This is a genomic window from Maribacter sp. MMG018, assembly GCF_018100785.1.
Lineage (GTDB): Bacteria > Bacteroidota > Bacteroidia > Flavobacteriales > Flavobacteriaceae > Maribacter.
The window spans coordinates 1-57,671 of the sequence record NZ_JAGJEC010000004.1; the positions used below are offsets into that span (position 1 = coordinate 1).

At 39.6% G+C, this 57,671-nt stretch carries 46 protein-coding genes and 1 tRNA gene; 26 read left to right on the plus strand and 21 right to left on the minus strand.

Going from position 1 to position 57,671, the window contains the following annotated elements; genetic code table 11:
* Positions 1 to 128: 128 nt before the first annotated feature.
* The 3 genes from J8L85_RS15080 to J8L85_RS15090 all read right to left on the minus strand — a co-directional run bounded on the left by J8L85_RS15080 (position 129) and on the right by J8L85_RS15090 (position 6,677).
* Entirely contained in the window at positions 129 to 2,114 is a 1,986-nt protein-coding gene (locus J8L85_RS15080; RefSeq protein WP_211018639.1) for a putative porin, read from the minus strand.
* 119 nt (positions 2,115 to 2,233) lie between these two features.
* Positions 2,234 to 3,610 carry a RagB/SusD family nutrient uptake outer membrane protein gene (locus J8L85_RS15085; RefSeq protein WP_211018640.1) on the minus strand — a complete coding sequence of 459 codons (1,377 nt, stop codon included), beginning with the start codon at positions 3,608 to 3,610 and terminating at the stop codon, positions 2,234 to 2,236.
* A 13-nt stretch (positions 3,611 to 3,623) separates the two neighbouring features.
* The gene (locus J8L85_RS15090) at positions 3,624 to 6,677 is read right to left on the minus strand and encodes a TonB-dependent receptor (RefSeq protein WP_247656695.1); all 3,054 of its coding nucleotides are present in this window, start codon (positions 6,675 to 6,677) and stop codon (positions 3,624 to 3,626) included.
* A 209-nt stretch (positions 6,678 to 6,886) separates the two neighbouring features.
* Between J8L85_RS15090 and J8L85_RS15095 the strand changes: the two genes are divergently transcribed.
* From J8L85_RS15095 to J8L85_RS15120, 6 genes are all read left to right on the plus strand, one after another.
* Positions 6,887 to 7,483 (plus strand): ribonuclease HII, encoded by a 597-nt coding sequence (locus J8L85_RS15095; protein ID WP_211018959.1) that lies wholly within the window; start codon positions 6,887 to 6,889, stop codon positions 7,481 to 7,483.
* 29 nt (positions 7,484 to 7,512) lie between these two features.
* Entirely contained in the window at positions 7,513 to 9,987 is a 2,475-nt protein-coding gene (locus J8L85_RS15100; RefSeq protein WP_211018642.1) for a ribonuclease HII, read from the plus strand.
* Between the two features lie 203 nt (positions 9,988 to 10,190).
* Complete coding sequence (locus tag J8L85_RS15105) at positions 10,191 to 11,525, plus strand: OmpA family protein (protein ID WP_211018644.1); 1,335 nt, start codon at positions 10,191 to 10,193, stop codon at positions 11,523 to 11,525.
* A gap of 11 nt (positions 11,526 to 11,536) precedes the next feature.
* On the plus strand, positions 11,537 to 12,235 hold the full coding sequence (locus tag J8L85_RS15110) for a hypothetical protein (protein WP_211018646.1): 699 nt from the start codon (positions 11,537 to 11,539) through the stop codon (positions 12,233 to 12,235).
* A 31-nt stretch (positions 12,236 to 12,266) separates the two neighbouring features.
* Positions 12,267 to 13,637, plus strand: a complete 1,371-nt coding sequence (locus tag J8L85_RS15115) for a S8 family serine peptidase (protein WP_211018648.1) — start codon at positions 12,267 to 12,269, stop codon at positions 13,635 to 13,637.
* A gap of 148 nt (positions 13,638 to 13,785) precedes the next feature.
* On the plus strand, positions 13,786 to 16,608 hold the full coding sequence (locus J8L85_RS15120) for a CHAT domain-containing protein (RefSeq protein WP_211018650.1): 2,823 nt from the start codon (positions 13,786 to 13,788) through the stop codon (positions 16,606 to 16,608).
* Here the strand turns inward: J8L85_RS15120 and J8L85_RS15125 are convergent.
* On the minus strand, positions 16,546 to 17,283 hold the full coding sequence (locus J8L85_RS15125) for a tetratricopeptide repeat protein (protein WP_211018652.1): 738 nt from the start codon (positions 17,281 to 17,283) through the stop codon (positions 16,546 to 16,548). The genes J8L85_RS15120 and J8L85_RS15125 overlap by 63 nt on opposite strands.
* A 3-nt stretch (positions 17,284 to 17,286) precedes the next feature.
* Positions 17,287 to 17,856: a sigma-70 family RNA polymerase sigma factor gene (locus J8L85_RS15130; protein ID WP_211018654.1), complete on the minus strand. Its 570-nt coding sequence runs from the start codon at positions 17,854 to 17,856 to the stop codon at positions 17,287 to 17,289.
* A gap of 405 nt (positions 17,857 to 18,261) precedes the next feature.
* On the opposite strand from J8L85_RS15130, the gene J8L85_RS15135 reads away from it, so the two are divergent.
* The 6 genes from J8L85_RS15135 to J8L85_RS15160 all read left to right on the plus strand — a co-directional run bounded on the left by J8L85_RS15135 (position 18,262) and on the right by J8L85_RS15160 (position 24,503).
* On the plus strand, positions 18,262 to 19,359 hold the full coding sequence (locus tag J8L85_RS15135; RefSeq protein ID WP_211018655.1) for a hypothetical protein: 1,098 nt from the start codon (positions 18,262 to 18,264) through the stop codon (positions 19,357 to 19,359).
* Between the two features lie 69 nt (positions 19,360 to 19,428).
* On the plus strand, positions 19,429 to 20,463 hold the full coding sequence (locus J8L85_RS15140) for a hypothetical protein (RefSeq protein WP_211018657.1): 1,035 nt from the start codon (positions 19,429 to 19,431) through the stop codon (positions 20,461 to 20,463).
* Between the two features lie 109 nt (positions 20,464 to 20,572).
* A complete protein-coding gene (locus tag J8L85_RS15145; RefSeq protein ID WP_211018658.1) occupies positions 20,573 to 21,775 on the plus strand; it encodes a hypothetical protein in 1,203 nt (400 codons plus the stop codon).
* 85 nt (positions 21,776 to 21,860) lie between these two features.
* Positions 21,861 to 22,427, plus strand: coding sequence for a collagen-like protein (locus tag J8L85_RS15150; RefSeq protein WP_211018659.1), 567 nt, complete (start codon positions 21,861 to 21,863; stop codon positions 22,425 to 22,427).
* 106 nt (positions 22,428 to 22,533) lie between these two features.
* On the plus strand, positions 22,534 to 23,739 hold the full coding sequence (locus J8L85_RS15155) for a PQQ-binding-like beta-propeller repeat protein (RefSeq protein ID WP_211018660.1): 1,206 nt from the start codon (positions 22,534 to 22,536) through the stop codon (positions 23,737 to 23,739).
* A 107-nt stretch (positions 23,740 to 23,846) separates the two neighbouring features.
* The gene (locus tag J8L85_RS15160) at positions 23,847 to 24,503 is read left to right on the plus strand and encodes a collagen-like protein (RefSeq protein ID WP_211018661.1); all 657 of its coding nucleotides are present in this window, start codon (positions 23,847 to 23,849) and stop codon (positions 24,501 to 24,503) included.
* 30 nt (positions 24,504 to 24,533) lie between these two features.
* Here the strand turns inward: J8L85_RS15160 and lipB are convergent, their stop codons facing one another.
* From lipB to J8L85_RS15175, 3 genes are read right to left on the minus strand one after another with little or no spacing between them, the layout of a single operon-like run.
* Positions 24,534 to 25,253: a lipoyl(octanoyl) transferase LipB gene (lipB, locus tag J8L85_RS15165; protein WP_211018662.1), complete on the minus strand. Its 720-nt coding sequence runs from the start codon at positions 25,251 to 25,253 to the stop codon at positions 24,534 to 24,536.
* A 28-nt stretch (positions 25,254 to 25,281) separates the two neighbouring features.
* Entirely contained in the window at positions 25,282 to 26,019 is a 738-nt protein-coding gene (locus J8L85_RS15170; protein ID WP_211018663.1) for a hypothetical protein, read from the minus strand.
* A 12-nt stretch (positions 26,020 to 26,031) separates the two neighbouring features.
* On the minus strand, positions 26,032 to 26,187 hold the full coding sequence (locus tag J8L85_RS15175; RefSeq protein ID WP_211018664.1) for a YqaE/Pmp3 family membrane protein: 156 nt from the start codon (positions 26,185 to 26,187) through the stop codon (positions 26,032 to 26,034).
* Positions 26,188 to 26,406: 219 nt separating this feature from the next.
* Between J8L85_RS15175 and lysS the strand changes: the two genes are divergently transcribed.
* Positions 26,407 to 28,098: a lysine--tRNA ligase gene (lysS, locus tag J8L85_RS15180; protein WP_211018666.1), complete on the plus strand. Its 1,692-nt coding sequence runs from the start codon at positions 26,407 to 26,409 to the stop codon at positions 28,096 to 28,098.
* 122 nt (positions 28,099 to 28,220) lie between these two features.
* On the opposite strand, the gene J8L85_RS15185 is transcribed toward lysS, so the two are convergent.
* Together J8L85_RS15185 and J8L85_RS15190 are read right to left on the minus strand one after the other, a co-directional pair.
* On the minus strand, positions 28,221 to 29,675 hold the full coding sequence (locus J8L85_RS15185; protein WP_211018668.1) for a hypothetical protein: 1,455 nt from the start codon (positions 29,673 to 29,675) through the stop codon (positions 28,221 to 28,223).
* A 4-nt stretch (positions 29,676 to 29,679) separates the two neighbouring features.
* On the minus strand, positions 29,680 to 32,775 hold the full coding sequence (locus J8L85_RS15190; protein WP_211018670.1) for a SusC/RagA family TonB-linked outer membrane protein: 3,096 nt from the start codon (positions 32,773 to 32,775) through the stop codon (positions 29,680 to 29,682).
* A 466-nt stretch (positions 32,776 to 33,241) separates the two neighbouring features.
* On the opposite strand from J8L85_RS15190, the gene J8L85_RS15195 reads away from it, so the two are divergent.
* The 4 genes from J8L85_RS15195 to J8L85_RS15210 all read left to right on the plus strand — a co-directional run bounded on the left by J8L85_RS15195 (position 33,242) and on the right by J8L85_RS15210 (position 38,316).
* Complete coding sequence (locus J8L85_RS15195) at positions 33,242 to 34,672, plus strand: DASS family sodium-coupled anion symporter (RefSeq protein WP_211018672.1); 1,431 nt, start codon at positions 33,242 to 33,244, stop codon at positions 34,670 to 34,672.
* A 202-nt stretch (positions 34,673 to 34,874) separates the two neighbouring features.
* Positions 34,875 to 37,364 carry a zinc-dependent metalloprotease gene (locus J8L85_RS15200; protein WP_211018674.1) on the plus strand — a complete coding sequence of 830 codons (2,490 nt, stop codon included), beginning with the start codon at positions 34,875 to 34,877 and terminating at the stop codon, positions 37,362 to 37,364.
* 170 nt (positions 37,365 to 37,534) lie between these two features.
* Positions 37,535 to 37,714, plus strand: coding sequence for a hypothetical protein (locus J8L85_RS15205; protein ID WP_211018677.1), 180 nt, complete (start codon positions 37,535 to 37,537; stop codon positions 37,712 to 37,714).
* Between the two features lie 161 nt (positions 37,715 to 37,875).
* Positions 37,876 to 38,316, plus strand: a complete 441-nt coding sequence (locus J8L85_RS15210; protein WP_211018679.1) for a hypothetical protein — start codon at positions 37,876 to 37,878, stop codon at positions 38,314 to 38,316.
* 149 nt (positions 38,317 to 38,465) lie between these two features.
* Here J8L85_RS15210 and hemL read toward each other — a convergent pair whose 3' ends face one another.
* Genes hemL through J8L85_RS15225 form a run of 3 tightly spaced genes read right to left on the minus strand, consistent with a single transcriptional unit; the run spans position 38,466 to position 41,504 of the window.
* Positions 38,466 to 39,746, minus strand: a complete 1,281-nt coding sequence (gene hemL / locus J8L85_RS15215; RefSeq protein WP_211018681.1) for a glutamate-1-semialdehyde 2,1-aminomutase — start codon at positions 39,744 to 39,746, stop codon at positions 38,466 to 38,468.
* Positions 39,747 to 39,753: 7 nt separating this feature from the next.
* Complete coding sequence (locus J8L85_RS15220) at positions 39,754 to 40,602, minus strand: glucosaminidase domain-containing protein (RefSeq protein ID WP_211018682.1); 849 nt, start codon at positions 40,600 to 40,602, stop codon at positions 39,754 to 39,756.
* A complete protein-coding gene (locus J8L85_RS15225) occupies positions 40,599 to 41,504 on the minus strand; it encodes a pyridoxal-phosphate dependent enzyme (RefSeq protein WP_211018684.1) in 906 nt (301 codons plus the stop codon). The genes J8L85_RS15220 and J8L85_RS15225 overlap by 4 nt, the downstream gene beginning before the upstream one ends.
* Before the next feature lie 562 nt (positions 41,505 to 42,066).
* Between J8L85_RS15225 and J8L85_RS15230 the strand changes: the two genes are divergently transcribed.
* Positions 42,067 to 42,225, plus strand: a complete 159-nt coding sequence (locus J8L85_RS15230; RefSeq protein ID WP_211018687.1) for a DUF5522 domain-containing protein — start codon at positions 42,067 to 42,069, stop codon at positions 42,223 to 42,225.
* 69 nt (positions 42,226 to 42,294) lie between these two features.
* Positions 42,295 to 42,870: a DUF4136 domain-containing protein gene (locus J8L85_RS15235; protein WP_211018689.1), complete on the plus strand. Its 576-nt coding sequence runs from the start codon at positions 42,295 to 42,297 to the stop codon at positions 42,868 to 42,870.
* A gap of 57 nt (positions 42,871 to 42,927) precedes the next feature.
* Here the strand turns inward: J8L85_RS15235 and J8L85_RS15240 are convergent, their stop codons facing one another.
* Positions 42,928 to 43,392, minus strand: a complete 465-nt coding sequence (locus tag J8L85_RS15240; protein ID WP_211018691.1) for an Lrp/AsnC family transcriptional regulator — start codon at positions 43,390 to 43,392, stop codon at positions 42,928 to 42,930.
* A 166-nt stretch (positions 43,393 to 43,558) separates the two neighbouring features.
* Between J8L85_RS15240 and J8L85_RS15245 the strand changes: the two genes are divergently transcribed.
* Positions 43,559 to 45,316 (plus strand): aromatic amino acid hydroxylase, encoded by a 1,758-nt coding sequence (locus J8L85_RS15245; RefSeq protein WP_211018693.1) that lies wholly within the window; start codon positions 43,559 to 43,561, stop codon positions 45,314 to 45,316.
* On the opposite strand, the gene J8L85_RS15250 is transcribed toward J8L85_RS15245, so the two are convergent.
* The 3 genes from J8L85_RS15250 to alaS form a co-directional block, all read right to left on the minus strand.
* Complete coding sequence (locus J8L85_RS15250) at positions 45,303 to 45,914, minus strand: DUF4230 domain-containing protein (protein WP_211018696.1); 612 nt, start codon at positions 45,912 to 45,914, stop codon at positions 45,303 to 45,305. The genes J8L85_RS15245 and J8L85_RS15250 overlap by 14 nt on opposite strands.
* Positions 45,911 to 46,873 (minus strand): GSCFA domain-containing protein, encoded by a 963-nt coding sequence (locus J8L85_RS15255; RefSeq protein ID WP_211018698.1) that lies wholly within the window; start codon positions 46,871 to 46,873, stop codon positions 45,911 to 45,913. Before J8L85_RS15255 ends, J8L85_RS15250 begins: the two co-directional genes overlap by 4 nt.
* A 66-nt stretch (positions 46,874 to 46,939) precedes the next feature.
* The gene (gene alaS / locus J8L85_RS15260; RefSeq protein WP_211018700.1) at positions 46,940 to 49,555 is read right to left on the minus strand and encodes an alanine--tRNA ligase; all 2,616 of its coding nucleotides are present in this window, start codon (positions 49,553 to 49,555) and stop codon (positions 46,940 to 46,942) included.
* Positions 49,556 to 49,658: 103 nt separating this feature from the next.
* Here alaS and J8L85_RS15265 point away from each other — a divergent pair, with 103 nt between their 5' ends.
* Genes J8L85_RS15265 through J8L85_RS15285 form a run of 5 tightly spaced genes read left to right on the plus strand, consistent with a single transcriptional unit; the run spans position 49,659 to position 52,787 of the window.
* A complete protein-coding gene (locus tag J8L85_RS15265) occupies positions 49,659 to 50,636 on the plus strand; it encodes a M23 family metallopeptidase (protein ID WP_211018702.1) in 978 nt (325 codons plus the stop codon).
* Positions 50,636 to 50,965: a MerR family transcriptional regulator gene (locus J8L85_RS15270; protein WP_047247504.1), complete on the plus strand. Its 330-nt coding sequence runs from the start codon at positions 50,636 to 50,638 to the stop codon at positions 50,963 to 50,965. The genes J8L85_RS15265 and J8L85_RS15270 overlap by 1 nt, the downstream gene beginning before the upstream one ends.
* Positions 50,966 to 50,977: 12 nt before the next feature.
* Positions 50,978 to 51,577 carry a LemA family protein gene (locus J8L85_RS15275; protein WP_211018704.1) on the plus strand — a complete coding sequence of 200 codons (600 nt, stop codon included), beginning with the start codon at positions 50,978 to 50,980 and terminating at the stop codon, positions 51,575 to 51,577.
* Positions 51,578 to 51,583: 6 nt separating this feature from the next.
* Positions 51,584 to 52,021 (plus strand): TPM domain-containing protein, encoded by a 438-nt coding sequence (locus tag J8L85_RS15280; RefSeq protein ID WP_211018706.1) that lies wholly within the window; start codon positions 51,584 to 51,586, stop codon positions 52,019 to 52,021.
* Positions 52,002 to 52,787: a TPM domain-containing protein gene (locus J8L85_RS15285; protein WP_211018709.1), complete on the plus strand. Its 786-nt coding sequence runs from the start codon at positions 52,002 to 52,004 to the stop codon at positions 52,785 to 52,787. Before J8L85_RS15280 ends, J8L85_RS15285 begins: the two co-directional genes overlap by 20 nt.
* 72 nt (positions 52,788 to 52,859) lie before the next feature.
* On the opposite strand, the gene der is transcribed toward J8L85_RS15285, so the two are convergent.
* The 4 genes from der to J8L85_RS15305 all read right to left on the minus strand — a co-directional run bounded on the left by der (position 52,860) and on the right by J8L85_RS15305 (position 57,430).
* A complete protein-coding gene (gene der, locus J8L85_RS15290; RefSeq protein ID WP_211018711.1) occupies positions 52,860 to 54,164 on the minus strand; it encodes a ribosome biogenesis GTPase Der in 1,305 nt (434 codons plus the stop codon).
* Between the two features lie 61 nt (positions 54,165 to 54,225).
* Positions 54,226 to 54,936, minus strand: coding sequence for an acetyltransferase (locus J8L85_RS15295; protein ID WP_211018712.1), 711 nt, complete (start codon positions 54,934 to 54,936; stop codon positions 54,226 to 54,228).
* A 258-nt stretch (positions 54,937 to 55,194) separates the two neighbouring features.
* Positions 55,195 to 56,079 (minus strand): GTPase Era, encoded by an 885-nt coding sequence (gene era / locus J8L85_RS15300; protein WP_211018713.1) that lies wholly within the window; start codon positions 56,077 to 56,079, stop codon positions 55,195 to 55,197.
* Positions 56,066 to 57,430 (minus strand): amino acid carrier protein, encoded by a 1,365-nt coding sequence (locus J8L85_RS15305; RefSeq protein ID WP_211018714.1) that lies wholly within the window; start codon positions 57,428 to 57,430, stop codon positions 56,066 to 56,068. Before J8L85_RS15305 ends, era begins: the two co-directional genes overlap by 14 nt.
* A gap of 155 nt (positions 57,431 to 57,585) precedes the next feature.
* On the opposite strand from J8L85_RS15305, the gene J8L85_RS15310 reads away from it, so the two are divergent.
* A tRNA-Met gene (locus tag J8L85_RS15310) sits at positions 57,586 to 57,658 on the plus strand.
* Positions 57,659 to 57,671 lie beyond the last annotated feature (13 nt).

A 57,671-nucleotide genomic window follows, 5' to 3' on the forward strand; every position in this document is an offset into this window, starting at 1 on the left:
GTACCAACTTTTACGGAAAAAATGCAAACAAATAAAAAAAAGAAGCCAATCGTTTAAATATCAGCACATTACAAAACACACCTAAAACAACACTCTCATATACAACAAATTACAAACCCTGATTTCTATTACGAAAAGAAGTTCCAAACAAGACCAAACCGTATTACAAAATCTCTATATGGATAATTAGGGGCAGAATAATAGTTATAATCTCCAAACAAAGAATTAAAATGTTCTGCTTTTAGAAATATTCTGGTCTGTTGTATTCTTGCATTTATAAAGAAATCCAGCAAAGGATACCCCCCTAACTCTTCCTTGTCCTGAACAAAGAACTCACCTAGAACAGGATTATAACCGTTCATGTTATATTTAGAAAAATACTTAAAGGTTATGCCTGTCTGTAAATACATGGCCTTCTTAAACACATCGGAAGAAAAATACAAAGTGTTTCTTGTTACCAATTGTGGCACATTTAGCACATCGGCGTCTTGAGAAACCGCTTGGTACATGAATGTATTGTTCAACGCAAATTTACCAAGGGTAAACTCCTTATTGTACTTAACCTTTAAATATGAGATTCCAGCTTCTTCTTGATATGGTTTTATGTTTGCATTTTCAAGTCCCTCTTCCAGATTCAATGAGGGGTCGGTTCCAAAATAGGTGTAGTTATCTAAATTGGTATATTTTACAGAAACACCTCCCAACAATTTCGAATCCAAAGAAAACTCAAGACTATTTATTCTTTCTTTCTTAAAAACATCGGTATTCTGCCAATTGTAATTCAAATATTCACTTTGGTACAGTAAAAAATTAAAGTTCGGCATTCTTGCAGAGGAATGAACTTTAACCTTAAACCTATATTTATCGTTCAGGTCATAAGAGGCGACCGCGTCCAATATATTACCAGAAAGATCCCCTGAGACATTATACTTAAAAGAGCCATTTACCAAAAATCCTCCAATTTTCTTTTCATAATCTGCACCTATGGCCACTTCAGCCCCATTCAACTTACTATCTATCTTATCACCATCCTCGGAAATTAACGTACTATTAAAAAAGTAATCGTAATTAAAAAGGTTTATGTTACCCTTCAACCTTCCCAATACACTATTATAAAACTCGAGATTAACCTGATTATAGAAAGTTTTTAAACTTGCCTTATCGTTGATCGTTGAAAGAATGGCATCCCCAAAGTACGAATCACCCGAATCTTGCATGAATTGATAATATTTGGTCTCGTAATTAAAAACATGCCCTATGGCCAACGACGTTTTTTCTACGATACTGGAATCTTTCCTCTTTCTGACTAGTTTATATGTATGATCTAAATAATATCTTTTACCCAGGATCTTGTTATCGGCATCATCAAAACGAACGTCCACTTTTGCCCTATCTGTAAACTCGGGGTCGCCAGACTCGAACTGGAGCTCTTTATCGGTCAAACCCGCATTTTCTTCCGAAAGTATATCTTGCGCCGCAATATGGGCCCGTAGGGCATACCTACCGTTCTCGGTCATGTAATTTGAGGTAGCGGTAAAGTTACCGGATTGTATTTGATTGGAGTTATATTTACCCAGAGACCTATGCCCTTTGTACCCTATTGAAAAATTTAACCGCCTAGAGGTATTAAAAGTGAGCATGGCATCCAATAGCTGCCCCTCTTCTAAAGTTGTCTTGAACAAAATATCTGTCATAGGGGTAGCTACATTATAGTAGTTAATATCCTCTACCTCTCTATAGTTAAAATGTTTGGCCATGGCCCCAAGTTGAGGATACATCGTAGCCCTTTCCGCATTCACCCCCAATTTATTATAGGTTTGCCCAATATTGGACAAAGGCATAAGCTCAAAATCATCTTGCCGCAGATAATTATACTTGTATTCTTTTTGAACTGTAAGGGTGGTATCTAAAAAGGTGGTATCTCTCGCAAAAGAAATAATCTTATAATCGCGAATGGTAACCTCGCTAACACTATCTTTCTTAGCAGCTGATTTTGGAAGTGTCTTCACATTATTAACAGAGAGTGAATCGTTTTTTTGCCTAGGCGGTCTTCTTTCTTGCGAAAAAAGTGTCAGGGCCGAAAAAGAAAATACCAACAATAAAAAATATCTCATGCGCATATATTACGGAAACAAAGTTAATTTTTTTGTTACTAACAAAATGTGAAAGTTTATGCAATAAAAAAACCCCGCCAAAAGGCGGGGTTTTCTTTTATAATTGATACTAAGGTATATTAATAACCTTCGTTCTGTACCATATTAGAATTTGCATTCATCTCAGCCAATGGTATAGGCCAAGCAAACAAATTATTCGGATAAGTCAATGTCTGAATAACATTTTGAGTTAGCCCAACAGCATCAACTGATTGACCTGTTCTCATCAAATCATCAAAACGGAAACCTTCAAATATCAACTCTTTTCTACGCTCGTTCAAAATATCTTCTTTGGTAACAGATGCATAAGGAGCAGCATTTCTGTTTGAAGTTATTTTATTTATCTCTGTTAATGCATCTCCACCTGTCTCCAATAATGCTTCGGCATAGTTCAATATTACTTCTTCATATCTAAACAATGGAATGTTATCCGTTCCATTTGGCGTCTCTGGATATTTACCCATATTCCTCAACACAGTACCCCCGTCCTGGTATCCTAAGATATCTAAACGAACATCACCTGCATCATAAATATCAACTACATCATCCATCACCTGAACATCACCATAACCTCCTGGTTCATCCTCGGGATATCTGTAAATGTATGCCAATGAATTAGAACTTAAATTATCAGTAGCACTGAATGCCAATTCAAACAATACGTTAGAACCACCGTCTCCAGACCAACTAGACACATACGAACCGGCATCTATAACAGAATACAAGCCAGAACCAATAACAGCCTCCGAAGCTGTTACCGCTCTAGGCCAGTCTCCGAAGTAAACAGCAACCCTAGACTCCAATGCCTTAGCCACATACTTAGACACCAATGTCTTATCTGTATCATAGGAAGAATCCATCATTCCAAAAGCTGTTTCCAAATCGGTATAGATCGCTTGCTTTACATCCTCTACAGAGCTTCTAGAAGGAAATAAATCCTCACCTTTAAATGTAGTTACAATAGGCACACCCAAGGTTCCACCTGCATGTTGCTGCCCATATGAACGCAACAAATCATAATTACCCAATGCCCTTAAGATCAATGCTTGACCCTGAATATGGGCACCATAATCCAAATCACCTTCTAAAGTAGACAAATCTGTATTAATGATAATGTTAAGATTCGCCATCATCTCATATACATCATCCCAGATATAACCTGTATTTGAATTATAAGTAAACTGAGCATTCGTGGTAAACCTACCGGAACTACCATTTGCAAAACAGTTGTCAGACCTAACCTCATTGTTAGCGATTATATCTCGACCATAGTACTCCTCGTCCGTTAAAACATTATGCGCCCCTTTAAGAACACTGTACAAGTTGTCCACTTTGGTAATACTACCCTCAACATCTTTACTTTGTGCCAAGGTAGGCTCAAGATCTTCCGTACTACACGATGTCATCACCATTGCCATTACAGCAAACGATAACACTAAAATTTTATTTGTTTTCATCTTTTTCTTTTTTTTAGAAGTTCAAATTAACACCTATCGCTATTGTTCTAGAAGGTGGTGTTTCCAACCCGGTTTCACCAGGTGTCACATCTCCTCCTTGGCTATCAACATCTACTTCAGGGTCATACAGCAAGTTGTCATCCTTAACCCAAGTAAATAAATTATTACCTCTAACAAAGAACCTAAGTTTATCAACACCTATTCTCTCTACCGCTTTTGAAGGCAAATCAAAACCAACAGTCAAAGCTCTTAACCTAAAGAAATCTCCATCGTATAGATACTTAGAGTGTCTTTGCCATCCAGTTGCACCTCCCGTAAACTTGCCATTACGAGCAATATCACCGGGCTCTTGCCATCTATCCAATAAAGATGTATAACCATTGTAGGAGAAGACAGAATACCCATTTGGCTGATTCAAATACAAATGCCAACCTTCATATACTTTGTTGCCACCGGCATAATAACCGTTTGCGTTTATGAAAAAGTTCTTATACTTGAAATTAAAGTTAAGACCAGCCGTAAAAGTTGGTACTGCATTGGCACCTTGGAAAACCGCTTCAGCTTCGTTAAAATTTGTAGTCGTAGCTCCATCTACTCCATTGATGTACCATTCCTCATTACCGGTATCGGGGTTAACACCCGCCCAAGTAGGCATATACCATTCTCTAACAGAGTGTCCGGTTTCTATTCTCGTAGTCGACGTAGTTATTGTTCTTTCAATTCCATTAGGATCCAGAGGAAGTTCTGTAACCTCATTATCAACGGTTGCAAAATTACCGCCCAAAGAAAACTGAACATCTTCTGTATTAACGATATTGAAATTAAGTTCAACCTCAATACCTTTATTGGTCAACTCACCAATGTTTTGATATTGACTACCAAATCCTGTAGTTAAAGAAAGAGGCACATCTAACAACAAATCTTTAGAAGTTCTGTGGTAATAACCAGCACTACCGCTCACAACGTTGTTAAACAAGCCGAAATCAACCCCTACATCCAAGGTATTAGAAGTCTCCCATGAAAGATCCTCGTTACCAAAAGAACCGACATACTGAGCACCTTCTCCATTATAGTCAGCACTGTAACCAAATAAAGACTGATATTGGTTGGCACTAATATTAGCGTTACCCGTAACACCGTAAGAAGCTCTTAACTTAAGGTTGTTCACCACATCAGAATCAGCTAAGAAATTTTCTTTTTGCAAGTTCCATGCAGCACCAACAGACCAGAAGTTACCCCACCTGTTGTCTTTTGAGAATCTAGAATTACCTTCTCTACGATATGAAAGATCTAACACATATTTACCTCCAAATGCAGAATACTTAACCAACCCCATGTAGGCAGCTATATAATAATCATAGAAACTAGAGCTCACACCACTAGGAGTACCTACACTATCTAAATAGTACAATCCGTCATCAGCAAAATTCTGACCATAACCACCTACAAAATATCTGCGGTTTGATTGATATTCTTGCAACACTTTAAAATCCAACCTGTGGTCATCATTAACATCCCAACTATAATCAAAGTAATTTTGAAAAACATAGAAGGCATTCGTTCTATCATATTGTTCCGCATCACCAGAATTTGCAGCGCCGTAACCATATACACGGTTCGAATAATTCCTGTAATTATATCCTTGATAATCCACATTGAAAACACTACCATAAGATAGACCTTTTCCTAAATCCCAATTTAAAGCATTATTGGAAATAACTCTTGTAAGTCTATTTTCGTAAATATTGTTATCTAAAAGATACAAAGGGTTTGGCAACGAACCAGAAAAAAGGTTATAAGAGCCATCTTCGTTGTAAGGCATATACAATGGAGACATAAAATACTTTGCAGACCTAGGGCTTTCAAAATAAGCACTAGTTTCCAAGAAAGCATTTTGTGTCGAATACGACCCTTGGTTATTTGAAGTAAACTTCAAACTTGGCGTCAAATTTTTTGTAAAATTGATAGATCCTGAAATTCTCTCAAAAGAAGGACCTTTTACCGTTCCCTCTTGTTTCATATAACCTATAGACCCAAAAAAAGTATGGTCGTCACCACCGCCAGCAGCAGAAATACTATGCTGTTGAACAGGGGCAGCGTCGTTTCTTACAGCACGATCCCAATGAGGCTCGGGTCTACCTGCCGCATCCCAATCAGCATAAGAAGTAGCTAACAATTGATTTATCCCATCTTGCTTAGTAGCAGCATCCCCATCGTTATAAAGAGCTTCACCACCAAGCTCTAAACGCTGCGCTGCAGTTAATGGAACTGGCCCGGTAATCGCATCTCTCTGAAACCCGTAGCTAGAGTTAATGCTAAATTTAGTTTCACCCGCCTTACCAGACTTGGTCGTAATCAAAATAACACCGTTAGAACCTCTTGCACCATACTGAGCAGTTGCAGAAGCATCTTTAAGTACTGTTATAGACTTGATATTATTGTTATCCAAAGCAGCCAAAGGAGACAATGAAGAGTATGCACTACTAGCGCCTACATTATCATTACCTACAGGAACACCGTTGATTACATACAAAGGCTCATTCCCCGCAGTAATAGAACTAATACCACGAATACGAACGTTAGATACTGAACCTGGAGTACCAGAAGTAGCAGACATAGCCAAACCAGCCACGTTACCCTGTAACGCCTGATCCACACTAGGAGCTATAATTTCAGATAACTTTTCGGCATCTACCTGAACAACAGATCCCGTAACATCCGATCTTCTTTGAGAGGTATAACCCGTTACAACAACTTCTTCCAAAGCTTGGGCATCATCCTCCATCTGAACATTGATCACATTACCTGCCCCAACTGTTCTAGTCACTGTTTTTTGTCCAACATACGTGAACCTTAATACGTCACCTTGATTTACCATGATGGTATAGTTACCATCAAAATCTGTTTGTGTCCCGTTAGTAGTTCCTACTACTACAACAGACACACCGGGTAATGGCACATTTGATTGATCCGTCACATTACCGGAAACCGTTTTTTCCTGCGCATAGGAAAATGAGATGCATAACGCCAATAAAGGGGTCAACATCCACGCAAACTTCTGTTTCATACATTTTTGGTTTTTGAATTAGCAAGTGCCAAAATTCATGAAAAAACCGAAGTAATCCAAAAGTCTTCTTAAGCCGAAGCCAAAAAATGTTAAAATATTCTGCTGTTTTAAAAAAAATAAATCAATTTTGATTTTTTAATGAAAAAAACACAAACATTTAACTTTTATCAAGAATAAATTTAACTGATTAAAAAGTTAACAAAATCATAATTTTGAAGAAATTTTATACTTTTTTTAACGAAACGGGTACTGACGAAGCTGGAAGAGGGTGTTTGGCCGGTCCGGTAACGGCTGCTTCGGTAGTATTACCAAAAGACTTCGAAAATACCATTCTTAACGATTCTAAACAAGTATCCGTAAAGAATAGAGATCTGCTAAAATCGATCATCGAAAACGAAAGCGTATCCTTTGGTGTAGCACATATAACACCAGAAAAAATTGATGAAATAAATATCCTCAACGCTTCTATATTGGCCATGCACAAAGCAATCGACCAACTTTCGGAGACACCGCCCTTTATTATAGTGGACGGCAATAAGTTTAAACCATACAAAAACGTACCATATAAATGTATTGTAAAGGGCGATTCTAAATACATGAGCATTGCCGCGGCCTCTATTTTGGCAAAAACCTATAGAGATCAATACATGGAAAAATTACATGAAGAATTTCCGATGTACAATTGGAAAAAAAACAAAGGCTACCCTACCAAGGAACATAGGGAGGCCATAAGAAAATATGGTATTACCAAATACCACAGAAAAACTTTTAGACTACTGCCCGAACAACTTAGTCTAGAACTTTAAAAAGTATAAATTTGCCTAAAAGTAAATTTATGAGGGTTAGAATACTACTTCTTTTTTTTAGTGCTATCTACTTTACCGCCTGCTCACCAAAAAAAGAGCCTACGGATTCTCTCCTTAATTTTGTTCCGGAAAACGTTTCGGTAATAGTTAAAATCAATGACTTAAATTCTTTTAAATCAGAAATTGAGGACAACGACCTCATATCCAATGTAGAAAAATTAGATTTTTCGGAAAAAATAAGCAACGGGCTACGACAGCTTAAATATATTCAAAGTAAAACAGACGGTCTTCTTGCCATATTGGAAAATTCTCAAAACAGTTTTGATTTTGTTTATGTTTCATCGGATACGCTTCCCATCCTAAATATGGACAATATAAAGGACAAAACCCTTGAAACAATTGAAAACGCCGGATTGAAGATTGATAAATACACTTTAAACAATACTACCTTTAACAAAGCCACAATAAAAAACAAACAAGTAATTAGTTCTTCGGAAATTCTTCTATTAAACATCAAGGAAAATATAGAACGGCAGAAGGGCACTAAAAATGATATCCTCGAAAAATTCAACAAATTATCGGACCCATCTAAATCTGCCCAAATATGGGTAGACTTGTCTAAAGGTGAACAACTATACAACCACCTATTGAATATTAAGCCGGACACGACCCAATCTTTTAAACACAATAACTGGCTCTCGTTGGACGTAAACCTTAAGGACGACCAATTATTATTGAACGGTATAACTGTTCTAAAAGATTCCACAAACAACTACCTTAAACTCTTCACCGACACCAAACCTTTACCCAACACCACCGCAAAACTTATACCTACAAATACGGACTCTTACCGATCCATCACCTTTAACGACTTTAAGTCGTTTTCCAACAACAGGGAAAAATATTTGGATGGGGACTTAGAAAAGGATTCTATTTTATCTACGGTAGAAGAAATAGGCATTGCTCAAATAAACGGTGCTAAGGCCGTTGTTCTAAAAACCTATGGAGCTGCCAACATCACCGATTTTGTAAACAATCTTAAGAGCTCCTCCATCGATTTTCAGGGAAGTGAAATATTAGAGCTTAGACCCGATAATTTTATCTCTAAAAACCTTTCCCCGATCATTGATGATTTTACACCAAAGTATGCCAGTATTATCGAAAACACCTTTGTCTTTAGTAAAGAACTAGCACCTATAAAAGACATTATCTCTACCAATAAAGGCGAGAGATCATTGGCCAATACGGTAATGTACAAAAACACAGAGAATATTACTACAGACGAGTCCACCATACTTACCGTCTCAAACTTCAAAGGTTTTCAAGAAAACCTAAAACAAAATGGTTATACGCATTTGGCCAATGATTTAAAGAATACCGGTTTATCAGATTACCTTTTTGGGTCTCAAATAATTGCCGACCACGGTTTTCTACATACCAATTATTTTCTAAAAAAAATATCGGAATCGGAGAACTTGGCAGGTGTTTCCGAAATATTCAATATTCAATTAGAGACCGATATTCTGCTTAACCCCCAATTCTTCACAAACCACAGAACAAACAAGAAAGAAATTGTTGTTCAAGACCAAGACAATGTACTTTACCTTATTTCCACACAAGGAAAAATTCTTTGGAAGAAACAGTTAGAGAGTGCCGTGCAAGGCAAAATACACGAAATAGACATTTATAAAAACGGAAAATTCCAACTGGCATTTACGACCAACAATAGATTTTTTGTTATAGACCGAAACGGCAAAGAGGTGGCGCCTTTTACCTTTAAATATGAAGGCGGTAACCTTAACCCATTGGCCGTATTCGATTATGAGGGCAACAAGAACTATAGGTTCGTGGTTACCCAAAACGATAAAGTATTTATGTACAATAGCCAAGGGAACATTGTATCCGGCTTTAAGTATACAAAGGCCAAAGAGAATATAATAGCCGCACCACAGCATTTTAACATCGGCCAAAAAGATTATTTGGTCTTTAGACTCAATGATGGCAGTCTTAAAATACTAAATCGTGTTGGCAATGTTAGGGTAAAAGTTTCTCAAAAATTCTCTTTTTCCGAAAACGATGTCAAGGTCCATAAAAATAAGTTTGTCATAACTACCAAAGACGGTGTTCTATATAAAATAGATACCAAGGGCAACATTGAAAAAGCGGACATGAAATTAAATGCGGACCATGGCATGGATGCTACCTCTAGAACATTGGTGTTAATGGACGATAATATTTTGACCATCAGGGACAAAAAAGTAGCCTTAGAGCTAGGCGTATACACCAAACCATCCATTTTTTACCTGAACGATAAAATATATGTATCGGTGACCGATATACAAAATCAAAAATCGTACTTGTTCGACAGTCAGGCAAAACCCATTTCCGGTTTTCCGATTTTCGGCACTTCTACTATAGATATGGCCGATATGGACAATGACAAAAGACCTGAACTGGTCATTAAAGACCTGGATAATTCTTTCATAGTCTATAAAATACGTTAATACATATTTTTTAAGTATTCATAAGCCTGTAGTTGCCAGCTATACATTCTTCTTAAAGATTTGTTGAAGTTTCTTTAGTTTTAATGTTAACCCTAATAGATGTGCAGGCATTAAATAGTGAGATTAGATCGGGAACCAAATTATTTCCCCTTTTCTGTTTCTCTATTAAAAACACCTATGAATACACTAAAATTTATGTACCGATGAAACGTATTAAGCACTTCTTACACCTAATACTCACCTTATCCTTTGTTTTTTTATCCGCATCTGAAGTTCATGGCCAGTTTCTGAAAAAATTAGGGAAAGCGGCCGAAAAGGCCGCGGAAAGAACAGTAGAACGGCGTGTAGAGAAAGAAACCTCCGAAAAGACAGATCAGGCCTTGGACAGTATTTTTGAACCCGGAGCAAAGAGCGGTAAAAAATCCCCCATCCCTACCGGAGACAAATCGTCACAGACAGGCTCTGGCGACACCAATTCTCCACAAAGTTCCGACGTAGGAACCCCGACAGAAGCCTCATCCAAAACATTGTCGGTTTACAGTAAGTTCGATTATGTTCCTGGGGACGAACCCTTGTTCTTAGATGATTTTTCAAATGAATTTGTCGGTGATTTTCCTTCCCGATGGAACACCAACGGAAGTGGCGAACTTGTTACACTAGATGGCGAAGAAAATAAATGGCTAAAAATTCTACCGGGCTTCTCAATGGCCTACATTCCTGATATCAGCCCATTGCCAGATGAATTCACCTTAGAGTTTGATGTAATTGCCTTAGGACTGGACAGCAAAACTTCATCACAATCTTATTTCGGCATTGTTATAAGTGACAACAACACTTTTAAACAATCGGCGAACATGGGTATGGTAGAATACTCTTTTTGTCAATTTATAAACCCCGGGGTAATCGTTGAAAACAAAATAGCCTCGAAAAGGGTGATCCGAAACGACGTAAAGGCAGATATACGAAACATTGTAAAAGAGAAACACCATGTATCGATAGCTGTAAACAAAGAACGTTTTAGATTTTGGATCAACGAGAACAAATATATTGACGTACCACGACTGTTACCGTCAAATACACAAATGCGGGGTATAAAATTTACGCTCCGCGGAACCGACACCAACAAAGAATCTATTCTTATAAGTAATGTAAAAGTAGCCAAGGGAGGTGTGGATCTAAGAAGAAAATTATTGGCAGACGGAAAAATATCTACCACCGGTATTCTGTTCAACAGTGGATCGGCCCAGATACAACCACAATCTATGGGTATTATCCGACAGATATACCAGGTACTTCAACAAGACAGTACTATAAATCTAAAGATCGTTGGCCATACCGATGCAGATGGCGATGACCAAAAAAACCTTGAATTATCAAAAAAAAGGGCAGATGCGGTAAAAAACGCCCTTGTATCTATCTATAACGTCTCTCAAAGTAGATTGTCTACAGAAGGTATGGGAGAAACAAAACCTGTTGGAGACAATACTACAGCAGACGGTAAAGCATTGAACCGGCGTGTAGAATTTATTAAACTATAAAAAACGAAATCATGAAAACCACTTTACTAACTGTAGTATTATCTTTTATCATGGCCACCATCACTTTTGGCCAAGACAACTGCAGTAAATTCTACCCACTCAAAGAAGGTAGTTCTTTTGAATATACCAACTACAACAAAAAAGGAAAGATAGATGGCTCTGTACATTACACCATCTCAGAAGTACGGTCCGAAGGTAATGCCACCGTAGCTACGTTCGACATGAAATACAAGGATAAAAAGGGAAAGGACCTATTTGAATCCAACTATTCCTTTAGTTGTGAAAACGGTTTGGTCACCATCGATTATGAATCTCTTTTCCCTTCGCAAATGATGCAGCAGTATACCGACATGGGAATGGAGATGGATATCTCGGGAACCGATATTCAATTGCCCAACAACCTGAGCGTGGGCCAACAATTGGCAGATGCCAATGTTTCAATAGCCATGAGCATGGGAGGTATTAATATGAATACCTCGGTAAACCAAACAAATCGAAAAGTAGAGAAAAAAGAAAGTATAACCACCTCTGCGGGCACCTTTGATTGTTATCTACTAACCGAGGACCAAACTACCGAGGCTATGGGCGCGAATATTGAAACATCTACAAAACTATGGTTAGCAGAGGGCATAGGCATGATAAAGCAAGAGAGCTACAAAAAGAACGGAGCCCTGATCAGCCGAATGGAGCTTACCCAATATAGCAAGTAACCAAAACTAAAAATATTAAACAACCACTACTATGAAATTAAAGACAACCCTGATTATATTGGTATGCCTTGGCATTACCTCCTGTTCTAAATGGCATTACGGAGACCACAATGACGACGACCCAAACGACAACGAAGAAAAGTACAATGAAATAATTGTCGACGAGGGCGCCAGTAGCCAAAAAGATAAGATCGACCTTTCGCCCAACGAGGTCATCGTTACCTATGATGGTGTCGATACGACCCGAAAAACCGAAATACGTGATAGCATAACGAGCGAATATCCCGGATTGGAAATCTTGAAATGCGATTGTGGCAGCGATGATATTGAAATGTGGAAGTTCGACCCGGCCACACCAAACGTAGAGGCGATCATCGAGGGGGTCGTGGACAGATTGCCGCGACGCAACCCTCGGGGAAGAATCGAGGGAGAACAATCGTTTATTGTCTCCTTACCGGATATGCCCCCCTTTGTCGCCCAAGGTCAAAGCGGTGGCGAACCGGCCTTTATAGCGCCTCGCGATGAAAACAGTGTGAACATTGCCATTTTGGATACCGGGATAGATTATTTTCGGCCCGAACTTACCTCATCGGACAGAAATGTTCTTTTCCCAAGTGCCGATTTCACCGATTGTATAAGCACCCAATCGGGATGGAATTTCACCCAGGGAAATCAAGATATTTTGGACGAAAACGGCCACGGCACTTATGTCACCAAGATCATTACCGATATCCTCGATGCCGAAGAAACTCCGGTAAACTACCAAATTCTGCCCTTAAAAGTGTTCGATAGCGAAGGCAAGGGCTCATATTGGAACATACTATGTGCCCTGACCTATGTAAAATCGATAAACGAAAACGGAGGGAATATCCATGTAGTCAACGCCAGTTTTGGTGGTGCCTTGGACCGCACTTATTTCAGTTCTGACAGCAACATATTCGCCCATCTTTTAGGCGAACTAAATGACCTTGGGGTTCTGGTGACCACATCGGCAGGCAACGAAGGCAGGGATAACGACAATGGTCCCGAAGGCCACTTTTTATCTTCCTATCGGACCAAAAACATGTTGACCGTAGCCGGCTACAATTACATTGAGGGCGACGGAGAGGATCCAAGGTTACACGAAAAATCAAATTTCGGAAACGAAAGCGTACAAGTAGCCATGGCCTTTAATGGCTATGAAGTTATCCTAGGTTACCCTAGCGGATTGGACGACCTGATTAAGTTAGAGGGCACTTCCTATTCAACGGGAGCCATGACGGCCCTGGCAGCCATTGTACATCGCGAGACAGGATTGGTATCGGAGGGTTTAAAATCGGCGATATTGTCTTTGCCCATAGTTAGCTACTCTCCCGAACTCGACGGAAAAATTGAAGGGGGACGTGTAATTCTACGCGAATAGTTTTGCCCATAAACAGGTTTGAGAGCTCTTGGTTTCTATCAAGGGCTTTCCTGTTTTTAATTTTTCGGCATATTATACTCTCTTTTAGCCATTTGTATTTATATACATTGTGCAATTGTTGTACTTTGTAGCATTCATAGGTCAAAAAATGTCAAAGCAACGCCCTTTCTTTTCGGTTCCCGTTTTTTGGTGCATACCTATTCTCTTTTTTCTATTTCCCATTGTTGGTGTATCGCAACACGACCAACTGCTTCAGATAATTGAAAGCGGACAGGCCAAGCAGCGTACAGAAAATAGCCTCGATCAATTTTTCAAGGACAACAAGCCCCACTTAAACGACCGGGAACTTGCCGATTGCTACCATGATGTGGCGAGCAAATGGTATTATGAAAACTGGTGGAATACCGGCAGCGTTACCGACCTCGAAAAGGCCATTGGCTATACGGAAAGGGCCTTGAACATTAAAAAGAAGCTCGATAGCCTTCCCCCAGGTTCTTTGGAAAAAACTGCCTACAACCTCGGTGCCTTCCATCATTTGAACGGGGAAGTGTTCAAAGCCGAAAAAGCATATCTTTTTCTAGTGCAAAACGGTAAAGATGCCGCTAAGATAGAAAATGCCAAGGTTGAACTGGGCAACATCTATCTTGAGATCGGGGACTTTTACAAGGCACTGGAACAATTTGATGAAATTATAATTTCCAACAACAGCACTAAAATAACCGAGAATCTCATCGATGCCCATATCATCAAGGCCGAAATTTTCTCCTTAATGGGCATCGCCCAGTTTTCGCAAGAGATCCGTACCAATCTGTCAAAGGCAGATTCCCTTTTGAAACATTCGGGCATCAGCGAGAGTTACTATAATAATAGGATCAACCAAACCGAGGGCAACAGGCTGATTGAAATCGGTGACTATGAAAATGCCATAAAATTTCACAAAAAGGTATTATCGGACTCCCTCAACCTCTACCCCAACGAACTCGCCCGGGTATATAACAGCCTTGGTTTTTCCGAAATTAAATTAAAACGATTTGAGTTGGCCGAGAAGTATCTGCAAATTTCCATCGACCATGACCCCAACTACTCGCTGCCCTATGAAAATTTGGGAGACCTCTATAGCGCCAAGAAAGATTTTGACAAGGCAATGTACCACTACCAAAAGGCCATTTACTGGTCGATCAACAAATCGGACCCCGTTGAAGTCACAACCCTACCTTCCCTCAGTGAAATAGAAGTGGCCTCCGAAAAAATATTCTTGCTCAACCATTTGGTCACCAAGGCAAATGGTTGGTTGCGATTTTATGAGGAAGAGCCCAAGAAGGCCTATCTTCAATATGCACTTTCCACTTTCCGTCTTTCCGATCGCTTGATCGACCTGATCCGAAACGAAAGCACCGAAAACCAGTCCAAATACTTTTGGAGGGAGAAGGGCGCAAACCTCTATTCAAAGGCGGTAGAAGTGTGTTATTTGCTAAACCTCCCCGAAACGGCCTATTACTTTATGGAGCGGAACAAGGCCCTTTTGCTTTTGGAGGATATCAGTGCGGAACAAGCCAAGGAAATCGCCAATTTACCCCAAGACGTATCGGAGCGGGAGTTTCTTTTAAAAAAGGACATTTTACTTCAGGAAAACCAGTACCAGAACCACACCGACCCCACCTTAAAAGATTCCCTTAAAAAAGTGGTTTACGAGACAAAACAAAGGTATTACTCCTTTATAGACTCCTTGACCGAAGCTTATCCGGAGTATGAAAAGACCAAAAAACAGATTCAAATTTTACCGTATGAATCCTTTAAGTCGAAATATGTAACGCAAGACCGTGCGGTGTTGCAATACATCCTCAATAAAGACCAAGGTTACGGTCTTTTCAACAGCAGCGAATCCACCGTATTTTTTAAGTTGGAAAACGCCCCCGAACTCAATAACGAACTCATAGAACTATATACCCAACTGACCGACTTTGGGGCCTCGCGGTCTAAACTGGAGCAGTTTAACCGCATTTCCAATAAAATTTTTTCGCAACTAATTCCTTCTACCGTTCTTAAAGAACTTCAGAACAAAAAAGTGACCATCGTCTCCGATTACCTTTTACAGCAAATACCCTTTGAGGCCTTTGTCACCAAAACAAACCCGGCCCGCTATCTCATTGAGGACACCGAAATAACCTATGCGTATTCCGTTTCGTATTTAGATGCGAAGCAAAAGATAGGCAACACACCCCGTCGGGGCTTTTTCGGTTTGGCCCCGGTCGAATTTTCGACCTTGAACCTGCAGCAACTCCATTTTAGCCAACCGGAGGTTGAAGAGGCCGCAATCTATTTTGAAGGGGATACCTACCTCAACGACCTAGCTACCAAAAGCAACTTTCTCGAGAACCTTCCGCTTTACAAGATCATTCATTTATCGACCCATGCGGATGTGGGCGATAACGGCAACCCCTGGATTGCCTTCAGTGATGAAAAAGTTTACCTAAACGAACTTTATGCCGCAAAAACAGAGGCCCAAATGGTAGTTTTAAGTGCCTGTAACACCTCTATTGGGGAGCTAAAAAAAGGCGAAGGTGCCATGAGTCTGGCTAGGGGCTTTTTTCATGCCGGAGCCAAAAGTGTCATTTCTTCGCTATGGTCGACCAACGATAAGAGCAGCAAGGAAATAATGGCCGGTTTTTATCAAAATCTTAGTGAAGGACTTAGCCAATCGGAAGCGCTGCGCGAAGCCAAACTGCATTACATAAACACCAACAAGGGCAGTAACTTGGGCCCGGGCTACTGGGCGGCGCTTATCGTAATCGGAGATGATGCGCCCGTAGTGCAACATACTTACAAATGGCCGCTTTACGGCGCCCTTCTATTTGTATGCCTCACTTTCTTGGTTTACTTCTTGATAAAAAAACGTGCAAAAACTAGTTTACTCCAATTCGCCCAAAAGTTCAATCGCCTCCGGTTTTTTGTACCTACCGTCTTCCACTAGGGCTTCTAAGCTTTCCATTGCTTTTTCTTTTTCCCTTAGTTTTAAATAGGCCAAAGATCGGTACCAAAGGGCCTGTGGCAGAAATTCGCCGTTAACATCAATTACCTGGTCGAACAAGTCGATTGCCCGCTTGGGCTCGCTTATCTTTAAATACGACTGAGCAAGGTAAAAGTTGACCGTTTCCGTGTTTTGGGTTTGCTTAAGCTCCGTAAAAAGAGCAATGGCCTCAGAGGTGTTATCGGTTTCATAGGCCATAAAAGCTTTCCGTTCTTGCGAATCACCGGTATCCTCTCCTCGGGTAATGGCATAGACCGTATTCGGATACTCTTGAAAGTTATCCTCGTACAAATTGCCATAATTTGGACCAGAAAATGTATTGTACCCCAACCAACCTAAGCCAATTACCAAAGCAACAGAAGCTGCTATGGCCCATTTACGGATGTCTAGTGTTGTTTTTTGGATAGGCCTTTCTTTTTTGATATCATCTTCAAAATCTACCAACCGTGACTTAAGTTCACTATTTTCTTTTTCCCTTATAACCTGTTTAAGGTCATTTTCAAAATTGAACTGTTGTCGAAACTCTTTATCCGTCTCCAAAAGTTGATCCAAAAGTTTCTGCTCCTCTGGTGTAATACGGTCAGAAAAATAGTTATATAGTAATTGCTCTTTGTCCATAATCTAGTAGGTATTTTCCTGGATGCGTTCTTTCAGTGTTTTCATACATCTGGATTTAGCGGCTTTCACCACATTTTCACTATTATAATTGCCTTTTTCCATAATCTCTTGAATGGTATAACCACGGTAATAAAAGAGTGTCAACAATTCTTGGCATTTAGCTCCTAGACCTTTAAAGTGTTCTTTGAGCAACTTCTGCTCCCTAGTAAGATCTGCACTTTCAAGGTCGAGCGTATTTATATGCACATCGGTTTCCCCTACTTTTGAAAGGTCATAACTTCCTGAGACCGATTTTTTGTTCTTCCTCATTCTATCAAAAATTAAATACTTACCGATAGAGAACAGATAAGTGGAAACACTGCTGGTCAGTTCTTCCAATTTTCCGTTCATTACGTTCTCATAAAAGACGATATAGGCATCTTGGTAGATATCTATATTCTCTTCTTCGGTAAGATCATAACGCCTTGCAAAATTCAGAAACTTGGCCCGGTTATCCTCATATACCTTTTTAAGTACTTTCTCAGAACCCGATCTAAGTTCTTCTAGCGTAATGTCTTTATCTGTCTTTGCCACTTTAATAATCAGGAATTGAAAAGGTTAACATCATTAACGGCTAATTTAACCTTTTTTAGACCTGATGCCCACCAATAAATCGCATAACTCCCTGTTAACGGACTTTTGTAGTATTCCTATTACAAAATTCTAAAAAAAACAGACCTATATTTTTTTTAGAATTAATGTTAACCTACCCCTTCTTGCAACATACATTATAACACGCATAAAAAAACACACCAATGGAAACCTATAAGAAATTAGAAATGATAAAAAGAATTTTGATCATAGCCCTAGCCATAACAATATGGATATATTTTTTTCTATTACTAGCATAGTCTACACCCAATTATCCATTCTTTTTTGTTCGCTTGTTAACCTTTGCACAGGTTCTTCATAAAAGGGTGTATCTATAAAAATTACATTATGAAAATTTCAAGAATTCACTCCGTGGTTTTGGCCCTAACATCATTATTATTCATTCATTGCAGCAAAAACGATGATTCGCCCGAACCCATAGCCGAAAACACACCCACCGAAGAAACCCCCGTTGAAGAGACCCCTATTGAGGAAACCCCACAAATTGATGGTACTTGGTCGGTTAGTTCGACTAATCTTTATGGTTACGATAATGCTAAATATTTTATAATTAACACCGACAATACCTTAGTAATCCTCAATGAAAACGAATTGGGATTCAAAAACCTTAATAATGCCAATTATGCCAATGATGAGGAAAACAGCCAGATAACCCTAAATTATGGCTATGGATCAGCTTTGGTGAATTACACATTAACAGAGGATGAATTGGTCTTGAATTTTCCTGACGGTTCCATAAACTTGATTAAAAGCGAAACGGTAGATGACACCGATTGGATAGAAGAACTAACTATTTTAGAGGAAGGGGACGCACCTTGGAACGAGGATGTGGATATTGCCTGGAACGGGAGCCAAATTTTGGTCGGCAACGGTTATGAAGTTGAAGACATAGGGTTGGTAAACCCCGAGACCTTTGCCCTAGAGGGCACCATTACGACCACCCGAAGTGCCTTTGCCGTAGAAGTAGAAAAATATGACAGTTCTGGCAAATATATATTTCAAAGCAGCAACGGCTATTCTAAGTTCTTTTTCTACCGAGAATCTGACAACACCTACATAGATGAGTCTATAGACCTAGGTGCTTGGATATACGGATTAGCCTCCGTTGATTATAATAAAATTTGGGCCGCCAGTGGTAACGAAAGAACTTTGTATCTATACAATTATAATACTGTTTCCATTGAGCAAACCATTGAGCTGGGAGATACCACACCTAACGGACTAGATTACCAAGACGGTTATTTATATGTATGTGCAGACGGCATGTTGTATAAATGTGATGTTACTGACGGGCTAACTGTGGTAAATTCTTATGCCCTTCCAGATGTATCCATTGTTGGGATAGCCTATGACGGATCCAATTTTTGGATTTACGGCCACCGTGGCAATGATGGAAAATTAATAAAATTGGACCTGTCCATATAATCCCTTCCTTTTAAAGTACCAACATAAACACCTACACCTATCACATCATAAAAACTAAAACAAAATATTATGAAAGTTCTAAAATATATAATGGCTTACACGATATTGATCAGTATATTCTGTTCATGCGAGAAAGACCTGATCGGCGAGATCAAAGACTATGACCAAAAAGAAAAAGACACCAAAGGTTTTCCTAAAGACGATAGTTATTTCCTTAAAATCAACGTTGAGACCCATGAAGACCAAATGGGCAGTTTTTATGACAATAAAATCGTAGAGTTTCATGGTAAAATATGGTCCATTGGCGGGTATAATAGTTATAGTTCTCCCAATTGCAATAGCGATGTCTGGAACAGTGACAACGGTATTAATTGGCGTAGTGTAACCTCTAACCAATTTGGAGCCAGAAGAGGACACGCAACTGCCGTTTTTAATGATCGGATATGGATGGTTGGAGGCATAAATACCGATACCCCTACATGGGTAGAATATGATGATATATGGTCCTCCTCCGATGGGGAGACATGGGTTCGACAATTGGAACATGCTCCATTCGGGCATTTGTTTTACCCCACCCTTACCGTCTTTAATGGTAGAATGTTCGTTATCGGGGTAAGTCGCTCATCTTTTTGGAAGACCGAAGTATGGTCTACCAGCAACGGTATTTCATGGAATTTGGAAACCTCCGACCCCTTTCCCCCAAGGGAAGCACACCAAACCGTTGTTTTTAACGACAAACTATATGTAATAGGAGGACAAGGCGAAGGTATCGCCTACAACGAAATCTGGGAAAGCGACAACGGTAGAACATGGACGCGCCTTACCCTTTCCGGCGATATATTTTCCGATAGGTATCATCATGGTGCAGTCGTATATGACGGCAAAGTATGGATCCTTGGCGGAATGGGCCTTATTACAGGACCTTATGCAGATCTATATTATTCCGACGACATGGAAAATTGGACTCAATATACCGATTTAGGGCCTTCTCCCACTCCACTGAACAAATTTGCCACCCTTAACTATGATGGGGCCATTTGGGTCTTTGGTGGTTTTAACACACGAGAACCCGTTGGTGAAATCGTCACTTTAAGGGGCTTATAGATAACAAAAAAACCTCGGTCAATACCGAGGTTTTTTATGCCCCAATATTAACCTAGATTCCTACGGTACATCAAATAAAAACACTTAATAATCTAAAAATTTCAACCCCATGAAAACTTCAACGCAAAGTCTAGAAGACTGTAAAAAAAATATATGGGCAATTATAATTACGGAAATTTCAGATATAAAATGGATCTGGACAATTGTCCTATTGTCTTTTGCGACTGCCTGTGATAAAGATCAAGTTATGGAAGACGAAAACGGATTCAGTGACGAACCTACGGAAATAAGGGCTTATACGGCTACCCAAAGTCCAGGTGACATCTGGACATTTGATCTAGACCACACCGCTATGACCTGGACAGGCACTTGGGACCATGGTACCGAAACCGACCCGTCGGACGACCTAGCCTTCAGTGGCACATTCTCGCAACTACCTTCGGGGTTTCTAAAATTGGTTTTGGATACCACTACCCCGGCCGATGCAGCCTACCCTTCAGGAGGTTTGGGCTTCTTCTACGCCGCGGAAATACCGGGAATGTCACTTTTTGCCCAACCTGCCGGCAGCTTGTCCGGCCCAATAATAAATGGCGTCGACCGCAGCGATTGCGGAACCTTGGCAGGCACCTACAATTATGTAAGGATTCCGCCCCAAGGCGTATACGATGTACGCACCCAACCCGCATATGGGTCGCTCAACATTTCGGAAACAGGAGGCGGATTTACTTTCAACGGAATTCAAAAAAGCCTTGACTGTCTTGATCCATTGGCCCCCTGTACAACGGATGGCCCCATGAGTATTCCCGGAAGTGCCACTTGTGACTCTGGCACCCTCGAAATCAACGACGGAACTACTTGGGTAGGTCTTGGGCAGACCACTCCTTCGGGCATGTTCATGATCGATTTTGGGGCAGGAAACGGAGGTATCTACGGAGGACAGCAACAAAGCATAACCTTATCCGAAGTCGTGGGCAAAAAATTAATAGGTTTTGTCGACCAGCCCAGAACAGGAGAACAACAGGCCACCAGTATCGTATTCGATGAAACAGGCAGGGGCCTCGGCACCCTCTATCTTGATTTGGAGACCAACGTCATTGACACTGACTCCCAACTCGAAGTACAGATCAATTCGGTGAACAACGGACTTTTTGAAGGAGCCATAACCAATAAATCAGGTGTCATATCCTGGATTGTTGGAAGCATACGGCGCAACGGCCCACAACTGGTCATGGCAATCGTCACCTTCTCCGATGAAGGCCCCGGTGGTGTCCTTTTTCCGGCTAACTCGGCAGTGGTGGGCTATACGCCCTGACCAACATAACCTAATTTCTTAACCTCTTGTGTTAACCCCAACTTCTTTAGCACATTAATAGATGTAAATATTAAATAATATAATTATGAAAACTAAAATCAAAAGTACACTGTTTTTACTTTTAGGTATCATTTTATTGAACACCTCTTGTACAAAAGAAGGCGACATCGGCCCTATAGGACCAGAAGGACCACAGGGAGAGCAAGGCCTTCAAGGACCTGAGGGACCACAAGGTGATTCTGCACCCACCTCAAATTATTTTGAACGTTCCAATTTAAATACCGCATCGATAGATGCCAATACAACAGCAGCTCCTATTGGCCCTGTTTTAACCATTGAAAAGGAATTCGACGATACTAGAATAGAGGTCATACTAAATTCTAGGGTAGGTTCAGGAACCTTTTCCGGGGCTAATGGGATTAAAGTATCTACTAGAATAAATGGCGAGGTCGGTTCATTGCAAAGTCTCGCTGCAATAACTTCTAGTAATACAACAGATTTTGTATCTGTTTTTGATGTTTTTGATGATCTACCTGCCGGAACCCATGATATACAGATATATGTAGAAACGACTCCTTCCGGCACTTCCAGTGGGGTAATACTGGATCCAGGCGGATATGGAGGAAAACTAATTGCCAAAGAAACTTATTAAAATACTCAAATAGACAAAAACCTCGGCCGACCCCGAGGTTTTTTTATGCCCCAATGTTAACCTTCACACAGCCCCTGCATAAAAGAACAAACAAACTTTAATTATTATGAAAATCTTTAAATCCATCTTGGGAATATTTCTATTGCTCAGCGTCTTTACAAATTGTAAAAAAAACGATGACACCGATTTTGTAGAAACAGAAGAAATTACAGAAGAAACAAAAGACCCTGTGAACGATATCGCAGGAAGCATTTGGATCCGTAGCGACAATCTTTATACCGAATTGGATTTAAATGACAATCAACAGATTGACTCCTTTACCACCACGGCTCCTTTTTACTGTAATGAATCTAACGGTGTTTTTATCTGTACACAAGGGGAATATTCAGGAACAAAAACACTACTTCGCAAAGGCACTATTAATGGAGAAGCCCTTTGGTCTAAAGACTATGTTGAAGACGGTGACAAGTATTTTCTAATTGGCGCCACTACAGTGTTCCAAAACACAGTTTTGGCTGGCTATAGAACAATCGATACGACCACCTATAGTTCCATCCAATACCTAGAAGCACTGAATCTTGAAACAGGCGACGTTCTTTGGACTATTGAACTTAACAATGAGGTGAAAAAGATTATTCCGTACCAAGACAAAATAATTGTAGAATTGAGCCAAGGTTCAAGCACCCAGGAAATTTTGAGTATAGATCCCGATAATGGGAATATTGACAAAAGAATACCCTTTTCCGATAGGATATCAAAATTAGTAGCTGCTTCCTCTTCGATAATAGCCATGACCTGGAGTAACAGTGTTGTTTCCTTGGATGCCGATTTGAACGAGAATTGGACGTTCAGCACAGGAAGCCCCAATATTTTGGGAGGTTACGAAAGTGGAGACCAATTTATTTTTTACTCCCGTGACGAGCACGTTTACAGCATTGACAAAAATAACGGAACGCTTATTTGGGAACACGCCTATACCGGAAAATTCCCTTCGGCCATAGATATATCGAACGATATGGTGTTCATTAGTTATAATGAATTGGGCTCGACCATTGTAACCAAGACTCTTGATATTTTAAGTGGGGAAGAACTGTATTCCTTTACCTACCCCGTCAATGAAGAATGGGATTCCGATTCAACAACATACTATTTCTTCGACAACCATCTATTGCTCTTTAACACTGTATCAAGTGACAACAAAGCCCATATTGTTTTGATAAATATTTCTACCGAAACATTGGTCTGGGAACAAGAACTAAATCAAAAAGCCTATCCAAGTTTAATAATTACCCCAACAGGCTACTATCAATAAGGTTATTACCACACAATGGACATTTACGGGTATCCTTGGTTTCACACAAGCACTACCCTCTTGGCCCGAATAACATAAAAGGGAAAGAAATTTTAAATATTTAAATCATGAAAACTACATTACGCTTTTTATCCTGCATTTTAATGAGTATCGGCCTATTGACCACTTCCTGTTCAAAGGACGGGGACGTCGGCCCCATAGGACCACAAGGGGAACAAGGTATTCAAGGGGAGCAAGGACCCGAAGGCCCCCAAGGACCGGCCGGTGAAGACGGACAAGACGGAGTTGATGGAGAGGATGGGGAAGATGGAGAAGATGGAGAAGACGGCAATGCAGAAGTGTACTACAGTGAATGGATACCTGCCAATTTTACCGGAGACTCAGAAACTAGTAAGTATATGAGAATCGATTTTCCCTCCCCGATGGAATCCGCTTTTTCTATTAAAAACACCCATATCGTTTTAGTCTACTTCACCGGTTTTGGCGATGGCAATGTTTATCAACTACCTGTTCTCAATTTTAGAGGTGCCCAATTCACTTTTGGTTACGGTTCTGGATCTTCACTTTCAGGAGATATTAACATACATGCAAAATCAACAAGTACCAGTGCCTTAAGCGAATACGCTATAAGTCCAGAAAGGGGCAACAGATTTCGTTATCTTATCATTCCTCCGAACATACTCATCTCTTCAAAAGGAAACAAACCCAATTTTTATGACATGACCTACGAAGAAGTTATACAGTATTTTGGTATGGAATATTAAAGTGTTTTCTAAGCAAACAAAAAACCTCGGTTATACCGAGGTTTTTTGTTGTTCTATCATTTCAGCTTCAAAAAGGCTCGAAAAATGTTTCAATAGCTTTTCTTTCACCTCATCCATATCCACCTCTTTTTTTCCCAGCTCCACATTTAATGAAGTTACGGCCTTATCTTTAATACCACATGGGATCATCATATCAAAATACCCCAAATCGGCATTTACGTTCAATGCAAAACCGTGCATGGTCACCCAACGGCTGGCCCGTACGCCCATGGCACATATTTTACGGGCAAATGGCGTACCAACATCCAGCCAGACACCGGTCTCCCCTTTTGAACGCTCTGCCTTCACTCCATATTCCGCCAAGGTCAGAATGACCATTTCTTCCAGCAAACGGAGGTATTTGTGTATGTCGGTAAAGAAATTTTCAAGATCTAGAATGGGGTATCCGACAATCTGCCCGGGACCATGATAGGTAATATCCCCTCCCCTATTTATTTTATAAAATTTAGCCCCTTTTGCCGCTAGCTGATTCTCATCCACCAACAGGTTTTTAATATCCCCGCTCTTACCTAAGGTATATACGTGGGGGTGTTCTACAAATAGAAAATGGTTGGGCGTTTCCAGATCCAGCTCCTCTCTTCTGTTCCTTATCTTTAAATTAAGGGTCTCTTGAAAAAGTTCCTCTTGGTAATCCCAAGTTTCTTTATAATCCTTGACCCCAAGATCTTTATGGTACACCTTCTTGTTCATGCGACAAAGATACGAAATGAACCCTTCTTTATTTTTCCAATTCTACCTCTATAAAAATAGATTCGGGATCTTTGAGCATCTCTAAAAAATTAACTTCGTAGACCATGGTTTTGCCATCCATAGAAAAAGTTGCATTGTCTAGATTGGTAGATTTTACCCTTTTGGGAAAATGGTATTTAAAGGTATAGGTGGATCCGGATAAAAACATCTCGGCACTGTCAAGGCTATCGATACTTTTGTTAAAAAGCTCCCTATCCACTATTTCCGACTTTCTTGTAAACGTATTCTTTTTGAACGTATAATTTACCTGTGTAGCCCCGTTCGAAGGGTTTTGCGGCATTGGTTTGCTTCCTGCATTTGGGCCTATCGAACTGGCACTTTGAAAGGTATTAAAAGCATCGTTTACTTCAGAAACATTATTAAAATCTCGAAAGAGGTCAAAATTCATAACACCGTTCTCGGGATCCATCTTCATGTGCAGTGAGAAAGGCTCCAATTTTTTAAGCTCTGCTTGGCGTTCTTCTGAAAGTTGGGCAATACTGTCTTTCTTCTCACGAAACAAATCTCTAAAAACCAAGGTAGAATCCATGGCTTCTTCTAGTTGTGTAGAGTCGTTGGAGGGTAACATCTGCATCATTTCACTACCATCAAAAGAAATACTCATTTTACCGGTACCATTATCATTTATATAAATCTCCTCGGTAAAATTACATGCGACAAATAGGGCGACCATAAAAATCGCCAAGAATACATTCGATAACTTCATTTAAAATTTGTTCTAATTAGGATTGTTCAATATGACCAATGCGGCGATAACCCCAGGGACCCAGCCACAAAAAGTCAAAAGTAGTACAATTAGAAACGACCCACAACCTTTTCCGATTACGGCAAGGGGCGGAAACAAAATAGCCAGTAAGACCCTGATAAAACTCATTACGATTATAATTTTGATTGATGTACTAAATACGTCGTAAAAATATTGGTTTTGTTACAAAACATGATTTAAAAGGAGTAAAATAAATCGTATTTGCCTACCTGTACCATCTACGTAACATATATCAAGAACAATATAGATAGTATTGTCTCTTTTGTTCTTCCGTAATTTAAAGATTAATGCATTGTTACCTATATTTGCGGCTTTAAATAGTATAGCATGCAGTTATCCGAACAAGAGGTTGTAAGAAGAGAAAAATTGGCCAAATTAAGGGAAATGGGCATAGACCCATACCCAGCCGCATTGTACCCTGTGAATGCGACTTCAAAAAGTATCAAGACCGATTATGTTGAAGGAAAAGAGGTAATCATAGCCGGTAGGCTGATGTCTCGCCGTATACAAGGAAAAGCTTCCTTTGCAGAACTTCAAGATAGCGAAGGCCGTATTCAGGTATATTTCAACAGAGATGAAATCTGTACCGGTGACGACAAGACCCTTTATAACGATGTTTACAAAAAGCTTTTGGACATCGGTGACATCATAGGCATTGAAGGCGAACTATTTACCACCAAAGTGGGAGAAAAAACCGTAATGGTCAAAAAATTTAAAATGCTGAGCAAGGCATTAAGACCGTTACCGTTACCAAAAGTAGATGCGGAGGGTAACGTATATGATGAATTTAACGATCCAGAACTTAGGTATCGCCAACGATATGTAGACCTTATCGTAAACCCAAAGGTTAAAGAGACATTTATAAAAAGAACCAAAATAACCAACAGTATCAGGGAGTTTTATAACGAACGTGGTTATTTAGAGGTAGAAACACCTATTCTGCAACCCATCCCCGGTGGTGCCGCGGCAAGACCGTTTCTTACCCACCACAATGCATTGAACATTCCGTTATACCTAAGAATTGCAAACGAACTTTATTTAAAAAGGTTAATCGTGGGTGGTTTTGACGGGGTCTATGAGTTTGCCAAGGATTTTAGAAACGAAGGTATGGACCGTACCCATAACCCCGAGTTTACCGTAATGGAACTCTATGTAGCCTATAAAGACTACAACTGGATGATGGAGACTACGGAACAACTCTTGGAAAAAATTGCTATTGATGCCAATGGAACCTCTAAATTACAGGTGGGTGACAATGAGATAGAATTTAAAGCTCCGTACGCAAGAGTTCCTATTTTGGAAGCTATTAAGATACATACCGGTATAGATGTCTCTGACATGAACGAGGAAGAGCTACGGGAAACCGCAAAAAAATTGGGAATAGAAGTAGACGAAACCATGGGTGTGGGCAAGCTTATCGATGAGATATTCGGAGAAAAGTGTGAACACCATTACATACAGCCCACCTTTATTACCGATTACCCAAAAGAAATGAGTCCGTTGACAAAACAACATAGAGACAACCCAAGATTAACGGAACGTTTTGAGTTAATGGTAAACGGAAAAGAACTGGCCAATTGTTACTCTGAGCTAAACGACCCCATAGATCAAAGAGAGCGTTTTGAGGAACAACTGAGACTATCGGAAAAAGGAGATGACGAAGCCATGTTCATAGACCAAGACTTTATTAGAGCATTGGAATATGGTATGCCCCCTACTTCAGGTATTGGTATAGGTATAGACCGTTTGGTAATGTTAATGACCAACAATTCGTCTATACAAGAAGTATTGTTCTTTCCTCAAATGAGGCCAGAGAAAAAACAGGTAGAGCTTTCTGAAAACGAAAAAGCAGTTTTTGATATTCTCAAAAAAGAAAAGACCATGCCTTTGTCGGAGCTAAAATCACAATCAGGATTAAGTAACAAAGGATGGGACAAAAGCATTAAGGGACTCACCAAGCACAAATTGGCCAAGGTATTTAAAGAAGGGGAATCTCTGTTGGTAAAACTAGAAGAATAGTTTTTGACGAAAAACCAAAAGCCATAGCTTGAGTCCATATTGTTGAGATTGTACGGCACTAAATAAAAAAGAGCCACATCCGTTGATGTGGCTCTTTTGCTATAACTAATTCAAGGATACGATTATCTCCAACCTCCAGTCGAATAGTCGACACCGGGTTCACCTGTTGTACCTCCAAAAGTATAATACTCAGCAGGTATTGCGGCCAAGGCTGTTCCCGGAACAGGAAAGTGTAGCAATGTACCTTCTTGTAATAGATTTTCTTTTCTCATTTCAAAGAAATTAAGCCCATAACCGGTAAAAGGAAACTCTACCAACCGCTCATAATGTATTGCATCGGCAATTTCTTCAGGAGACGAGCCAATATTGGGCAACTCCCCTCTGGTAGTTCTTGTCCCTGAATTTATCACCTCTGCGGCTTCTGCGTATCTTTCAAGTCTTAATAATGCTTCCGCCTTGTACATGTCATTTTCAGAAACAACAAACTCTTGCATAGGAGTAGTCCATTCCGATATATAATCGTCATATCTGCTATATCTATAACTACTATAGTGATATGTTCCCCTAGCGGCATTAAAATCTTGGGACGAAAGATATTCAAAATCTGTTGTCAATCTTGCATCGGCACTGGTAGATTCTGGAAGTACCGTAGCATCTTCTGGCCAGTATGCGGGCGTTGATGGATCCATCAGATTTATAACATACATATCTACCCTGGCCCATCCTGGATAAACGGCATAGGTTTTGTAAAGATCATACCATACCACGTCATCTGCTACAGGAGCAAAATCTACCGTTATACCATTATTGGCATATTCCAGTACTTTCCCCCAATCCGTAGCATCCCTTTCAGAAATATTTCGCGAATTCATAGTAAGCATACGCGCACCAAATGAATTCATAAGAGCCGCCAAATAATCACTATCTATAGTCATTCCGGGCACCCAAGTTTCAGGCAGTGTAAAAGATGATTGGTTGGCTATGGCTATGGCTTCGTCCAACCTACCTATTGCATAGTCCATTGCCTCCTTGTAATCAACGGATTCACCTTCATTGAGCACTCCGTTTTCATCAGAAAGCCACACTTGATCATATGTCATGGCCAAATATCCCACAATAATAGCCTGTGTAAATCTGCCAAGGGCGGCCACAGCCTCGGGGTTTTCAAATTCAACTCCTGCATTTACGGCATACATAATAATATTGGCATCACTAAGAATAGAATACATGGAGTTAAAAAAAGATTCATTTATAACTGCATTTCCATAACTACCTTGGTTATTAAAAGCCACCCTAGGTTCGCTCGAAGTATCCCTCATTCCAAAATTACCCCATGAACAGGTTAAAACATCTGACATGGTAGCCATAGCAAATACAGGGCTATCATAACTATGAGTGGTCTGAAACCAGTTATTGATCAAGGTACCGGCCGTTGACTCAAGGGCTACGGGATCCGTTGCCAATATCTCATCATTCGGGTTCTCTGGATTTCCAACATCCAAATTGGTGTCAAAATCATCACAACCTATCAAAAAGGTCATGAGCGAGAATAAGACAAATATTTTATTAGTTTTCATTCGTTTAAAATTTAAATTGTAGTGAAAAAGAATATGCTCTTTGAACAGGGTAAACACCATAATCTACAGAATAGTACTGTAATGTTTCACTGTCATATTGGGCCACTTCTGGATCCCATCCTTTATAATCGGAAAATGTTAATAGATTTCTGCCGATCAAACTAAATTTTATCGAGTCAAAAAATCCTCCGGCAACATTGTCCAATGCTTTCTTATCCAAAGTGTATGACAAAGATGCCTCTCTAAGTTTCACAAAAGAACCATCCTCTACCCAAAAAGCGTTATTTTGGTTAACATCATAAAGAGACGCATAATATGTTGTTGTTTTCTTTTGGTCTACCGGTTTACCAGCTTGGTCCACAATAGCACTTCTTAAATCAATGGTGTTCCACTGATAATTGCGGTTATATACATCACCCCCTTGCTTCCAGTCCCAAAGCATGTAGAACCCAAAATTCTTATATGAGAAATTAGAGGTGATCCCTAATTGGAAATCCGCATTTTGGTTACCGATTTTTTCATATGCGACCGAACCGTCTTCGTTTAACTTTATAATTCCCTTTTCATCTTCGGTTCCAACAGATGAGGCCAAAACTACTACCCCATCAGAATTTACCACATAGTCCGATATGCTTTCACCGGCCCCTAGTTGATTTTCCATTTCTTCTAAAGAAGTAACGAACTTTCTTCCGTACATGCTACCAAACTCTTCATTTTCATTAATATAGAAAAGATCGTCCGGTCCTACTTTCATAGAAGATACGGATAGTTCTTTAATTTCATTTTTGGTAGTGGCAAAATTAAATCCAAGGGTCCAATTGGTATTATCGTTCCTTATAGCATCTACCTGTAACGATGCTTCATATGTATCGAACGCTACAGTACCCACATTTTGCCATTGTTTGTTTTTACCTGCATTGGCAGGTGAAAACAAATCAACTTTCATGAATTGGTCTTCTGTTTCCGATTTTGAATAATTCGCTTCTAACCTAAACCTATTGTCCAAAAAGTCAAGATTCAATCCTACTTCCAATTCCGAGGTTCTTGAAGGTTTCAAATCTGGGTTTCCTTTTAGCCTATCGGTAGAAAGACTACCATCGGAAATACCTGTTTGTTCGTATTGCCAATTAAATCCAGGACGCTGTCCGGAAGTTCCATAAGACGCATGAACTTTTAATTCGTCTATTCCATTTATAGAAAGGTCCTGACTGATTCGGTATGCTCCCGAAACCCTATAATAGGGTGCCCATTTTTCGTTTTCTCCAAAAAGCGACGAACCGTCATACCTGAACATTCCATCAAGAATATATCTATCCTTATAATCTAAGCCAACGATGGCAAAAAAGTTTTTAGCACGTTCGGTTTGACTATCGGAAGAAGAAGAAATGGTAGAGGTGTCAAAGTTATCCATGGTTGGTAGATCTTTATAAAGGAAGTCATATCCAGAGGCGTCATAGTTCTCGTAGTACCTATCTTCCATTAAGAAACTCAACTTTGATTTTAGATTCAATTCACCCCATTTTTGAGCTATATTGGCCGTGAACTGGGCTTTTTGCGACAATCCATAGGATGAAAATTTATAGAGCGACCCTTTTGAATATTCAAAACCAAGTGCATCTCCAGAAGAGGTATAGGTTTCATAGGGCCTATAAGTAGTGTAGCGATAGTCTCTCTTCTCGAAAGAATACTCAGAATCCAAGTTGATCCAATCGGCGAGTTTAATGTTCAGGTTATATCCTCCCAAAAATCGCTGTTGTCTGGCAAGACGATTATAAGTGCTCAAATAATATAACGGGTTGGTTACTTCTGACGACCATTGGTCTGGATAGTAATAATATGGTTGCCCATCGGGGTTGTCCGCAAAAACATTTGCATCAGGACTTACGCGGGTGGCCGCTCTATACAAGCCACTGTCACCTGTAGGAACATAATCCTTTGTTTTAACAAAAAGGTTGGATGCAGAAAACTTAAGCCATTCATTAATTTTAAAGTCGGTATTAAGCCTAAAACTGTTTCGTGCATAACCATCGGTTTCTATAAGAATACCTTCATTTTCAGTGTGCTCGTACGAGAAAAAGGTTTGCGAATTCTCACTCCCTGAAGACACCGAGGTATAAACTGTCTGATTAAAGCCTTTTCTAAAGAACTCGTCTTGAAAGTCATGAAAAACACCATAAGGATTATCGGAGTACAAATCATCTTCCTCTATTCTGGCACCAACAACTGTCGGAACCCGCACCCCTTGATAACCACTAGGATATGTTACTCCGTCATATTTTGTAAATCGACCTAAATAATTTTCATAATCCGAAGCTAGCACGTAATGATGTGACTTATTGATGTCCATTTTATCACCTAGCTCAGAAAAACCTACTTCTGATCTTATGGTCACTTGGGTCTTACCCTCTTTTCCTTTCTTGGTAGTCACAACAATAACCCCATTTCCTGCTCGTGAACCATATAAAGAAGAAGCCGAGGCCCCTTTTACTATTTCAAATGATTCGATATCATCAACATTGATGTCTGAGAGCCCGCCCTCTACAAAAACACCATCTACGATAACCAAAGGACTTTGAGATCCAAAAAGGTTTTTGGCCCCCCTAAGAATAATATTGGCACCTTGTCCAGGGCGACCAAGATTGGTAACCGTTACACCAGATACTTTACCTTGAAGCGCACTGGCCGCAGATGCTGCCGGAACATTCTGTAGTTCATCCGCTGTAACCTTGGCTACTGTAACGGAGAGCTTCTTTACATTAGTGGCGCCCGCAACACCTGTTACGACCACTTCGTCGAGAGTTTGTGCATCCTCTTCCATCTGCACGTTGATCACGTTGCCGGCCCCGACAACTCTTTTTGTGGTCTTTTGCCCAATATAAGTAAAGAGCAGTGTCTGCCCTTGACTTGCACTGATGGCATAGTTTCCATCAAAATCTGTTTGGGTACCTTTTGTGGTACCTTCCACGACAATGTTAACACCAGGCAGCGGAAGACCTTCGGAATCCTTAACCGTACCGGTAATTGTCTTGTCTTGTGCATAGGATGCATGCACAACAAACGCCAAGAATAGCGTTAACAATCCATTAAGTTTAGTTTTCATAGTTAAATTATTTGAATTATCCGGTATCTAAAATCATAATTTAACGTTAATAATGCAAATTGGATTTTATAAAAATTTAAGAGAAATATTAACCCACAATCCATTTAAAATCATCCTTAGGCAATTAACAAGAATTGACCAATCGCCCGTATATATTAAATTTACAACATATTTATTCTCAGCTGTATAGCTCAAAATATCAATGAAATAAAAGTTTTCTAAGGCATTTTTCTATTCGAAATACTTGTAAGAAAAATACTTCGCTATAAAGAAATCAGCGGCTATCCTATGAATTATTTTTAGTGAAATGGTATGGTGATTATCTAGAGAACACTCTTAAAAAAAAGTTTAAAACCCACATTTGTCAAAAAAAGAGAACATAGCACCATTAAAACAAACAACATCACAGATTACTCGAAAAGTTCTTATTTTTAATTTTTAGCAAAAAACCATAGCTTAGGACCTAATGGAACTAAGCAAAAAAATTGGCTTGGCCTTGGGACCGGCCATCTTCCTTATATTGAACCTTTTTCCTTTTGAGCTCGTCTCCGAAAAAGGAGACCCTGTTATTTCGATTGCAATTTGGATGATTGTTTGGTGGATCACAGAAGCTGTTTCCATCTCTGTAACCGCCTTATTACCGTTATTACTATTCCCAATTCTAAAGGTAATGCCCATGGAAGAGGTGGGAGCTAACTACGGCAGCCCGATTGTATTTTTGTTCTTTGGAGGGTTTGTAATGGCCCTTGCCTTGGAAAAAGTTAATCTACACAAACGAATTGCCCTTACCATTATTAAAATTACGGGCACTACCCCCAACAAAGTGGTCCTCGGTTTTATGATAGCTACCGCGGTTTTAAGTATGTGGATAAGCAACACCGCAAGTACAGTGGTCATGTTACCTATAGCCATGTCGGTGATTCAATTACTGGTAAACGATACCGATGGCTTTACAAAACGTGACCGCAACTTTGCACTAAGCGTTATGCTCGGCATCGCATTTTCAGCAAATGCCGGAGGCATTGCCACGGTCATCGGCACACCCCCAAATTCTGTTCTTATAGGTTTATTGGAAAATGAATACAACATAGAAATCTCTTTTCTAAAATGGATGATCATTGGCCTCCCCTTCTCTATTATAATGGTATCGATCTGTTATTTAGCTCTTGTAAAATTGATGTACCCCAATAAAGGCCTCGAATTTAACGCCTCAAAATCCATCATAGACAATGAACTACAAAAATTAGGACCTATAACCAGAAAAGAAAAAATGGTGTTGGTCATTTTTGGCATCACCACGTTCTTATGGATATTTAGAACCGTAATCAATTCTATCGTTCCTAACTTAGGGATATCGGACGCCATGATCAGTATTTTTGCCGCCTTAGCATTGTTTACTATCCCCTTCAACGTTAAAAAGGGCCTTTTTATACTAGATTGGCGAGATACCCAAAAACTGGCTTGGGGCATTCTTGTGTTATTCGGTGGCGGTTTGGCCCTGGCAAAAGGAATGTCGGTTACCGGCATCGTAGACCTTGTTGCCTCTGCGATAGCGGAAAGTGAAATAAGCATCCTTTTTACGGCGAGCCTATTAATATTTCTAATGCTCTTTATGACCGAGCTTATGAGCAATGTTGCCTTGGTAGCCGTATTGGCTCCTGTGGTTGCCGGTATAGCGCTGGGATTGGGGCTCCCGATCGAACATCTGCTCATTCCCATAACCATGGCAAGCAGCTGTGCTTTCATGTTGCCCATGGCCACCCCGCCAAACGCCATTGTTTTTGCCAGTGGATATATTAAGGTTTACGAAATGGCCAAAGTCGGTTTTTTGTTAAACATTATTGCTATTATCTTATTGATCGGACTATTTCAATTTGTACTCCCTTTGCTATTTTAATATTACTACAAAAAAATAAGGTCCTTGCACATGCAAGGACCCTACAATTAACTAATTCAGGAATAAAAATGATATTTCCCCTTTAATGGACTGTATAAAAAGTAAAATGTTACAAGTTATGCTTATGATTTCGTTAACAATACCTTAAATTAATTTTTCAGTACTTTGAAATTTAGCAAACTCAGCAAACTATTCAAAAAAAATGATTAAAAAATCACTATTTCAATTACTAATTTTATTTTTTGTTCTCAACTACCAAACTTCTGAGGCACAAATATTTAAAAAGAAAAAAAGTAAAACAGAGAACACCTCTGAAAAACCGAGCAAAGGAAAAATACAACCTTACGACAAGGTCATTACCAAAGATGCTAAGACAGACAAAGGGCTCTTTGATGTGCATGTAGTAGAGGACAAACATTATTACGAAATACCCGACTCTCTCTTTAACAGAGAAATGTTAATGGTGAGCCGCATTTCTAAAACGGCCTCTAAAATTGGTTTTGGCGGAGGCAAAATAAATACCCAGGTACTACGCTGGGAAAAGAAAGACAAAAAGGTATTACTACGGGTCGTATCACACGACGTAGTAGCTGCAGATTCACTTCCCGTACACGAAGCTGTGGTAAACTCTAATTTTGAGCCTGTTCTATATACCTTTGACATAAAAGCTTTCAAAAAAGATTCTTTAAACCCGGCTACGGTAATAGCGGTAGATGACATTTTTACCAAGGACACCAAAGCTCTTGGCCTACCGGAGTCTTACAGAAAAAGATATAAGGTTTCCCGTTTAGACGATAGTAGAAGTTTTATAGAAAGCTTAAAAAGTTACCCCTTAAACCTAGAGGCCAGACATGTTAAGACTTATTTCGCCAGTGCACCGCCAAGCAATGGAAGTTTGGGTTCTATCTCTGTAGAAATAAACAATTCAATGGTATTACTACCAAAAGAACCCATGAAAAGAAGGTATTTTGACCGTCGTGTCGGCTGGTTCGCCAGAGGACAGGTAGACTATGGCCTAGATGCCCAAGAAAGTAAGACAGTAACCTTTTTGGATCGATGGAGACTTGAGGTAAAAGACGAAGACTTGGAAAAATTTAAAAACGGGGAACTTGTAGAACCTAAAAAACAAATTGTATATTATATAGATAGGGCCACTCCAAAGCAATGGGTTCCTTACATTAAACAAGGTATCGAAGATTGGCAAGTTGCCTTTGAGGCCGCCGGTTTTAAAAATGCCATTATAGCAAAAGACCCCCCAACCCCTGAAGAAGATCCTGATTGGTCTCCCGAAGATGTAAGATACTCAGTAGTAAGATACCTAGCATCTCCTATTCCAAATGCGAACGGACCACACGTAAGCGACCCTCGAAGTGGTGAAATTTTAGAATCTGATATAAATTGGTACCACAATGTAATGACGCTACTCAGAAACTGGTACTTTGTACAGACCGCAGCCATAAACCCAGCCGCACGTAGTGTTGAGTTCGATGAAGAGGTAATGGGACGTTTAATACGATTTGTTTCTTCTCATGAAGTAGGCCACACACTAGGCCTTCCCCACAATATGGGAAGCAGTGTCGCCTACCCTGTAGATTCACTAAGGTCGGCTACTTTTACAAAAAAATACGGAACGGCACCATCTATAATGGATTATGCACGTTTTAACTATGTAGCTCAACCTGGAGACGAAGGTGTTGCCTTAATGCCAGGAATCGGGGTGTACGACAAATATGCTATTAAATGGGGATACAGACCTATTTTAGACAAAGATGCCAAAGAAGAAAAACCTATTTTGGATAGCTGGATACTTGAACATGCGGGAGATCCCCTATATCGTTTTGGCCATCAACAAGTAGGAGATATCGTAGACCCCAGCTCACAAACCGAAGACCTTGGCGACGATGCGGTAAAAGCAAGTGAATATGGTATTGCCAACTTAAAGCGTATTGTTCCCAATTTAATTGAATGGACAAAAGAAGACGGTAAAAATTACGATGACCTTGAAACCTTATACGGACAAGTAATTTCTCAGTTTAACAGGTACATGGGACACGTATCCAACAACATTGGAGGGGTCTATGAACACCACAAAACCTATGATCAAGAAGGAGACGTTTACACTCATGTACCTGAAGACCACCAGACCAATTGCATGGCATTCTTACAAGAACAATTGTTCAAGACCCCAGAATGGCTATTAGATCCAGAAATATTCGGAAAAACTCAATATTCAGGATTCGTAGAGCGCATACGAGGCATACAGGTTCGTACATTGAACAATATTCTTAGTCTAGGTAAAATGGCTCGTCTAATCGAAAATGAAGCTTTAAACGGTAAAGAAGCCTATAGCTTAATAGAAATGATGGACGATTTGAGAAAAGGCATCTGGTCCGAGCTTTCTTCAGGTAAAAAAATAGACACCTATAGGAGAAACCTCCAAAAGGCACATATAGACCGCTTGGCCTATTTAATGACAGCTGAAAATCAGTCTAAAAAACCTGACTTTGGTGGATATCAAAAATCTACAGCTGTAAACACAAGTCAGTCAGATATTAGATCTATCGCTAGGGCCGAACTGAACATCATTAAAAGAAATGTAAGAAATGCCATAGGCAGAACCTCTGATCGTATGAGCAAATATCATTTACAAGATGTTGAAGAGAGAATAGATATGATTTTAGAGCCAAAATAAAGCTCTATATGTATCGAGTAGCTATAAAAACAGCCTAAAGGCAAATACCTAAAATCTGTTCACCACATTTTAAGGCATTTTGCCATCAAAAAAAGCCCATTTTACAACAATGGGCTTTTTTTATATAATATCTTTTCATAGTTTAGAATCAACAAAAACCCCCAACAACCATGAACAACAAAATAAAAAGTCTTATTTACCTAGGCTGCTTTATGTTAGCAGCGGTTACTTATCATTTAGAGACCGGAGCTTCCAATAACGAAGAACCTAAAAAGAATAAAGAAGTAGCTCAGGCAGACATTGTAATACAACCTTTTACAGAGCATTTAACTGCCGAAGAGGTACAATAAAAACCTTTACACAAGTCTAAAAAAAAAGCATGGCCCATCGCCATGCTTTTTCTTTTTGACCATATTTACCAAACAGTTAAAATACTATTAAAAGAATACCCTTATTTAAACCTTTCCCCAAAGAGACCGTCCTACTTACGAAACCCATAAAAATTATAACGATGAAAAAATTAATAATGATCGCCGTTCTATTAACAGGTATGACGGCAATGGCACAACGACACGATATGAAAGAAGGTAGAAAATCAGCAAAAGATCTAACCGCTGAACAGATAGCTACCCTTCAGACAAAAAGAATGACCTTGGCGCTGGACCTTACCGATGCACAACAAGCAAAAATGAAAACATTGTTGACTAAAGATGCAGAAGAAAGAAAAGCAAAAATGGAAGAACTCAAGGCTAAAAGAAAAAATGATGAAAAATTGACCGCAGAGGAAAAGTATGCCATGCAAAACGAGCGCCTTGACAAGCAGATTGCACATAAAAAAGCTATAAAATCTATCTTATCCGACGAGCAATATGCCAAATGGGAAAAAATGCAGAAAAGGAGAGGAATGGACAAAAAAGAAAAAAAGAAACGAGGTAGAGAAGCTAGAAAATAAGGTTAATTGTTTAGTGATTGTTTGAAAAAGGCCCTGCAACAAAAATGCAGGGCCTTTTTTTAGTTAAAAAAATGTTCTTTAAGACGATGCCTCACATCATATGACCGTGTAAGAAACGAATATAAAACACCCCAAAAGCATTGGTATTTTTACAAGTCCAATTCCTCAACGGCCGCAATCGTCTTATCTAGATCCTGATACGATAGTGCATCGTTCAAAAAATAACTTTCAAAAGCAGAAGGGGGAAGATATATCCCTTTGTCCAACATTCCATGAAAGTATTTTTTAAAGGTTTCATTGTTTCCTTTTGCAGATGAAGCAAAGTCTACGACAGGCTCATCGGTAAAGTGAACAGAAATCATACTTCCGAAACGGTTGATCTGGTAGGGCACATTCTTATTATTTAAAGCTTGCGACAGACCATCGTGTAAATATTCCGTTTTTTTCTGAAGGCTATCAAATACTTCGGGCTTATTGTTCAACTCGGTCAACATGGCCAAACCTGCACTCATCGCCAAAGGGTTTCCACTTAAGGTACCCGCTTGGTATACGGGCCCGTCGGGAGCCAGATGATTCATAATATCCTCTTTGGCGGCAAAGGCCCCTACAGGTAACCCACCTCCAATTACTTTACCAAAGGTTACAATGTCGGCATCGATTCCCAAAGCTTCTTGCGCTCCTCCTTTACCCAATCTAAAACCGGTCATGACCTCGTCAAAAATGAGTAGAATATCGTTTTTGGTACAAAGCTCCCTTAATCCGTGCATAAACTCATCGGTAGGTACGATACAACCCATATTACCGGCTATCGGCTCTATGATCACAGCCGCAATCTCACCTGCATTCGCCGATACCAACTTGGCTACACTCTCTAAGTTATTATAATCCGCCAACAAGGTATCTTTTGCAGTACCCTGGGTAACTCCAGGACTATTGGGACTTCCAAAAGTAACTGCCCCACTACCTGCCTGTATCAAAAAAGAATCTGAATGGCCATGGTAACAACCTGCAAATTTTATGATCTTATCTTTTCCCGTATAACCCCTAGCCAATCTAACGGCACTCATACAAGCCTCTGTACCACTATTTACAAAACGGATCTTGTCTATATTAGGCACCATAGAAACTGCCAACCTCGCCAAATCGGTCTCAATTTCGGTCGGCATACCAAAAGAGGTTCCTTTCTGTGCTTTTTCTATGATGGCAGAAATTACAGGTTCATAAGCATGCCCCAGGATCAATGGCCCCCATGAAGCAATATAATCTATTAGCTTATTACCGTCTTCATCATACAAATAGGCGCCTTTGGCCTCTTTTACAAAAATCGGATCACCACCTACCGCTTTAAAAGCTCTAACAGGTGAATTTACCCCACCGGGCAAATACTTTTTTGCGTCTGCGAACAACGCACTACTTCTCTTATAAATCATCTACTTATTAGTTTACGGAGGTGGTCTTCACCAATAGCTTTTGACCAACGGAAAGTCCGGAATCCCTTAAATTGTTCATACGCATAAGTTCATCTACCGACACATAATAACGTTTAGACAAAGAATAAAGGGTATCTCCTTTTTTAACTATATGAACGGCATGGGCTTCCGTATTTTTACTTGGACTTTTTTGATAAGCAATTTTAGCGCCCCCCTTATCATATTTGTACAACTGATATTTTTCTATCAGATAAATCAATTTTTGAGGATATTTCTTATCGGTCGCATAACCTGCTTTTCGCAAGCCATGGGCCCATTTTTTATAATCGGTCACCCTATAATCGAACAAAAAGGCATACCTACTTCTAGTTGTTAAAAACAGACTATGATCCCTAAAAGAATACATAGGATGATTATATTTTCTGAAACATTCCCCTTTGGCATCATCATCATGAAAGTCATAATCGCCCTCCCATCCGGTATGGCATTTGATACCAAAATGGTTATTGGTCTTCAGGGCCAACTCCCCTTTTCCGTATCCGCTCTCCAATAAACCTTGGGCCAAGGTAATACTCGCAGGTATCCCATAGGTCTCCATTTCTAACTGGGCTATTTCAGAAAAAGTATCTATGTACTCCGAAACAGTTTCTATCTTAAAACGCACAAACTTACCCGAATCCTCTGGAAGTGAAGTATCTACATTGTTTTTATCACTTATTTTATGGTGACCGGATCTTGACTTACTGCGTTCGGAAAGCACATTTTTGGTACGAAGATTATCGGAATAGGCTTTTTTGGATTTACACCCTACTGCCAGCACCGTTAATACCAATAGTGTTAAAAGTTTATTTTTCATATATCCAACAAAGGTAATTTTTTCTTTTGCAATACAGAATTCATGCCAATAACTCCCTGTAAGCCACCCGTATGTATCGCTAAAATTTTTGTTCTCGGAACAAAATTATCATTCTTAATCATATCCAACAACCCATACATCATTTTTCCTGTATAAACGGGATCTAGCGGAATTTCTGTTTCTTTTTTAAAGGTATTTATAAAGGTGACCAATTTTTCATCGACCTTGCCGTATCCTCCAAAATGATATTCGTGTATCAAATCCCAATTCGCCCTTTGCGTCATTTTTTCTATTTCGGCACGAAGAAAATCTCCCTTTAATGCCGAAAAGCCCAGTACCTTCTGCCCATGTGTTAAAGAGTTGCTTAATCCGGATATAGTTCCCCCAGTGCCCACACAAACAGTTACAAAATCAAATTCCTCGTCTCCTTGCTTTAAAATTTCCTCACAGCCCTGTATCGCCAATGGGTTGGTACCCCCTTCGGGCACTAAATAAAATTCACCGAATTCTTCCCTTAATCCCTTCAAGAGTTCCCTATCTGATTTATTACGATAGAGCTCCCTGCTTATAAATTTAAACCGCATATTGTTTTCAGCGGCAAATTTCAAAGTAGGGTTCTTATGCCACTTTTGCTTCAGCTCTTCTCCCCGGATTACACCGATAGCCTTTAGGCCGTTGTTCTTGGCCGCTACCGATGCTGCCGAAATATGGTTGGAATATGCACCCCCAAAGGTCAACAAGGTATCATGGCCTTGAGCTATCGCTTCCTTTAAATTATACTTTAATTTTCGGTATTTGTTTCCAGAAATGTGAGGGTGCAACAAATCTTCCCTTTTAACAGCAAGGGTTATCTGCTTTTCCTTTAAAAGGGAAAGGTCTAGGAATTGATTATCACTTTGCAAACAGATCTATTTACTACTGCAAAAGTATTTAATAAAGCTAAAAGGCCTGCGATAATCCAAATAATCCTCAAAATGTTCATTTGCATAAGCCTCTTGCTCAAAACTTAGGTTCTGATAGGCCTTATATGTATCTAAGTACCAAATAGACCTTATTAACCACTCTGTCAGATATAGTATGTAAAATGGCACAATGAGAAGTTCTTGCTGCTGTCTTAAATGAATTTTTTCATGGTTAATGAGTTCCTTATCGAACTTAAGGGTATGATTTTTTATAAAAATGAAAGGCCAAAGGGACAACCCTACATAGTTTTTATAAAAAAAATGTTTGAACACCAATATCATAGACAACTCTATTCTAGTCTTCTACAAAGATAAATGTTAAAAACACCTATTAAAAAGATACTGGATTTTATTGCCAACAAAACCGACCAACGTCTCAAATATGTCAAAATACCGTTAAACATTGGTCTAAAAAAGGATGTTTTATTGGGTTATCAACATAAAAAAGTAATTTTAAGTATTATAAATCTCAATTGAAACATACAGAACCCATATTATTAGAATGAAAAATATACTCCCTATTGAAGAAGGAGATTTTTACTGGTCAGAGGATGGATACCGGGTTTTCACAGAACAGTACCATCTAAAAAGAGGATACTGTTGCGAAAGTGGTTGCAAACATTGCCCCTATGGCTACGACCCAAAGACCAACAGCCAATAACAAAGGGATTCGGCATGATTTTTGAGGCTTTTTAACTGGAGAAAAATTCTTTAACGTAAAAATAGTATTATGAAAAACTTTAAATTTCTGGTCCTGCCAATGCTAGCCGTTTTTATGCTCGGCTCCTGTTCTTCTATACAGGTTCTTTCCGATTATGACCAACAAACTGACTTTAACGGGTATAAATCTTACGCGTTCTATAAAACTGGAATAGACAAAGCGCAAATTTCGGATTTGGATAAAAAGCGTATTCTTAGGGCCATAGAGGCCGAAATGCAGTCTAGGGGATTTGTAAAGTCGGAGAACCCTGATTTATTGGTCAGCATTTTTACAAAGGAACAGGAAAGAGTTGATATCTACAATAACAATTTTGGCTGGGGCGGCGCCTGGGGCTGGGGTTATAATCCATATGCCTGGGGTCCTGGTTGGGGCTGGGGCTGGGGAGGCAACAGCGTAAGCACCCGTACTCAAGGATCGCTTTATATAGATCTTATTGACACCAAGAGCAAAGAACTGGTATGGCAAGGAAAAGGCGAAGGCACCTTGGCCAACACCAATAATATAGAAAAGAAAGAACAACGCATTAAAGAATTTGTTTCTCAAATATTGGAACAATATCCGCCCAATGCAGTGGCCTTAAAATAAGGGCATATCCATTATAATACCGAAATCCGTTTGATCATACGACCAAACGGATTTTTTTTATAATAACGGAAAATGTTGACTCTTCTTAGCCTCATTTAACACAAAAGCACTCTTTACCGCCCCAATATTGGGCAATGAAGCAATTCTTGTTTTGGCAAAATGGTAATACGCATCAAGGTTCTTCACGGTTACCTTTAATAGAAAATCAAACTCACCACCTACCACATAACATTCGGTTACCTCATTGAACTTAGAGACATCTTCTAAAAATTCGTCCATTAAACTTCCTTTCTGGGCATCTAAAGAAACAAAACTGAAAACAGTTATACTCCGCTCTATTTTTGCCGTATCAAGTACCGCCTTATAACCCTTTATAAACCCTTCTTTCTCTAATCTTTTAATACGCTCATATACCGGGGTCTTTGTTAACCCCAACTGCCCTGCAATAGATTTTGCGCCCGATTTCGCATCTTCTTCCAGTATTTTTAAAATCTGCCGGTCAATATCATCCAAAGTGTACATACAATCTTTTCCTTTTAACTGCAGCAAAATTATATCAAAAAAGACTTATTCACTAACAATAACTCAAAAATCAGTAAAAAATACTGTTAACATATCATTATTAAAGCTTTTAAACTAAAAATATTATATTTAAGTATAAGTTTTTAATTCTAAATGAATTGACATTATGAGTTACGAGAGCAATCCAATTTTAGACAAACTTCCGAAGCATCTGAAGCAATACATTAAACCTCAGAACTACGAGGATTACACCCCTATTGATCAGGCCGTATGGCGTTACGTTATGAGGAAGAATGTTGATTATCTAAGTAAGGTTGCCCACAGTTCATATATTCAAGGATTGGCCAGAACAGGAATTTCTATAAACGACATACCTAATATGTATGGCATGAACCGTATCCTCAAAGACTTAGGATGGGCGGCCGTTGCCGTAGATGGTTTTATACCTCCTGCCGCCTTTATGGAGTTTCAGGCATACAATGTTCTGGTAATTGCGGCCGATATACGCCAATTGGAACATATAGAATACACTCCCGCACCCGATATTATACATGAAAGCGCCGGCCACGCACCAATTATAGCTAACCCCGAATATGCCGCTTATTTAAGAAGGTTTGGAGAAATTGGAAGTAAAGCCGTTTCCAACGCTAAAGATTTTGAACTATACCAAGCGGTAAGACATTTATCTATCATAAAAGAAGCCAAAGGCACTTCTGCCGAAACTATTGCTGAAGCTGAAAAAAAAGTAGAAGAACTACAACAGAACATGGGTGAACCCAGTGAAATGGCCTTGATAAGAAACCTACATTGGTGGACCGTGGAATATGGCCTAATCGGCCCTTTGGACGCCCCAAAGATTTATGGTGCAGGATTACTCTCCAGTATTGGGGAAAGCACCTGGTGCATGACGGACGCCGTACAGAAAGTACCCTATTCCATAGAAGCGGCAAAAACCTCTTTTGACATTACCAAGCCGCAACCTCAGCTATTCGTTACACCCGACTTTGCCTTTTTAAGTCAAGTTCTAGAAGATTTCGCCAATACCATGGCTCTTCGCACCGGAGGGTTGAGCGGTATTCAAAAACTTATAGATTCAAAAGACCTAGGGACCATAGAACTAAGTACCGGACTTCAGGTATCTGGAAATTTTGAATACGTAATTGCACATGAAGGCAACCCCATATATTTTCAAACAAGCGGTAAATCCGCTTTGGCCTACAGAGAGAAAGAATTGGTAGGCCAAGACACTAAACAGCACAGATCCGGCTTTGGATCTCCTTTAGGGCGGTTAAAGGGAATTAATCTGGCCATAGAGAATATGAGCCCAAGAGATTTAAAAGCCTATGACCTGTACGAAGGAAATACCGTTTCTTTAGATTTTGAAGGCGGTATCAAGGTAACTGGAAAAATAATTACCGGAACCAGAAACCTTCAAGGTAAGATTATGCTTATCACTTTAGAAAACTGTAAGGTCACCCACAATGGTAAGGTATTGTTCGAATCTAACGACGAACTATACAATATGGCGATCGGCGAACATATCGTATCTGCTTTCAACGGTCCTGCAGATCTAAACAGCTTTGACCTTATGGATCACGAGCTCACCAAAACAATTACCGACCCAACAAACTCAAAACAAAGTGAACTTGCCCATCTTTACCAACAGATAAGGGACTATAGAGAGGGAAAAAACACGACCATTTCGCGTAACAAGGTATTTAAAGAAGTTAAATCGAAATACCCAAACGACTGGTTATTACCCGTGGAGCTTTACGAATTGGCCATTACCAATAACGACATTCAATTTGCGGAAGAAATAAAAAACCATCTAGAGAACATTAAGTTGGACAATCCTAAGGTGGGCCATTTAATCGATGATGGTATTGCTCTTACGAACAGTAATTTGGCAACTAGGGCAACATAGTAAAGTCTTCGGTAGTTTCTATTGGGGTGCCTTCAAAAGAAAGGCGCCACCCTAAACTATTGGTCAGTATATAAAACTTGTGCAACTCGCTCAAAAGTCTATTCTGGGCGTTCGTTTTTAATGAAGAAGCCTCTACCTTTTGCAACAATGAAGCCCTTACATTTCTTTTTATAGTATTATAATCGCCCGCACTAAAAGGATTTAGGTAATCTGCGGTAACATCGTAATACTCAAAATCTGGATTCAATTTAATTTCTGACTCAGGTATACTTTTTATTATCAACGTTTTTGAAGCCTCATCAATATCAAACTCAACCTTACTTAAATCATAAGAGACCGTCACATCTGCATTAACCACCACCAAAGCCTTCTTGTCTGCCGTCAACAATGGGCCAAACAATTCTTTCGAATCTTTATAGTTGTATACCTCCGCAAAATGCCCCTCGGTAACCACAAGCTTAGACACATTTTCAATTTGCTGTTGTATAAGCATAGAATCTTCTTTCAGAATAGCCTTTGAACCTTTCTCATCCATACATGAACGAAAAATGAACACACCCGCCAATGTTATTATAACCCCGGCAACAAATCTTCTCATAAAGAACGGTTATCAAAATTCATAAATGGATACTCTTTCTTAAGGTAATCAATTTTTTGATCAAGCGAGTTTATGAATTTTCGATGTGCTTCTGAATTAGGATTAAAAGCCCTGTGTTGTAATCCTTTTTCAACCTCAGCCACCTTTTTCATGGTCTCTTCCACGGTATCGGATATCCACATACCCTTGAACTTTTCCCAAATATAATCTATGGCCACCTCGTTCGGATGCACCATATCCTTTGTATAAAAGCGATAATCGCGCAACTCGTCCATCATAATTTCATAGGAAGGAAAATATTGAGTATTGTTCGATTGCCCCACCACCTCATGTACCGCACTAATTAAATGCGCCTTACTACATTGGTTCTCCACAAAACCGTCCTTTAAGTGACGTACCGGAGAAACCGTAAAAACAAAATTAACGGTTGGGTTTATGGCCGAAACCTCATTTACAATAGAACGAAGCGATCTCGTAACATCGGCTACCGTCAACAAACTCTTTTGAAACCGCTTCTGGGGTACTTTATGGCAGTTTGCCACTACGCCCTCCGTTTCTTTATCCACATACACCCATGCGGTCCCCAGGGTGATGATTATATGTGAGGCCTGCCGAAGCCATTTACCCATCGATTCAAGCGCTCCGTTCAAGCTATTTAAAAGGTCTTCTTTAGAAACAGCACTTAAATGGGAGTGCGCATCAAAACAGTGCCATTGTTCGTTCAAATAAAAAATATCGGCTTCGGTATATGTATAACCCTCTATCGCTTTTAAAATTAAATTCTTAATGGATATAGGGTGAAACAAGATTCCGAAGGGATTTTGTTCCGTTTGAAATTGATGATAGTTAAGTTTACCTCCAATATTTTCAGAAAAACAAGACCCCAACAACAAGATTCGACTGGCATAGTCGATCTGCCGCTCCGGTTTTGATAACGGTACTTGGGTCTGAAGTTTCATATATATCTATTACTTTCCTATTGAACGTATCCGCATTTAGTACCGAAATTCAATTGTTTCGGACACCTAAACCAAATACTCCTTTACTTTCGCCAAGGCCTCTTCTATACCTTCGGGTCTTTTACCTCCTGCAGTGGCAAAGAAAGGCTGTCCGCCACCACCACCTTGAATGAATTTTCCAAGTTCACGAACAATATTACCGGCATTTAATTGCTTGGCAGCTACCAACTCTTTTGATATATAGCAAGAAAGCAAAGCTTTACCATTCTGTTCGGTACCGAACAACAGAAACATATCATCGTTGTTCTGCCCCATTTCAAAAGATAGGTCTTTGATTCCGGCAGCATCCAGATCCAACTTTTTTGCCAAGAAACGGACCCCGTTAACTTCTTGCAGTTCTTTCAACAAATCGACCTTAAGGTTCTTCGCCTTGTCCTTCAACAATGCCGAAACCTGTTTTTTCAGTTGTGCATTTTCCTCCTGTAAACTGTTTACGGCCTTTAGGGCATCTTGAGGGTTGCCCAAAACTCCTTTTATTTCATTTAAAAACTTCTCGTTCTCAAGATAAAATCCTTTTACAGCATCACTGGTGATTGCCTCTATTCTTCGTATGCCAGCGGCAACCGCCCCTTCAGACACTATTTTAAAATGCCAAATATCACCCGTGTTCTTTACATGGGTACCACCACACAGTTCTACAGATTTACCGAATTTTATCGTTCTAACGGTATCTCCGTACTTTTCCCCAAACAAGGCCATTGCCCCAGCTTCCAATGCATCTTTCATTGGAACGTTCCTCTCTTCCTGTAAAGGCAACTGCCCTTCGATTCTTGCATTTACAAACCTTTCTACCTGGTCTAGTTCCTCTTTGGTCATTTTTGCAAAGTGCGAGAAATCGAACCGTAAATATTTAGAATGCACGGCAGACCCCTTTTGTTCTACATGGGTCCCCAATATTTCGCGCAAGGCTTGGTGCAATAGATGTGTTGCGGTATGGTTGGCCTCAGTTCTATGCCTTTGTTTTGCATCTACCACCGCTTTAAAAGTGCCTTCTAACTTTTTTGGCAACGTTTTGGCAAAATGAACAATTTCATTATTCTCACGCTTGGTGTCTATGATATACACCACATCTCCGTTTGATGCCTCTAAGTACCCTTTATCACCTACTTGTCCGCCCCCTTCTGCGTAGAAGGGCGTTAAATTAAACACCAATTGATATTGTTCTCCTTGTTTTTTAGAGACTATTTTCCTGTATTTTACAATTTTTACATCGGTCTGTAATAAATCATAGCCTACAAACTCTTGTTCGGTATCAAACTGTAATACCGTCCAATCGCCCTTTGATATTTCAGAGGCAGACTTAGACCTGCTCTTCTGTTTTTGCATGGCCGCATTAAAACCGTCCTCATCCAACTCATATCCTTTTTCACTTAAAATAAGTGCCGTTAGATCTATAGGAAACCCAAAAGTATCATAGAGTTCAAATGCCTTGGCCCCATCTACTATTTTGTTTTTTGTGCTCTTTATGATCGTATCCAACAAGACCAAGCCCTGGTCTAGGGTTTTAAGAAAACTATGTTCCTCTTCCTTGATCACATTCTCTATCAACTGTTTTTGATCGGCAAGTTCAGGGTAGGCTTCGCCCATTGTATGGGTTAAAACTTTCACCAACCTGTACATAAACGGTTCTTTGGTATTCAAGAACGTGAAACCGTACCGAACGGCGCGTCGGAGAATTCTTCTTATAACATATCCCGCACCATTGTTGCTCGGTAATTGCCCGTCCGCTATAGAAAAAGATACCGCTCTTATATGATCTGCAATAACACGAATCGCAATATCTACCTCCTCATTCTTCCCGTACCCAGAATTTGTAATCGTCTCTATTTCGCGTATCAAGGGAGTAAAGACATCTGTATCGTAATTGGATTTCACATTTTGCAACACCATGCACAAACGTTCAAACCCCATACCCGTATCTACATGTTTGGCCGGCAGATTCTCTAAAGAACCATCCGCTTTTCTGTTGTATTGCATAAATACCAGGTTCCAGATCTCCACCACCAAAGGATGGTCTTGGTTTACCAAACTGGCACCGGGAATTTTTTTCTTCTCCTCTTCCGACCGTATATCTACATGGATCTCTGAACAAGGCCCGCAAGGCCCCTGATCTCCCATTTCCCAAAAATTGTCTTTTTTATTGCCCATGAGAATCCTGTCCTCGGGTACAATTTTACTCCAGATAGCATATGCCTCATGGTCTTTATCCAGTTTATCGGCATCATCACTACCTTCAAAAACCGAAACGTACAGGCTTTCCTTATCAATTTTAAAAACCTCTGTTAACAGTTCCCAGGCCCAAGAAATGGCCTCTTCCTTGAAGTAATCGCCAAAACTCCAGTTCCCCAACATTTCGAACATGGTATGATGATAGGTATCTTTTCCTACCTCTTCCAAATCGTTGTGCTTGCCACTTACCCTTAGGCACTTCTGCGTATCGACCACTCTAGAACTTTTTGGCTCATTGATTCCCAAGAAAAATTCTTTGAACTGGTTCATTCCCGCATTGGTAAAAAGTAATGTAGGGTCGTCTTTTATCACCATGGGTGCCGAAGGCACTATTTTATGTTTCTTACCTTCAAAAAATGTTAAGAACTGCTTTCTTATTTCCTTGGAATTCATCTAAAATGCTAAGCTTTTACAAATTTTAACTGTTTATAGAAAACAATTTTTATATTTGTTTGTTTTGTTAAAATAAACAACAAAAATAGGATAAAATCCCTTCATGTCTAAAGTTAAGTACTATTACGATCCGGATACACTTTCTTATCGAAAGATAGAACCCGAAAAATCTAAGCGTTATAGAAATATTGCTTTTTTCTTTTTGGGGTCTTTTCTATTTGGTCTTTTAGGTCTTATACTGCTCTTGAATACCAGTATCATCAACACTCCAAGAGAATTATCCCTACAACGGGAAGTCAGGAATTACGAACTTCAATTTGAGCTTCTTAATAAAAAAATGGAGCAGATAGAGGAAGTACTGGCCAATATCGAGGATAGGGACAATAACATATATAGACTTTATTTTGAAGCGAATCCCATACCTGAAGAACAGCGGCGTGCCGGTTTTGGTGGTATAAATCGATATAAATCGCTGGAAGGTTTCAACAACTCAGAAATGGTGATAGCCACCACCAAAAGGTTGGATATTATCAAAAAACAACTGGCCATACAATCCAAATCTCTGGATGAAATCACAAAATTGGCAGAGGAAAAAGAAAAATTATTAGCGGCCATACCGGCTATACAACCTGTAAACAACGAAGACTTAACACGAATGGCATCGGGTTATGGATGGCGAACAGATCCTTTTACCAAAGTTAGAAAGAAACATTGGGGCATGGACTTTACCGCCCCCAAAGGCACACCGATCTATGCTTCTGGAGACGGTGTCGTCGTCAGAGCTGACAATAACTCTTCTGGTTACGGTAAACATATACGCATAGATCACGGCTATGGCTATTTAAGCCTGTATGCCCATATGAGCCGATATAACGTTAAAAAAGGACAGAAGGTAAAACGTGGAGACCTTATTGGGTTCGTAGGAAATACCGGCCGTTCGCAAGGCCCCCATGTACACTACGAAGTGTGGAAAGACGGCCAAAGAATCAATCCAATAAATTTCTATTATGGCAGTTTGTCTCCCGAAGAGTACGAGAACATGCTTAAATATGCCAATCAAGAAAATCAATCTTTGGATTAATGCAAGTAGAACTTCCCGAAAAAAGATATTATGGTATTGGCGAAGTGGCCCGCGCTTTTGGGGTGAACACTTCTCTGATAAGGTTTTGGGAAAAAGAATTTGATGTTCTTCAACCTAAAAAAAATGCAAAGGGAAATAGAAAATTTACTCCCCAAGACATCAAAAACCTTCAATTGATCTTTCATTTGGTCAAGGAAAGAGGCTTTACTTTAGAAGGTGCAAAAACACATCTTAAAGAAGAAAAACAAAAGACACTTTCCAATTTTGAAATCATACAAAAATTAGAACGCGTAAAAACAGAATTGATAAAAATAAAGAATCAACTATAAACAAACACTACCATGAAAAAAGGATTAATCGCACTAATAGTCGTAGCTGTCGTAGCATTTGGGCTCTATCAATGGGGCGTGGGCTTTAACAACAAGGCAATTGAGCTGAAAGAGACATCTACCAAAACTTGGGCCAATGTAGAAAGTGCCTATCAGAGAAGAAATGACCTGATCGGTAATTTAGTGAAAACCGTACAGGGTGCCGCTGATTTTGAAAGAGGTACTTTAACAGATGTTATTGAGGCCCGTGCAAAAGCGACCTCTATAAGTATTGACCCCACCAACATTACCCCAGAACAATTGACACAGTTCAACCAAGCACAAAGTGGACTTAGCGGGGCCTTAAGTAAATTATTGGTCACTGTAGAGCGTTACCCCGACCTAAAGGCCAACCAGAATTTTTTAGAGTTGCAATCACAATTGGAAGGAACGGAAAACAGGATAAACGTAGCTAGAGATCGTTTTAACGCTACCGTTGAACCTTATAACCTTCATGTAAAGAAATTCCCGAATTCTATTTTAGCCGGAATTTTTGGTTTTGAAGAATTAGCCTATTTTAAATCGGAGGCCGGATCAGAACAAGCACCAGACGTAAACTTTGAATTTGATTGATAACCAATGTCTAAAGTTGAAGATTTCTTAACACAGGCCGAAGAGCAAGAAATTGTTGAAGCCATCATAGAGGCCGAAAAAAACACTTCGGGTGAAATTAGGGTGCATATTGAAGCACATACCCGATCCAATCATTTTGAACGTGCAAAAGAAATTTTCCATTTGCTTAAGATGGACAACACTAAGCAAAGTAACGGAGTACTGATCTATGTGGCCGTTAACGACCGTAAATTTGTTATCTGCGGAGACAAGGGAATAGACAATGTAGTACCTGAAAATTTTTGGGACACTACAAAGGATGCTATTCAACATAAATTCAAGGAAGGAAAATTTAAGGAAGGAATCATTGATGGCATTTTAATGGCCGGAAATGAGTTAAAAACGCATTTTCCTTGGCAAGCAAACGACACAAACGAATTAAGCAATGAGATATCTAAAGGCTAGTCTTAGCTTTTTACTTTTTTTTAGCTTTCTTCAGTTATGGAGCCAATTTGAGATACCCGAAAAGCCCCAAAAAGAAACCAGTGTCTATGATTATATAAACCTTTTACCCGCAGGGCAAAGAGTCTCTTTAGAACAAAAGCTCATTACATACTCAGATAGCACCTCTACCCAAATAGTTATTGCCATTATTGGTAGTACCGAGGGTGAGAACATCAACTATTTAGGAGCACAATGGGGGCATAAGTGGGGCATTGGACAAAGCGGAAAAGATAATGGGATATTGATACTATTAGCAAGAGATGACCGCCAAATCGCCATTAATACCGGTTATGGGGTCGAAGGCTCCTTAACAGATGCCATGTCGAAAAGAATCATTGAAAACATTATTATTCCAGAATTTAAAAAAGGCGATTATTACAGCGGACTTAATCTAGGTGCAGATGCCATATTCAAGGTTCTAACCGGCGAATTTAAGGAAGACCGCACCTTTAACAACGGTAATAGCTCTCCTTTACCGGCCTTTCTTCCCTTTATCATATTTGCGATAATCCTAATTATATTGTGGAGCCGTAAGGATGGAAACAACAATGGCAGAGGTGGTGGTAAACGCGGTCTTAGTCCATGGGATGTAATCATCTTAAGCAACATGGGACGTAGCGGGTCATCTGGAGGTGGCTTCAGTGGAGGCAGCTTTGGCGGAGGTGGCTTTAGTGGCGGCTTTGGCGGAGGTGGTTTCGGTGGAGGCGGTGCCTCTGGTGGCTGGTAAAAGCCAACTTCCCAACAACAAAAAACAAAAAAGGGTCTTTTCTAAAGACCCTTTTCCATATCATAATTCCAATTATTTTTTTCGCATAAAAACCGTCATGGGTACCCCGGTAAAATTGTATTTCTCACGTATCTTGTTTTCTAGATAACGTTTATAGGGTTCTCTTACATACTGGGGCAGATTGCAAAAAAATGCAAACTGCGGATACGGTGTGGGCAATTGTGTACAGAACTTAATCTTTACATGTTTGCCTTTATATGCAGGCGGCGGATAGTTCTCAATTAACGGCAACATTACATCATTGAACTCTCGCGTCTTAATTTTCTTGCTTCTATTCTGGTATACTTCTACAGCTGTTTCAATAGCCTTGTAAATACGTTGTTTTGTCAATACCGATATAAATAAAACGGGAACATCGGTGAATGGCTCTATGGCCTTTTTAATACGTTGGGTATACTGTTTCATCGTGTTGGTCTCCTTATCCTCGACCAGGTCCCACTTGTTTACCAAGATCACTATACCCTTATTATTACGGGCAGCCAACCAAAAAATATTCTCTACCTGCCCATCAAAACCACGGGTAGCATCTAACAGTAACAAACAAACATCACAGTGCTCTATCGCCCTTACAGAACGCATTACAGAATAGAACTCCAAGTCTTCTTTTACCTTCGATTTTCTTCTGATACCTGCAGTATCTACCAAGTTAAACTCAAAACCGAACCTGTTATATCTGGTATCTATACTATCTCTTGTGGTTCCGGCAATATCGGTAACGATATAACGTTCTTCTCCGATCAGTGCATTTATAAAAGAGGATTTACCAGCATTGGGCCTACCCACTACGGCAAACCTAGGAAGATCACTTTCTTCCTCTTCTACATCAGGCAATTCTTTTACCAATGCATCTAACAACTCACCCGTTCCGCTACCGTTTATACTTGAAAGTGTGTAATATTCACCTAACCCCAAAGAATAGAATTCCACGGCATCTTCTTCTCGCATAGCGTTATCCACTTTGTTGATAGCCAAAAACACAGGTTTGTTGACCCTTCTTAAAAGTTTCGCCACATCCTCGTCCATCCCCGTAACCCCAGTTTCCACATCCACCATAAATATAATGGCATCGGCTTCTTGGATGGCCAATTCTACTTGCTTATCTATTTCTTTTTCGAAAACATCATCACTGCCCAGCACATAACCACCGGTATCGATTAGCGAAAATTCTTTTCCGTTCCAGTCGCTTTTACCATAGTGTCTATCTCTGGTAACGCCACTTACGGCATCAACAATAGCTTCCCTACGCTGAATTAATCGATTAAAAAATGTCGATTTTCCAACATTAGGTCTTCCAACAATGGCTACAATAGCTCCCATAGTTTATAATTTGGGTGCAAAGGTAACAATTAAAGAACTGATATAAATTAAGGTAAGATTATTATTGCCCTATATACAAAGGAATAACATTGTTTTCTTTCTTTCTTGCAGACATGTAAGGCTCCCCTATTTTTCGACTCCTAATCTTTTTTGCAGGAGCACCGAAAGCTAAAACATGACTATCAATATTACCTACCACCAAAGAACCGGCGCCTACGACGGTATGATTACCAATAGATATATCGTTTATCACATTTGAACCCAAACAAATTGCAGAGTATTGTCCTAAGATAAAATTACCTCCCGTACAGGTTTTAGGAGCAAGACTTGAGAAATGTTGCATGAAACCGTCATGCCCCAAAGAACAATTGGTATTCAAAATACAGAAATTACCGATTGTAGAGTTTGAATTAACAATTACACCCGCCATTATCACGGTACCTGCACCAATCTCCACATCCTTTCCAATTTCGGCACTGGGATGTACAGCTGTTATATAGATAAAATTTGGAGCTATTTTATTAATCCGTTCTACTACGGTATTACGCACCCAATTATCTCCTATGGCTACAATGCCACCATAAATATTGTGTTTATCGATAAGGTAAGGTAAATCAATTTCGCTGCCTAAAACAGTGTATCCATTCACTTTCGTCCCCTTCTTCTTGAATGAATCAATAAAACCTATGACTTTATATTTTCCTTCTTTTTCAATACAGTCTAATACAACACTGCCGTGACCTGAGGCTCCAAATATTACTACATTATGCATTTCATCGGGGTTTATGAGCATTTTGTCGATTATTTCAAAGATAGTCAAAGTTCTTACTCTTCAAAGGAAAAAGAACATTTTTTCAATAAAAATTGTAACCCATATAGAAAATGGAGACAGGTAGAAACAATATTTTCAATTCCCTAAATCCTCTCATAAGTCAATAAAAAACAGTACTAAAAAGAAATAAACAAACAAGAAAAAAGCAGAATCGATAAAAGGAAAATTATTCAAAAAACAGTAAAATCGCCAAACAACCTACTTATTGTACCCAAAGCGCTTTAATTGCCGACTGTCATTACGCCAATTTTTGTTCACTTTTACGTAGAGTTCTATATGTACCTGTTTGTCAAAAAACTTCTCTAAATCCTTTCGGGCCTCAACACCTACCTTCTTCAAAGCAGCACCTTTATGACCGATAATAATTCCTTTTTGACTATCTCTTTCCACCATGATCACAGAACGGATCCTTATGATCTTCTCGTCTTCTACAAACTCCTCCGTTTCTACCTCAACGGAATATGGAATCTCTTTTTTATAGTACAATAATATCTTCTCTCTAATAATCTCGTTCACAAAAAAGCGTTCGGGCTTATCGGTCAATTGATCTTTTGGATAATAAGGGGGCGATACCGGAAGTAATTCTAAAATACGTTCAAAGACACCTTTCACATTAAAATTCTGAAGTGCAGAAATAGGGTGAATCTCTACCGTCGGCAACTGATCTTGCCAGTACTGCACCTGCTCCTCCAATAATTCTTGACTGGCGCCATCAATCTTATTTAATAGTAACAGTACGGGAATCTTCGAATTTTTAACTTTTTCAAAGAACTTTTCGTCCTTTAGTGCCTTCTCTCCTATTTCTACCATATATAATAGTACATCGGCATCTTCAAAGGCGGATTTTACAAAATCCATCATCGAAGATTGAAGGTCATATGCGGGTTTTATGATTCCCGGAGTATCGGACAATACTACCTGAAAATCATCCCCGTTTACAATGCCCAAAATCCTATGCCTGGTCGTTTGTGCCTTTGAGGTAATAATGGAAAGCCGTTCTCCAACGAATGCATTCATTAGTGTAGACTTCCCCACATTGGGGTTACCTATAATATTTACAAAACCAGCTTTATGTTCTTTCATTCTTTAATTTTTCAAAATAAATTTTGGCAGCTACATTTACTTTTGGCGCCAGCAACAATACCGCAATCATATTAGGTATCACCATTAGGGCATACGACAGATCAATAAGGTTCTTTACCAAATCTAAGGATGCCACCGCTGCAAAAACAATCATTATCACAAAATAAACATTGTACAAACGACCTATTTTCGCATTGGTCAAAAAAGATAAACATTTAACCCCGTAATACGAATATGTAAACAGTGTGGAAAGTGCAAAAGCACTTACAATTACCATTAACAATTCATCTCCAAAACCGAACAACGTTTTTTGAAACGCATTCAAGGTCATTACTATTCCACTTCCATCCTCCAAATACGCACCACTTAAGATAATCACTACCGCGGTAAAGGTACAGACTAAAATGGTATCTATAAAAGGACCCAACATAGCGACCAGACCTTCACGTATCGGTTCATCGTTCTTTGATTGCCCATGATACATTGGTGCACTACCCAAACCAGCCTCATTGGAAAACATGGCCCTACGCACCCCTATGATGACCAAGCCCCAAAAACCTCCTGTTACGAGGGAGTTAAAATTCCAAGCTTCGGTAAGTATCAGTTTTAAGGACGGCAGCACCAATGATGCATTCATTACCATTACAACTATTACGGCCACTAAATAAACCATAACCATAAAAGGGACTATGGCCGTTGCTACCTTTGCTATTTTAGAAAGCCCCCCAAAAATCACAAAAGAACTTATGATGGCAAGTACAAAACCGACCGTTAATTTCCAGTTGTAATCGCTCATTTCAAAAATGGCCACCGAGGGATCAACAACACTCATGAAAGTTTCGGTAAATTGATTGGCCGTAAAGACTCCCAAAAAGCCAAAAAGCCCTGCCAAGGCAAAGAAAACAGCCAAAGGTTTATACTTTTTTCCCAATCCCTTTGTAATATAGAACATAGGCCCTCCTTGTAGTTTCCCTTCAGAATCCTCCCCCCTGAACATTATGGATAGGCTACAAGAATAAAATTTGATGCACATGCCAATAAAAGCTGTCATCCAAATCCAAAACACCACTCCGGGCCCACCATCATGAATGGCAATGGCGACACCGGATATATTCCCCAAACCGACGGTAGCGGCCACGGCTGCGGACAATGCCTGTAAAGAACTTACATCTCCCTTAGCGTTTTTATCATCGTATTTACCTCTGGTAATAGCTAGTGCATGTCTAAAATAACGATAGGGCATTAGCTTGGAATACGCCATCAAAAACAGTCCGCCACCAATTAGTAATACAAACATTGGCCATTCTGTCCCAGAAATTGCCTTGACCAAAAAATCATTGAATTGCTCCATATTTCGAAGGTAGATATTTAAAACGAAAATATCACTTTGCATAAAAACGGAGCTACTAAATACCCTTATTTATTTAATTAAAACATTTTCTTTAAAATCAAGCGTAGGGATATTTGGTTTTTATATTAAAACAATTGTATCTTTGTCGTCCACATCGCGGGATAGAGCAGTAGGTAGCTCGTCGGGCTCATAACCCGAAGGTCACTGGTTCGAGTCCAGTTCCCGCTACAAAGCTTAAAGT

Excerpts from the sequence above, each read along its gene's own strand:
- J8L85_RS15140 (WP_211018657.1), top strand. The coding sequence starts at position 19,429 with ATGAAAGTTCTAAAATATATAATGGCTTACACGATATTGATCAGTATA.
- J8L85_RS15275 (WP_211018704.1), top strand. The coding sequence starts at position 50,978 with ATGAAAAAAGGATTAATCGCACTAATAGTCGTAGCTGTCGTAGCATTT.
- J8L85_RS15125 (WP_211018652.1), bottom strand. The coding sequence starts at position 17,283 with ATGGACAAAGAGCAATTACTATATAACTATTTTTCTGACCGTATTACA.
- J8L85_RS15170 (WP_211018663.1), bottom strand. The coding sequence starts at position 26,019 with ATGAAGTTATCGAATGTATTCTTGGCGATTTTTATGGTCGCCCTATTT.
- J8L85_RS15245 (WP_211018693.1), top strand. The coding sequence starts at position 43,559 with ATGAGTTACGAGAGCAATCCAATTTTAGACAAACTTCCGAAGCATCTG.
- der (WP_211018711.1), bottom strand. The coding sequence starts at position 54,164 with ATGGGAGCTATTGTAGCCATTGTTGGAAGACCTAATGTTGGAAAATCG.
- J8L85_RS15235 (WP_211018689.1), top strand. The coding sequence starts at position 42,295 with ATGAAAAACTTTAAATTTCTGGTCCTGCCAATGCTAGCCGTTTTTATG.
- J8L85_RS15155 (WP_211018660.1), top strand. The coding sequence starts at position 22,534 with ATGAAAATCTTTAAATCCATCTTGGGAATATTTCTATTGCTCAGCGTC.
- J8L85_RS15210 (WP_211018679.1), top strand. The coding sequence starts at position 37,876 with ATGAAAAAATTAATAATGATCGCCGTTCTATTAACAGGTATGACGGCA.
- J8L85_RS15305 (WP_211018714.1), bottom strand. The coding sequence starts at position 57,430 with ATGGAGCAATTCAATGATTTTTTGGTCAAGGCAATTTCTGGGACAGAA.
- J8L85_RS15120 (WP_211018650.1), top strand. The coding sequence starts at position 13,786 with ATGTCAAAGCAACGCCCTTTCTTTTCGGTTCCCGTTTTTTGGTGCATA.
- J8L85_RS15160 (WP_211018661.1), top strand. The coding sequence starts at position 23,847 with ATGAAAACTACATTACGCTTTTTATCCTGCATTTTAATGAGTATCGGC.
- J8L85_RS15135 (WP_211018655.1), top strand. The coding sequence starts at position 18,262 with ATGAAAATTTCAAGAATTCACTCCGTGGTTTTGGCCCTAACATCATTA.
- J8L85_RS15090 (WP_247656695.1), bottom strand. The coding sequence starts at position 6,677 with ATGAAACAGAAGTTTGCGTGGATGTTGACCCCTTTATTGGCGTTATGC.
- era (WP_211018713.1), bottom strand. The coding sequence starts at position 56,079 with ATGAAAGAACATAAAGCTGGTTTTGTAAATATTATAGGTAACCCCAAT.
- J8L85_RS15175 (WP_211018664.1), bottom strand. The coding sequence starts at position 26,187 with ATGAGTTTTATCAGGGTCTTACTGGCTATTTTGTTTCCGCCCCTTGCC.
- J8L85_RS15105 (WP_211018644.1), top strand. The coding sequence starts at position 10,191 with ATGAAACGTATTAAGCACTTCTTACACCTAATACTCACCTTATCCTTT.
- J8L85_RS15220 (WP_211018682.1), bottom strand. The coding sequence starts at position 40,602 with ATGAAAAATAAACTTTTAACACTATTGGTATTAACGGTGCTGGCAGTA.
- J8L85_RS15270 (WP_047247504.1), top strand. The coding sequence starts at position 50,636 with ATGCAAGTAGAACTTCCCGAAAAAAGATATTATGGTATTGGCGAAGTG.
- J8L85_RS15240 (WP_211018691.1), bottom strand. The coding sequence starts at position 43,392 with ATGTACACTTTGGATGATATTGACCGGCAGATTTTAAAAATACTGGAA.
- alaS (WP_211018700.1), bottom strand. The coding sequence starts at position 49,555 with ATGAATTCCAAGGAAATAAGAAAGCAGTTCTTAACATTTTTTGAAGGT.
- J8L85_RS15250 (WP_211018696.1), bottom strand. The coding sequence starts at position 45,914 with ATGAGAAGATTTGTTGCCGGGGTTATAATAACATTGGCGGGTGTGTTC.
- hemL (WP_211018681.1), bottom strand. The coding sequence starts at position 39,746 with ATGATTTATAAGAGAAGTAGTGCGTTGTTCGCAGACGCAAAAAAGTAT.
- J8L85_RS15110 (WP_211018646.1), top strand. The coding sequence starts at position 11,537 with ATGAAAACCACTTTACTAACTGTAGTATTATCTTTTATCATGGCCACC.
- J8L85_RS15150 (WP_211018659.1), top strand. The coding sequence starts at position 21,861 with ATGAAAACTAAAATCAAAAGTACACTGTTTTTACTTTTAGGTATCATT.
- J8L85_RS15145 (WP_211018658.1), top strand. The coding sequence starts at position 20,573 with ATGAAAACTTCAACGCAAAGTCTAGAAGACTGTAAAAAAAATATATGG.
- J8L85_RS15265 (WP_211018702.1), top strand. The coding sequence starts at position 49,659 with ATGTCTAAAGTTAAGTACTATTACGATCCGGATACACTTTCTTATCGA.
- lipB (WP_211018662.1), bottom strand. The coding sequence starts at position 25,253 with ATGAACAAGAAGGTGTACCATAAAGATCTTGGGGTCAAGGATTATAAA.
- J8L85_RS15085 (WP_211018640.1), bottom strand. The coding sequence starts at position 3,610 with ATGAAAACAAATAAAATTTTAGTGTTATCGTTTGCTGTAATGGCAATG.
- J8L85_RS15255 (WP_211018698.1), bottom strand. The coding sequence starts at position 46,873 with ATGAAACTTCAGACCCAAGTACCGTTATCAAAACCGGAGCGGCAGATC.
- J8L85_RS15295 (WP_211018712.1), bottom strand. The coding sequence starts at position 54,936 with ATGCATAATGTAGTAATATTTGGAGCCTCAGGTCACGGCAGTGTTGTA.
- J8L85_RS15280 (WP_211018706.1), top strand. The coding sequence starts at position 51,584 with ATGTCTAAAGTTGAAGATTTCTTAACACAGGCCGAAGAGCAAGAAATT.
- J8L85_RS15190 (WP_211018670.1), bottom strand. The coding sequence starts at position 32,775 with ATGAAAACTAAACTTAATGGATTGTTAACGCTATTCTTGGCGTTTGTT.
- J8L85_RS15200 (WP_211018674.1), top strand. The coding sequence starts at position 34,875 with ATGATTAAAAAATCACTATTTCAATTACTAATTTTATTTTTTGTTCTC.
- J8L85_RS15195 (WP_211018672.1), top strand. The coding sequence starts at position 33,242 with ATGGAACTAAGCAAAAAAATTGGCTTGGCCTTGGGACCGGCCATCTTC.
- J8L85_RS15185 (WP_211018668.1), bottom strand. The coding sequence starts at position 29,675 with ATGAAAACTAATAAAATATTTGTCTTATTCTCGCTCATGACCTTTTTG.
- J8L85_RS15285 (WP_211018709.1), top strand. The coding sequence starts at position 52,002 with ATGAGATATCTAAAGGCTAGTCTTAGCTTTTTACTTTTTTTTAGCTTT.
- J8L85_RS15115 (WP_211018648.1), top strand. The coding sequence starts at position 12,267 with ATGAAATTAAAGACAACCCTGATTATATTGGTATGCCTTGGCATTACC.
- lysS (WP_211018666.1), top strand. The coding sequence starts at position 26,407 with ATGCAGTTATCCGAACAAGAGGTTGTAAGAAGAGAAAAATTGGCCAAA.
- J8L85_RS15100 (WP_211018642.1), top strand. The coding sequence starts at position 7,513 with ATGAGGGTTAGAATACTACTTCTTTTTTTTAGTGCTATCTACTTTACC.
- J8L85_RS15230 (WP_211018687.1), top strand. The coding sequence starts at position 42,067 with ATGAAAAATATACTCCCTATTGAAGAAGGAGATTTTTACTGGTCAGAG.
- J8L85_RS15205 (WP_211018677.1), top strand. The coding sequence starts at position 37,535 with ATGAACAACAAAATAAAAAGTCTTATTTACCTAGGCTGCTTTATGTTA.
- J8L85_RS15080 (WP_211018639.1), bottom strand. The coding sequence starts at position 2,114 with ATGAGATATTTTTTATTGTTGGTATTTTCTTTTTCGGCCCTGACACTT.